This is a genomic window from Brevibacterium sp. (assembly GCF_031179145.1).
In the GTDB taxonomy this organism is placed as follows: Bacteria; Actinomycetota; Actinomycetes; order Actinomycetales; family Brevibacteriaceae; genus Brevibacterium.
Map to the genome: position 1 here is coordinate 57,444 of NZ_JAPSIB010000015.1, position 56,431 is coordinate 113,874.

Here is a 56,431-nt window from a genome sequence, read left to right on the forward strand (position 1 = left end):
TTCGGGGTCGGCTTGCTGTGGATGATCGTCTCCAAGAATCTGCGCCTGAGCTATGACCCCCGTTCCCGCATCCGCCTGCACATCAGCTACGAGGGCCGCCCCTGAGGGGAGGCGGATTCGCCTACAGTGGACCTTGCCCTCCACCCGGACCTGGGACGGACCGGAGCCGGGACCTTGAACTCACGAACAGATCGGACGCACATTGAGCACGGACATCCTCACCACCTCACTGGCAGGACTGGCGGTTCTCGTCGGCTGCCTGGGCATCGTCGTGCCCGTGCTGCCCGGCTCCATCCTCATCGGGCTGGCGGTCCTCGTCTGGGCGTTCGTCATCGGCACCCCGAGCGCGTGGATCGTCTTCGCGATCGTCGCCGTCTTCATCGCCGTCGGCATGAGCGCCTCCCTGGTGCTCACCGGCAGGAAGCTCAAGCAGCTGTCGGTCCCCAACTCCTCGGTGGTCGTCGCCGGTCTGCTCGGAGTCGTCGGGTTCTTCGTCATCCCCGTGGTCGGGCTGCCGATCGGATTCGTCGGCGGACTCTACCTGGCCGAGCAGATCCGGCTGCGTGATCCGAAGGACGCCTGGGATTCGAGCTGGGAGTCGATCAAAGCGATCGGGATCGGCACCGTGATCGAGTTCGGCCTCGCCCTGCTGGCGACGATCACGTTCGGCGTCGGAATCCTCATCCACTTCCTCTGAGCATGCCGCTTCCGGGAGCGGCACTTCGCCCTTGCGGCGGCAGTACCTCCCGTTCGCTTCGCACCCAATACCGCTAGCGCCATGGACAACCCTTGCGCAGGTTGTTCATGGCGCTAGCGGTAGGGTTTGCGAGAAGTCCTTCAGCTCGGGGTGCGAAGGACCCTCAGCTGAGAGCGTCGATGACGAAGTCGAGGCAGCTGAGCAGTGCCTTGACGTCCTCCGGGTTGACCGAGACGAAGGTGGCGATGCGGAGCTGATTGCGGCCGAGCTTGCGGTAAGGCTCCACGTCGACCACGCCGTTGGCCCGCAGCACCGAGGCCACGAGGGCGGCATCGACGGACTCATCGAAGTCGACGGTGACAACCACCGAGGAGCGATCCTCAGGATCGGCGACATAGGGGTGGGCGACCTCGCACTCGTCGGCCCAGGCGTAGACGCAGCCCGATGTCTCGCGGGTTCGCGCGGTGGCCCAGTCAAGGCCGCCGTTGCCGTTGATCCAGTCGATCTGTTCGGCCAGGAGCAGGAGAGTGGACACAGCGGGAGTGTTGTAAGTCTGGTTCTTGCGCGAGTTCTCGATCGCCGTCACCAGGTCGAGGGAGGCGGGGATCCACCGGCCGGAGTCCTTGATCTCCTGCGCCCGCGCGATCGCCTTGGGCGACATGATCGCCACCCACAGTCCACCGTCGGAGCCCATGTTCTTCTGCGGAGCGAAGTAGTAGACGTCGGTCTCCCGGATGTCGACGGGCAGACCGCCGGCACCGGAGGTCGCGTCGATGAGGACGAGCGCATCGTCGTCGATTCCCTCGGGGCGGGCGATCCGGGTGGCGACGCCGGTCGAGGTCTCGTTGTGCGGCCAGGCGTAGACGTCCGCGGAGGGCACCTCGGCACCGTCCGCTCCGGCCTCGGCGCTATCGGCACGAGCAGCCTCGGCGAAGGCGGCCGGAGTCGGCACGGCGGAAGTGCCGGGCTCGGCCGTGAGGATCAGGGACTTCTCGAGGTGGGGCGCGTCGTTCGTCGCCTTCGCGAACTTCTGCCCGAATTCGCCGAAGGTCGCATGCGCAGCGCGCTCACGCACGAGCCCGAAGGCTGCGACGTCCCAGAACACCGTGGAGCCGCCGTTGCCGAGCACCACTTCGTATCCGGCCGGAAGGCCGAACAGCTCGGCGAGCCCGGTGCGGATGCGGCCGACGAGGTCCTTGACCGGAGCTTGGCGGTGGCTGGTGCCGAGCACCGTGGAGGCCGAGGCGGTCAGCGCATCGATCTGGGCGTGGCGGATGCGAGCCGGACCGGATCCGAATCGACCGTCGGCGGGCAGGAGTTCGTGTGGGATCGTCATATTCGTCGCAGTCACGATCGACATTCTACGGTGCCCCCGCCGGCCACCCGCGTCACCAGTCGATGCGAACCCGCGACAGCGGAGAGGGGCGAGGGACGTGATCCGTCCTCTCGGCTGACATGCCCATGTCCGTCTGCGCCCGTAGAGTACAGGTATGAGTGAGCCAGTCGACCGCCTGCCCCAGACGCGCGTGTCCTATGAATCGCCCACCTTCGACGACCCCGGACCCGTCCCGCTGGACCTGTTCCGGAAATGGTACGACGAAGCTGCGGAGTACATCCGGGAACCCAATGCGATGACCGTCTCCACTCTCGACGAGTGGGGTCCCTCGTCGCGCATCGTCCTCCTCAAAGGCGTCGACGCCTCCGGTTTCGTGTTCTTCACGAACTTCGACTCGGCGAAGGGTCGGCAACTGCGCGCCGACCCACGTGTGGCCTTGAACTTTCCCTGGCACGACATGGAGCGCCAGGTCCGCATCCGCGGCCTCGCCGAGGTGACCGCTGCCGAGGAGTCCGACGCCTACTTCGCGCAGCGCCCCCGTGGCTCCCAGATCGCAGCCACCGTGTCGAATCAGTCCCAACCAGTCGGCGACCGGATGCAGATGCAGGCCGAATACGATGCCGCTGCGGCCCGCTTCGAAGGCCGGGAGGTGCCCCGCCCCGACAACTGGGGAGGATTCAGGGTTCGGGTCTTCGAGATCGAGTTCTGGCAGGGTCAGCGGAACCGATTCCATGACAGGTGGGTGTTTCGTCGCAGCGGTGGCAGTCAGGAGCCTGCACCGCTGTCTCACGCATCGGCCTGGACCCCGACGCGACTGTACCCCTGAGTAATCTTGACCCACCGGACAAAGGAGTGACCTTGACCCAGAACTCGCAGACCGCAGCAGACCCACAGACCGCAGCAGACCCGCAGTACGGACCCGATGCCGTATTCGACAACCTCATCGGGGGAGAACGCCGGGGCTCCGAGGACCGCAGCCTCAACCGCAATCCCTCCGACCCCTCGGACGTCCTCGGTCAGTATGCCCGCGCGGACGAAGCCACGGTCCGCGACGCGGTCTCAGCCGCCAGAGCGGCCGCAGCCGGCTGGGCCGAGTTCCCGGCGCAGCAGCGCTTCGCGATCCTCGACACCGCAGGCAGCCTCATCGCCGAGCGCGCCGACGAGCTCGCCGACCTCCTCGCCCGGGAAGAGGGCAAACAGCTGACCGAGGCCCGTGGCGAGGTTCTTCGCGCCTCCCAGATCTTCAAGTTCTTCGCGGGGGAGACCGTCCGCAACACCGGGGAGATCATTGACTCCGTGCGTCCCGGCCTCGTGGCGGAGATGACCCACGAGCCGATCGGCGTCATCGGCATCATCACCCCCTGGAACTTCCCCATCGCCATTCCTGCCTGGAAGATCGCGCCCGCCCTCGCCTACGGCAACACCGTCGTGTTCAAACCTGCCGAGCTGGTGCCCGGCAGTGCGTGCGCGCTCGTCGACATCCTCGTCGAGGCCGGTCTGCCCGGCGGAGTGCTCAACCTCGTGATGGGTCCCGGCCGCGTCGTCGGTGAAGTGCTCACCACCTCCGCCGAGGTGGACGCCGTGACATTCACCGGCTCCGTCTCCGTCGGCCAGGGCGTCATCGCTGCGGCCAGCGCCAACGGCATCCGGGTGCAGTGCGAGATGGGCGGGAAGAATCCGCTCGTCGTCCTCGGCGACGCGGACCTCGATGCGGCTGCCGAGGCCGCCGTCAACGGTGCCTTCTACTCGACGGGCCAGCGGTGCACCGCCTCGTCGCGGATCATCGTCACCTCCGACGTCCACGATGAGTTCGTCGCTCTGCTCAAGGACAAGATGGCCACACTCACGGTCGGCGACGCCCGCGCCGAGGGCACAGTGATCGGGCCCGTCGTCTCCGAATCACAGCTGGAGCAGGACCTCGAATACATCGACAGGGCCCGCTCAGAAGGTGGAGATGTCACCGGCGGCGAACGTGTCGACGGCGGCACCGACGGCTACTTCCTCAGTCCGGCGCTCGTCACCGGAACGAAGCGCGGCGACACGATCAACACGGATGAGGTCTTCGGTCCGGTCGCCTCGGTGATCGAGGTGGCCGACTACGACGAGGCTCTGGCCGTGGCCAACGATACGGAGTTCGGCCTCTCGGCCGGCATCTTCACCTCGTCGTTGAAATACTCGACTCATTTCAAGCGTTATGCCCAGGCCGGGATGGTCATGGTCAACGCCCCGACCGCGGGCGTGGACTACCACGTGTCCTTCGGCGGCCGGAAGGGGTCGAGCTATGGTCCGCGCGAGCAGGCTCGAGCGGCACGTGAGTTCTACACCGTGCACAAGACCGCCTACATCAACGCGGGTTGAGCCCCGGTGAGCGCTGTCATCACCGCCTCTGCCTGAGCTCGAGACAGAAGACGGCCGAGGTCGGGCCGAGATAGGATTGATTGCGAATCGCAATGGCCGCGAGACCTCGCGCGGCCCGAAGTGGGGTCGCGCGACTGCCTGGCGGAATGCCTGGTCCGGGCGACTGGAAGACGAAGAGTGGAGAAGCTGGTCCTAAGTGAACGACCTCATTGATACAACCGAGATGTACCTCAAGTCGATCATCGAACTCGAGGAACAGTCGATCGTGCCTCTGCGGGCTCGGATCGCCGAACGATTGGACCACTCGGGTCCCACCGTGTCACAGACCGTGGCGCGGATGGAACGCGACGGCCTTCTGCACGTGAGCAATGACCGCCATCTCGAACTCACCGCCGAGGGGCGCCGCATCGCCACCGAGGTGATGCGCAAACACCGACTGGCTGAGCGTCTCCTCGCCGATGTCGTGGGACTCGAATGGGAACTCGTCCATGACGAGGCCTGCCGGTGGGAGCACGTGATGAGCGAGCAGGTGGAGCGCAAGCTGATCAGGCTGCTGCCCGAGACCTCCTCGGGTCCGTACGGCAATCCGATCCCCGGGCTCGATGTCATCGGCGGAGAGGCGAACTCCATTTCCGAGGTCATCGACCTGGCGACTGCGGTTGCCCGTGACGGTGCCAAGCAGCTGCGCATCGCCTGGCTGGCCGAGCCGCTGCAGGTTGACATCCACCTGCTCCAGCAGTTCCAGGTCGCCGGTGTCCTGCCGGAGACCGATGTGGAGATCTCACGCAGCGGTGAGTACATCACCGTGCAGGTGCCCGGTGCACAGGACGTGCTGGATCTGCCGCTCGAAACCGCAGCGCACGTCTTCGCCTACAAGAACAGGTGACGCTTGATGGCTTCGCTGTGACACGCGTTACATTCTTGACCGGTCCGTGACAAAGCGACGGTACCAGGGGTCCGGGGAGTGGGTGACCACCCCCGGACTTCGTCGTGTAACGCGCCGATTGTTACAGAGATATGAATCTCATTTACCCTGTTTTACGCCTCTGACCAGGCCCTTTATGGAAAACCTCCGGGTTGTCCCTATGCCGTCGTGATGAAAATGTGACAATCGATCACTGATTGGTTACAGTTGTGGAGGTCGCCGCGAAAGTGCCGACTTCACACCGAGAACCGCGCGCCGCGCTCGCTGTGAACCTGAGGACCGGAAGCGGCGGTTGGACATCATCCAATAGGTGACGAGAGGGAAACGTGGCAACTAAGCAGCATGGCCGCCGCGCCGCAGAGGCCAAAGTCAAGACGCCTCTGACCGAACTGACCGAAATTCTCAATGCCAACTCCGCCGTCTTCGGACGTCGCGCAGCCGTCGTGGCTGCCAGTGGTGGACTGCTCACCGCGGCCGTTCTTCCGGCTGCAGGCCAGGGCGCCGACGACAGTGTCGCCGCCTCCCAGCAGGCTCAGACCCAGGTGGAGTACCAGAACCAGTCGGCGACCGTCGTTGCAGACGCCAAGGCCGAGAAGAAGGACGAGAAGGCATCCGCCTCCTTCAACGCCGACATCCAGACCGTCACCGCGAAGCCCGCTCCTGAGCCCGAGCCGGAGCCGGCTCCAGTCACCGACAACGGATCGTCGGATGACTCCTCGAATGCAGACAAGGGCAACGACAAGCCCAAGGCGAAGAGCGACGACAAGGGCGGCGATTCCGGTTCTGACGCCGGCTCGATCGACGGTTCCAAGGCCGAGCAGGTCATGGGTTGGGCAGAGCGCGGAGTCGGTGTGCCCTACGTCTACGGCGGCACCAGCCAGAGCGGCTGGGACTGCTCCGGATACACTTCCTGGGTGTACGGCAAGGTCGGCGTCGACCTGCCTCGCACCTCGAGCGCACAGAAGGCCGCGGGCAAGGTCGTCTCCAAGTCGGAGGCGAAGCCCGGAGACCTGGTCTGGCACCCCGGACACATCGGCATCTACGCCGGCAACGGTCAGATGTACGACGCAGGTTCGCCGGGATCCGGCACCTCGAAGCGCAGCTACAGCTGGATGGGCGACGTCACCTTCATCCGCGTTCTCTGATCTTCGCACTGCGAAACTCCCCGCCACTCTCGACGGTCCTCGAGTATGGCGGGGAGTTTCTGCGTTCCCTGAAGCTTTCGGCGAGCGACAGGTTCGCCCGAGGCGAACTCGGATTGCCGCGCTCCGGCAGACGCCCCTCCGGGCATCGCCGCGCTCCGGGCAACGCCCCTCCGGGCATCGCCGCTCGGGGAGGATGAATGAAAACCGAAATCTCGCTGAAACCCGTTGCGTGAATTCGATCACAGAGGCACTGCGGCGGTACCCTTGAAAAGGTTGAGTTCCTTGAGTGAGGGGAAGACCCGATGGGACATGCGCGAATATTCCGGATAACCGTTCCAGGTTCTGGTGCGGAGCACATATCTGTGTCCAGTTCCATGTCCAAGGCGTTGTGTTGCGGCACGGCGCCTTTTGCGTTCCCTGGAGCCTGTGCGGCCGGAGCGTTCGCAGCCACCCCGTCAAGGTTGTTGGATCGTTTCGCCGTTGATACGTCCGTGAGGTGCGCGTGATGAAGACTCTCGTGCTGAATGCCGGTTATGAGCCACTGTCGGTTGTTCCGTTCACCAGGGCAGTGGTGCTGGTGCTGACCGGAAAGGCCACAGTTCTGGCCGCTGAGGACTCTCCCGTCAGATCCCAGCATGTCAGCCTCGAGCAGCCGTCCGTCATCCTCCTCACCCGCTACGTCAAACCGCCGAGGGACCGGCGAGTGTCGCTGTCACGACGCGGAGTGCTGCGCCGGGACGGCTACCGCTGTGCCTACTGCTCGAAGCCCGCGAGCACTGTCGACCATGTGCTGCCGCGGTCGCGCGGGGGAGTCAACAGCTGGGAGAACCTCGTCGCCTGCTGCCGGGAGTGCAACAACCGGAAGGGCAACCGCACCCTGGCCGAGCTCGGATGGAAGCTGAACGTCCGACCGCAGGAGCCGCGCCTCGGCCAGTTCTGGATGCGCGGCATCGACAAACCCGTCGAGCGGTGGCGTCCGTTCCTCGCTCTCAGCGACGCGGCCTGACAGCGGTCTGCTGAAGACATGGACTCCGCTTGTCGGCTGGTGTGGAGCCGCCTACCGGCTCCGCCCCGCCGCGACCCGGACCCGGCCCGTCTTTCGTTGGCGAAGAGCGGCGTTTAGTTGTCCGTACTGTGACCCATTTCGAAAATCGATGTGACATGCTGGACACACCGTCTTCCGATCTGTTCTAGGGTGGAAGCCGGAAAGTTGCTTCAACACAAGGAGCTTGCGATGAATGAGCAAGACCGCATGCACGATGCCGATCCCGGCCCCGCTGGTGACACCGAGGCCGTCATCGTCGGCATCGACGGTTCCCCTCCCAGCCGCAGCGCATTGGCCTGGGCGATCAATGAAGCGAAATCCTTGGGCAAACCCATCCGACTTGTCGGGGCGTATACGATTCCTAGCGTGGCGGCGGCCGCGATCGACGTCTCCTATGTCCCCATCGACGACACCTCCATCCGCGCATCGGTGACGAACACCCTGAAGGAGGCCGCCGCCGAGGTGAAGGCGGCCGGGGTCCCCGTCGAAGCCGTGATCGAGATCGGCGATGCCGCCGGTGTGCTCATCGATGAATCGAAGACCGGATGCCTCGCCGTCGTCGGCTCCCGCGGCCGCGGTGGATTCGCCGGCCGCCTGCTCGGCACCGTCTCCAGCGCGCTTCCGGCTCACTCCAAGTGCCCCACGGTCGTGGTGCCGACCACCTGGCAGCCGGACGCTCACAGGACCGCGCATCCCACCTCGTCGCGCCCGATCCGTCATGACGGCGCCGAAGTCCCGGAGCACGACCCCGACGCCGAGGCGATCGAGGGCCTGCGTTTCGACGGCAAAGTCGTCGTCGGCGTCGATTCTCTCGGCGTCGACTCGCCGGCGCTCTGGAAGGCCGCTCGCCTGGCGGTCCGCCGCGGTTCTCCGCTGCACATCGTCGCCGTCGTCACGACCACCGTGATCGGGCCCGAGTGGCTGCCGAGCACGGCTGATCTCGAGCGTCTGGTCAACGAGGCCGCTGACAAACTCGTGGTCGCCAAGCAACGGCTGAAGGACGAGTTCCCGGACCTCGACGTGACGTGGACTCTGTTCGACGGCCAGCCCGCCGAGGTGCTGGTCCGAGCATCGGACACCGCCGAGGTGCTGGTCATCGGGTCTCGTGGCCGAGGCGGTTTCGCCGGTCTCCTGCTGGGTTCCACATCCCAGTCGGTGCTGCCCTACTCACAGTGCCCGACGATGGTCGTCCGGGTCTCTCGCGACCATCACAAACGCCGGCACGGACAGACGGACGCCGAGCCCGGTCTCTGAGCTGAAGGACGCCCTGGCCGCGGCGGTGTGCGCTGCGGCCGGCCCACCTCGGTAGGTGTGCATTCAGGCGAGCCGCGGTGCTCCGAGGCGGGCATGGACGCCGGGACTGAAGTGGACCAGGGGTGGCTCGTCGAGGAGGGGAAGACGGGATTCCAGCGGAACGGACAGCAGGCTGCCGTCGACGTCCGCCTGGTGCAGCCTCCATGGCTCATGCGCGGCAGGCACCCGACACAGCCGGCCGAAGCGAGTCGTGTACGCATTCCAGCGTCCGGTGAGGAAGACGTCGAGCCGTGATTGATCCTCGATGGCAGCCCCGACCTGGACGTCGAGGTCTCGCCGTGCGACCCCGCGTCCGAGCGAGTAGTGGACCGATTCCGAGTCAGGGCGCGTTTCCTCGACTCTGAAACTCCCCGGGCGATGTCGGTATGGCAGTCCCAGCGGTCTCAGTCCCCACACCATGACGTGGCGAGGACAGTCGAGGGCGAAGAACCACAGACCATCGCGGCCGGCGTGGTCCCGCACGTAGGTGCGGATGTTGAGTTCGACGAACGTCGACCATCCGGGCACCGGCGGCAGAACGGTCGGGCGGACCTCGCGCATGATCAGCGGGGTGAAGCTCACCCAAGCGCTGCCGTCACAGGTGTCGGGTTCCAGGCCGTCGGGCAGGAGCCGATCGAGATCATCGGCTCCTGCCCGATAGTGGAGGAAGGTGACCCGGTCCCACACCTGTGCGGAAAGGGGAACCCGCACCCGATGGTCAGGAGTGAGACCGCTCATGTCGCCTGTCCTCTGCGCTCATTGACGTCTCATTCCCTCTTGAGCTTGTCCTGGACCGTGCTCGCGGTCTTCTCGACGAAGTTCGGCGTTTCGGTGGTGCCGAACAGTCGCGAATCCGGATGCGTCGGAGCAGGCATCGGCGCCGAGGTGGTCGGACCGTCGTGATAGGTGAACGTGCCGTTCCCGTCAGGGCTGGTCCCCGCCGCCCACCGTCCCTTGGCGGCGTCTTCTCCATCGGAGAAGTTCTGGTACTGGTATGAGACGTCCGTGTGCTCCTTGGACTGGGGGAAATTGCTGGGGACGGGAAGCATTTCGGTTCCGTCCTCCTTGAGCTCCTCGATCGCGACTGGTTCTGGTGCATGGTGTCGCGGGCGATGAGGAAGGACAGGAGATCACGCACTCCCGGGTCGTCGCTCATATGGTAGAGGCGAGCGACCTGCAGGCGCCCCTGCATCTCGGCGTTCGCATTCGAGGTGAAGTCGGCGAGCAGGTTGCCGCTGGCCGTCACGTACGCGCCGGTCCAGGGATTGCCGTTGGAGTCGACCGGGCGGGCGCCTGCTCCGGACACGATCGCGTGCTGCACGTCCGTCCCGCCGACGACGGCGGCAATCGTGGGATCGGACTGGACGGCGTCATCGGTGATGCCCAGGGGAGACTTCTCGAGCAGCTGGGCGATCATCTTCGCGAGCATCTCGACGTGGCCGAATTCCTCGGCTGCGATGCCGTAGAGCAGATCCTTGTACTTTCCGGGGATATGGATGTTCCAGGCCTGGAAGCTGTACTGCATGGCCACGGTGATCTCACCGTATTGGCCTCCCAGAACTTCCTGGAGCTTCCGCGCATAGATTGCGTCGGGGGATTCGGGGGTGGCATCGTACTGGAGTTCTTGCTTGTGGAAAAACACTGCTTCTCCTTTGCCGATCGAGGGTTGACACGGCCCTCCTGGCGGCTGCCGGAAGCGATCATTTGATCGATGGCCGCGCACATCGCAAACGGTAGTGACAAGGAAGCTGGCCGACAAGACTTTCCAGGGACTCAAATGCACAACCGTATCCGGTGCAGGGCCGGCCGGGGATCGGCGGAGTCCAGCGGGGGAGTGCCGGCGGAGCTCGCCAGTGACCGAACACAGTGCTGCGGCCGGAATAGGTCTGGCACAGGTCTGGTACAGGTCTGGCGCACGCCCGGGTGCGAGATCTATCGTGGATCCATGGCTCGAAGCACCGCGTGCATCGCCTCCGCACTCGTGGCGTGCCTGTTCCTCCTCGGATGCGACGCGTCCCCAACGCGCGAGCCCCCGTCCCCGTTTCCGGAGCCGACAGCGGGCGCAGTCCGCATGGCCGCTGTCGGGGATTCGATCACTGACGGCGATAGCATCGATCTCGCCAGTGGCCGGCCCGGACCGCAGTCGTGGGTGAGCTACGCGGTCGGCTCCGACGTCGAGTTCGTCGGTGGCTGGGCGGAATGGGGCGCGACGACGGAGCGCATGGCCGAATCCGTTCGCGGGCCACTCGATGCCGATGTGCTCGTCATCCTGGCCGGGACGAACGATGCGGGATGGATCGAGCACGAGCAGATCGGCGCGAACCTGGAGCGAATCGCCGAGAAGGCCGACGTCGACACGGTGCTGTTGTCGTCAGTGCCCCCGATCGATTCCGCGTCCAGCAGCACAACCGAGCTGAACGCCTACCTCGAGCACCTCGCCGCCGAGCAGGGGTGGGCATGGGTGGACGCTGCCGCCGGGTTGCGCAACAGTGAGGGTGAGCGCTTCGCGGAGGGGATGAGCTATGACGGCGTGCACCCGACGGAGCAGGGCGCGCGCGTGCTCGGGGAGGCGATCGGAGAGGCAGTCGTCGAGGCCGCAGATCAGAGCGTCTGATCCGGGCTCGCGATTGAAATAAGGTGCGGCGCCTGTTGTGACGAGCCATCTTCATCTTGGTTATCTTGAATCCAAGTGCAACTGCGCCCCCGGCGCGATTCGAACGCGCGACACCCGCTTTAGGAGAGCGAACAGAATGACGTTGGGATCATTCGGGAGATGTTGAGTGCAGCCTCTGAACTGGGGTAATGTGTGGTTCTTCCGTTGGTGAGGCCGAGTGTAAAACCGTGATCTCGGAGAACGTTTTACGCGATTTTTACGTGATCCCGCTGTCACTGAGGGAGTCCGCGCCCCGTTCCCACGGTAACGATTTACCCCCTTTCGGGTGGAAAGTTCCGGTGGCCGCTGCCCCCGCCTCGACGAGCAGATGCGTCAAGGTGACTCATCTGATCCTCCGGGGAAGGGTAGGTGCGGACGCGGGCGTCCGAGGACTCGACGCGGCGAGGCTTGTCTATCCCATTTGGGCGGTTGCCATGAGCGGTAGCCGCCGAAATCGAGACATATTCAATTCGATCCCTTTTCGTTGTCATTACTCCTCCAGCGGGCGCGTGTAGCTGATAGTTTTCGGAGCGAGCGGCAACCGCTGTGATTGGAACCAAAAGCCCTGTTAAGCTCGCAATGGCGTACCCAGCGCCAAGTTGAAATTTAACGAAAAGGAATCCCCTCATGAAGAACAAAGCACTCTCGACATTCGCTGTGACGCTCTCAGCCGTTGTGCTCGTCATGTCCCCTGGTATCGCTCAGGCCGATGAACTTGTGAACGAGTATTCAGTGTCAAATGGCGCAGATGGCTACAACTCTACGCTGACACTCGAATACGACGCTCCCATATCGAAAACCGAAGCCGCGAAAGAAGTCAAGGAGATTGTCGGAGAAGCCGGCCCCGCCACAATCAGTCCCCAGGCAGGGAAAGTCGCCGTACGTAAATGCAACGTAATGTTCTCCCAGAAGGACTCAAAGGGAAACATGTCGATTCAGCATAAATGCAAAAGCAGCAAGAGCCCATGGGGATTCACCTTGAACAAGAACCTTCAAAAGGTAATCACTTCCAAGGTCGACGAAAATGGTATGAGTGCCAAAGTCAACGGGAAGGACCTCGGGAAACAGGCGGACCACAACGTGGCGAAGAACTACTTCTTTCACGGCACCTTCACTTCCAAAGACAACCAGACTATTGATTGGCGTGACACGTTCAAGTTCAAAGTCAAAGGCAAGTCCAAAATTACGACCCTGACAATCGGTGGCCGAGTGAAGTTCACGGCATGACCATGGACATACCAGAGCGCGCCAACATCGACTACGACCGCATAGACGAGATCGCCCTTCCAGCCCTGCAGCGGCTCCTCAAACCCGGCGAACTCCAAAGCCTCAGCTTCGAGTACTCGCATAAAGGCGAACTTCGGGCACAGATGAAAATCGGGGAAGACAGACTCTCGATCCGACTGTCGGACCCTGAAGTAGAAGAAACGCGAGAGGAAGCAGCTCAACGCTTCTACGAAGACCTGCAAGACTTCCTGGCCACGTCCGAATTGGCGTGGGGAGAGTTGCGCGAATAGCTCACGCGCTCTTCCGGTGTGACCCACGTCAGCCGTGGCCGCGCTCAGGGTCCGTCCAGATACAACAAAAGAGCCCCCGGCACGAATGCCGGGGGCCGTATTGGGAAGGAAGGTCGGCTGCGACCTCTCACAGTAACCGCTACCAAACTCGCAACCCGATGGTAATAGACCATTCCAGCCCCTAGAATCCAAAGGCCAGTGTGGAAAAACAGCTCACGGGGATATCCGCCCTATGCCGAGGGGCGGGTTCGTGAGAGGGGGAGAGAGTATACAGCCCAATGCGGATTCTGCTGTTGCTACCCTGCTTTGGACTACCCGTCTGGCTAACCTGACTTCCTGCATCTGGAACCACTGGTAGCTGCGGGACACCGGGAGTTTCTGGTGTCCCGCAGTATGGTTTCAGAGTGCGCCGAAGTGCCCGGTTGTGCCGGTGAACTGTGAGCGTTGCTCGATTGCGTCGATGACGGTCTCCGTGAGGTCGTCGTTCGGTTTGATGAGGTCGGCGAGGTCTGGCATTTCTGGAAGGGTTACCTGTCCTCGTTCTCCGAGCGACTCGAGATGTGCGATGGCCGCCTGCTGTTCTACCGTGAGGGCGGGTGCTGGTGGCGTGAACGACTCGGAGTCCTTCTGCCGTGCGTCTCGCCGAACCTCGCGGCCTGCAAGTAAGAGTTCGTGACTGTGATCTGCTGGCACTACTACCCGACGCGCCTGGTCCAGGTCAGCCGGTGAGATGCCGTCGGGAACTCCCGGCTCTCCAGCTATAGTCGACATGAGTGCTTCCTCGATTATTGATTCGCGCTCTGGCTTGGTCTGGCCCTCCTGGACCGTCTCCTCATTTGTCTGATGGTTGGCAGCGTCCACCGCCTGCCCTCCGAATGAGGGGCGACCGTCTTCGGGGGTGTCTACCGGCTGTGCGGTCGGAGTGGACAGCACCTTGTTGACGAGGCCTTCGTCGTCGTTGAGGGCCAGTGATCCCGTGGCTGCGAGTCATCCTGTCGCAGGTCGGGAAGGCACGTAATCGGTGGGAAGAGAACTTCCGGCGCACGATGACTGCCAAGCGAGAGCGGATGGGAGTGTCCCAGACCGCAATGGCCAAGGAGCTTCAGCGTCGCGGCCTCCAATTTCGGCAGCAGATGGTCCAACGCGTTGAGTCGGGGGAGCGGCCCCTGAGGCTGAACGAAGCCGTAGCCGTGGCGGACATTCTTGCGCTTGATTTCGATGCGGCAATCCGAGGCCCAGAGGCTGACGAGGATGCTCTTCGCCGCCAATACGAATCAAAGCTGCGCGAGGCAGTGAGTGCGGTCGTCAAGTTTGAAGAGGCCCGAGACTCTTTAGGTTCAACATTGGCGGAGGTGAAGCAATTGATCGAGGATCATGTGAACTTGGCTGACACAGGCCCGTTGTATGAAACTCATCATTCGATATCGGCGCTCATGGCGGTATTGACAGGCTTGGCCGATGACGTGGATAAGGCGATGGAGATTCCGGCGAGAGAGCTTAAGGCGATGTACGAGGGGCGAAATGGCGAGCATCCAGAAGACTCCGAGTAGCCGCTGGCAGGTCCGCTACAAAGACCCCGACCGTAAGCACCGAGCGAAGACATTCCGCCGCAAAGTCGACGCTCAGAAGTTCCTCCACGAGGTTCAAACCACCATTGCCGAAGACTCCTACATTGCCGCCGAACGCGGAGCCGTCGACGTGCCCACACGGGTGCAGCAGAACCTCGACGCCCGATCGGATATCGGCATCACCACGAGGAACCGAACCCAGGGGATCATCAACACCCACATCTCCCCGAAATGGTCGTCAGTGGCCTTGTCGGAGGTCGAGCACGCCGATGTTGCGCGGGGGGCGAAGGAACTGATCGAATCCGGACAGTCAGTGCGCTCCGCGAAGAAGATCATCAACATCATCTCTGCCAGCTTCGACGCCGCCGTCCGTGACCGGCGCGTCTACAGCAACCCTTGCCAGGGTGTGAAGTTCCCGAGGCCGACACCGAAAGCGAAGATCTTCCTCACCGCCGAACAAGTCGAAGAACTAGCCGCTGCAACGGTCGATGACCGGCAAGCTCTCAGCGTCTACACGCTCGCCTACTGCGGTCTCCGATGGGGTGAGCTGGCAGGGCTGAGGGTGCAAGACTTCGACCCGCTGCGCCGACGCTTCAACGTCGAGCAGACCATCGTAGACGACAACGGGAAGACGATCGTCAAGCCGCCGAAGGACCACGAAATTCGTTCCGTGCCCATCCCGAAGTTCCTTGTAGAGAAAATCGCCGCGCATGTCAGGGTGCAGGCAGCGCGGACCTGATCTTCACCTCGGCGCGAGGTGGGCCGCTGCGAAACCGGAACGAACGTGGCCGGTGGTTCGATGCCGCCGCCGAGAACATCGGCCTCCCCAACCTCGCGCCGCACGGTCTGCGGCACACGGCAGCGAGCATGGCAATCAGTGCCGGAGCGTCTGTGCTCTCGGTGCAGAGGATGCTCGGACACTCGTCGGCCACGGTCACCCTCGACGTGTACAGCGCACTGTTCGAAGACGACCTTGACGAGGTGGCCGAGAGGCTGGATTCGATGAGGACTGAAACTGGTTTACGCGATTTTTACGCGAACCGGAAGATCGAGACTCTGGGTTGAAGCGTTTTCCCTGGTGAGAACTGCGCCCCCGGCGCGATTCGAACGCGCGACACCCGCTTTAGGAGAGCGGTGCTCTATCCCCTGAGCTACGGGGGCAGTCCGGTCGTTCATCGACCTGATGTGGTTCCGATGCCCGGCACCGGGTTCGCTCGACAGCTGCGCCGCGCGGATTTAGAACCACGACCACCCAGTGTAGCGTAGAAGAAACCACGATGTTCCACGGTGCGCCAGCACCCATTCGGAGACGATTCTCGTTAGGGTCGAACTGTGCCAGATTCCGTTGTAGACGATCAGTACCCAGAGCTCAGCGAAGTCTTCGCTGAGTGGAAAGAGCAGGCCGCCCACCTCGGCGGTCGCGACACCATGCTCCATTTCCGGGACTCTCGCGACGGCAGCATCGATCTCTCCGGAGCACACCCCTCCGGCCTGGCGCAGCTGCTCGCCGGTCGGGCGACTCGCCTGTCCAGCCTGGTCCGCGACCACGAGATCCTCGCCGACGCGCGGCGTCGTGCACGGTCGATCCGGTCGAAGGCCGAGCAGCTCGACAACGAGCGCGGAATCCGCACGGCCCATCTGGCGATCGGCTTCGCCTCTTGGACAGAGAAAGACTCCAAGTACAAATTCAATGCTCCTGTGGTCATGCGCCACATCACGCTGGTGCCCCGCGGATCTCGGGTCGAGGATTTCGAGATCGTCCTCGGCAACGAGATCACGATCAACCCGGCGCTGGTGCACCACCTCGCCGAGGTGTACGACCTCGAGGTCCCGGTAGCTGAATGGGTCGACGCCACCGGCGGTCCGCACGGTTTCGATCCCGGACCGGCTCTCGACCGACTGCGCGACCTCGCCCAACCCGTCCCCGGACTGCGGATCAACCACCGCTTCGTCGTGTCGACATTCGCGAACATCGCAACCCCGTTCACCTCGGACTATCTGCCCACCCAGCATCCGGTGCTGCGGGCCCTGGCCGGCGACGAGGAGGTCCGCAGATCCCTGGGCGGGTCGTCGTATACGCGGACAGCCGCGGTCGGGAAGAAGTCGACCGCTGAGGCTCAGCCGAGCACCGAGTCGAAGTCCGCTGAGTCGAAGTCGGACATTGTGGCGAAGTCCGCTGAGTCGAATTCGGGCATTGTGGCGAAGTCTGCTGCGCCGAAGTCGGATGCTGAGTCGAAGTCGGATTCAGCACAGGGCAAGGCCGTATCGATGACCACGACGCGAGCTGAGGGCACCGACGAGGCACCGGTCGAGAACACCTCGGTCGAGGACGCGCCGACCGACAAGGCTTCGACCACCGCATCAGCCGGCGAAAGTTCGTCTTCTGAGAACGCCTCTCCGTCCCGTCAGGGCCTGTCAACCGAGCAGGGCCTGTCAACCGAGCAGGGTCCTTCAACCGAGCAGGGCCGGGGCGCCTCGAGGACGGATGAGGACGAGTACGCAGAACCGACCGTTCGCATCGACACTCTGCACGAGATCGACCGTCAGCAGGACGGGAAGAAGACCAGCGATTCGATGGGCGTCGACGAGACGTCCGACGATTCGAAGTCGACAGCCTCGCAGTCCGCGGCATCGTCAGGAACCGAGCCCGACGGCGGGTCGGCTGGCCTCACGACCGCAGGCGACCCCGCGACCGCAGATGATTCCACGACCACCGGAGCATCCTCAGAACCGGCCGCCGCAGACGACTCCGCTACCACCGCGGCGTCCGCAGACCGGGCCGCCACAGCTGACTCCGAGACCACGGCCCCCGTCGGATCCGACGACGCAAGCACCGCTGACGCCCCCTCTCCAGCCGGAGCACCCGAAGCCGACGACGAGGTAGTGCCGGCCGCTCTCCAGGAACCCGTCACCCCCCTGCCGGATCGCAAGCCACAGGAGGAGTTCCTCGTCATCGACGTCGACGGTGATCAGCAGGCCGTCGTCGACGCCGCCGTCTCCGGGCGCTCCGTCGTCGTCGACACACCTCCTGGCACTGGTGCCACCCAGGTCGCCGTCGCCGTCGCCACGACCCTCGCCCACACGGGCAAGAGTGTCCTGTTCCTCGCGCAGAACTCCGATGCACTCGATGACTTCTCGAGCCGCCTCGGCGAGGTCGGGCTCAGTGATTTCGCGGTCGACACCCGCGAAGGTGTGGACCACATCAAGAAGCAGCTCATCGGACTCATCGCCTCGGCCGAGAAGGCCGAGCGGCCCAACCTCTCCCAACTGCTGACCGAGCTCAACGAACAGCGGGAGACGCTGGCCGAGCACGTGACCTCCCTGCACCGTAGGCGCAAGCCCTGGGACGTGTCCGTCTACGAGACGATGCAGCACCTGGCGGAGCTGACCTCGGGAGACCTTGCTCCGCAGACCTCGGTGCGCTTCGGCGAGGACATCCTCTGCGCCAGTGAGGACCGGCGCAATGCGCTGCGGGACAAACTCGGGGAGCTGTCCGCTCTCGGCGCCTTCACCCTCGACGTGGAGGACACGGTGTGGTTCGGCGCCGATCTCAAATCCGTCGAAGAGGCCGAGGCCGCCCGCACCATTGCCGAGCGTCTCGGGCGCACGATCCCCGACCTCGTGGAGGCGGTGGAACCGGTCCTCGCGAAGGCGAAGCTCAACCCCCGCCGCAACCTCGACGACTGGTCGCGAGCGATCAAGGTGATGCTGCGCGTGCGCACGACACTCGACAACTTCGCCCCCGACGTCTACGACCACCGCCTCGACGATCTCATCGCCGCGACGGGCTCAGCCGAATACCGCGCCGAGGTGGGCGTGGAGATGGGCATGCTCCAACGCAAGCGTCTGAAGAAGTCGGCGAAGGAGTTCCTCCGCCCCGGCGCCGACGTCCCGGACCTCCACACCGCTCTCATCGATGTGCGCGAGCAGCGGAAGATCCTCGCCGACCTCGCCGGACACGACGGCCGTCCGCAGGTGCCCCGCGGTGTTCTCGAAGCCGATGAGATCCTGCAGGGGATCGAAGCCGACATCGTGAAGATCTCGCCCGTCTTGGAGACCACTCCGGACGGGGGCGACCTCGGTTCGATGCTCATCGAGGAGCTGCAGGCCAGGTGCGAGGCGATGGGTGCCGACACGGACAACCTCGCCGAACTGCCCGAACGCTCTCGTCTCCAGCGTGAGCTCGCGGCCGAAGGCCTCTCCGAGCTGATGACCGACCTGCGCAAGCGGAAGGTCGACCCGGCACTGGTCGGTCCGGAGTTCGACCTCGCCTACTGGGCGTCGGTGCTGCAGACCATGGCGACCGAGGATCCCCAAGTCGGTCGCCACGACGGCGCCGCACTGCACCAGGTGGCCGAGGGCTTCCGCGAGAACGACCGCGCCTTCGTCGCCGCCGGTGCCCAGCGTCTGCGCTACAACCACTCACAGGCATGGAAGCACGGGATCGAGACAGACCCGATCGCCGCCGGCGTCATCAAGCAGGAGCTGCTCTCGCCGCACACCTCCGTGCAGACGATGTCGACGAAGGGTCCCGACCTGCTGACCACGCTGGCCCCGGTGTGGATGGCCAGTCCCTTCACGGTTCCCCAGCTGTTCTCCGCACTGCCGCTCTTCGACGCGGTCATCATCGCCGACGCCGGCCGACTGTCGATCCCCGACGTCGTTCCCGCGCTCACCCGGGCCCGCCAGGTCATCGCCCTGGGGGACTCCCGCCTGCTCGGACCGCGCCCCTTCACCGTCGCCGTCGACCGCTGGGGACCGGACGAGGGCGAGCACCCGAACTCTGTGCAGGACCGCCTCGGCGAGTTCCTGCCGCGCATGCGGCTGTCGAACTCCTACCGGCTGTCCCCGGTGGGCCTCATCGATCTCGCCAACCGGCACTTCTACGGTTCGACGATCACGACGCTGCCCACGGCTCACACGGGTGAGGGGTCGGGTCTCGAGTTCTCCTATGTCGCCGACGGCAGAGGACCGACCGACATCGGCACCAACCGGGTCGAAAGCCCCGATGCGGAGGTCAAGCGGGTCGTCGAACTCGTCCTCCGGCACGCCAGGACCCGTTCCCGGGAGTCACTGGCCGTCGTCGCGCTGACCCAGCATCACGCCCAGCGCGTGGCAACCGCGATCTCCCGGGCGATGAAGGACCTCCCGTACGTCGCCGCATTCTTCAGCGACTCGAGCAAAGAGCCGTTCATCGTCACCGACTGCGAACGCGTGCAGGGAATGTCACGAGACGCGGTGATCTTCACCCTCGGCTACGGTCGGACCGTCCATGGTCGCGTCATCCACGACCTCGGCCCTCTGTCGGGACCCGACGGAGAGCGGATCCTCGCGGCCACGATGACCCGGGCGCGGAAGCGTCTGACCGTCGTCTCGAGCATCGAGGCCGAGGACTTCGATCCGACCAAGCTCACCGGTGGGGCGAAGCTGCTGCCGCGTCTGCTCGAGGAGATCGCGGCCGGTGGTGTGAGCCAGCCGGGGCCGCATGGGGAGATCTACGACCCGCTGTTCAACGACATCGCCTCCCGGCTGCTGCAGTTGGGCGTGGTCGCCCACGAGCATTACAACGGGATCGATCTCGCTGTCGCGAACTCGGCCGAGGACGAGCACGGCATGATCATCGCCGTCTCCGGCGACGGCCCCCAGTATGCGTCGGTGCGCAGCATTCGCCAACGCGACCGGGTGCTGCCCGAGCAGCTCGAGCGCCGCGGGTGGCGGTTCATGCGCGTGTGGTCGACCGATGCGTTCGTCGATCCGCAGACCGAGACGGAGAAGATCTACGAGGTCTGGCGCAGCGCCGTGGAGAAGATGAGTCCGCAGGCGATCCTCAACGCCGCTCGCGCGGCATCCGTGGTCGTCGGACGCACCGGCAGCCGGCCGAAGCTGGTGCCAGGTCTGCCCATGCACAAGTACTCCGAATCGGGCCTCGACGCGATGATCGACTGGATCCAGTCAGACTCCGTCGTGCGCAACGACGCCGAGATCAAAGAGCTGCTGCGCACCGCGCTCGCACAGAAGGGCAACTCGCAGCGTGGGGATTCCCGACTGCAGGCAGCCGTGGATCGGTACCGGAAGCGGCATGCCCAAGCCAAGAGAGTCACCGGCGCCGAGGTGCTGATCCCGGAATCGTCGCACCACAGTCCCGTGGAGGGGGAGATCATCCCGACCTTCGACACGGGAAAGATCCGGGCCGAGGAGCTCGAGGACGCCGGACTGATCGAGAAGTCCGCAGCCGTCGAGACCCGAGAGACCGAGACCGTTGAAGAGTACGCGGAAGCGGAGTCAGAGGGTGCGGCCCAGCGGAGCTCAGGCAGCAGTGCCTGACGAGGATGTCGACCCCACGGGACCTGCGGAGGCGGAAGAGCCCGAGAAGCGCGAATCGTCGTCGGTCTCAGGGGACGCCGGGGCAGAGCCCGAGAAGGCGCGGATCGACGACGAGGCCGACGACGAGTCCGGGCAGAAGAAGGTGCGGATCGACGACGAGGCCGCGCAGAAGAAGGCGCATCTGGAGAAGATCCTGCGCGACTATCGAGCGACGCTGCGCAATGAGTCCTACTCCGGTCACAGCGGTTTCAGCGCCGATGACTATCGGTCGCAGAAACCGCCGCACTGGTAGTCCAGTGCGGCGGCTTCGATCGAGCTGCTGAGCAGGTGCGTCTGCCGTGCGGCGACGGTGTCAGTGGCGGGGGTTGTTCGAGTCGCCGTAGTCGTTCGAACTGGTGCTGCCGGCCGTCTGGGTCCGCAGGATCTCACGGATGTCGGTGAGGAGATCCTCGGCGGTCGGGGGAACGACCTCTTCCGGGGCACCGCGCTTGCGCAGATCGTTGAGCTTGTTCATCGGCACGATGATGATGAAGTAGACGATGGCCGCGACGATGAGGAAGTTGATGACGGCGGTGATAACGGCGCCGAGATCGATCGTGGACTCCGGGACGTTCGGGTTGATCTGGAAGGACAGGGCTGGTCCTTCGGTGCTGCCGAATGCGGCGATCAGCGGATTGATGACCTTGTCGGAGAAGGCGGAGACGATCGCGGTGAACGCTCCACCGATGATCACAGCAGTGGCGAGCTCGACGACGTTTCCTTGCAGAATGAAGTCCCTGAAGCCCTTGAACATGTGAAGTACCCTTTCGGCAGTGTGGATCACCCATGACAGTGCGGGAGACGACGTTGCTCATGGGTCTGTGGGAATACCTTCATATGGTACACAGCGGGCAGTCCGCGACACGGGTGGTCGGCGAAAGGCGGGCAGCGCAGCACGGGAGGGCGGCGAAGGGCCGGCAGCGCAACACGGGAGGTCGGCGAAGGTCCTCAGCGCGGGAGGGCAGTGCAGGCTCTCAGCGCGGGAGGGCAGTGCAGGCTCTCAGCGCGGGAGGATGGCAAAGCTGATGGGCAGACCAGTGAATTCCGCGATCCGTCCGGCATCCTCCGACGACAGGATCACCGACACGATCTGTCCTGAATCGACGGCGATGCCATCCTGCTTCACGATGACCCGTGCGATCGTCACCTCGTCGGCGACGACCTCTGAACCGCCTTCGGGCAAGGAGCTGAAGAGGCGGATCCGCTGTCCAGGTTGGAGCAGACTGGCCGCCGCATCGTCGACGAGGCGCACCGGCATGATAAGGTCACTGCTCCCAGCCGGCAGTGCCTGCTCATCGAGGAGGGTCGACCGGGTCACCGGAGAACCCTTCGACAGTCCCGCAGAAGTGCGCTTGTCTGCGGCGTCGTCAACCGACGTGAAGGTCTGGTCCGGGACGAGTGCAGTCGGGAAGTCGACGACCACCAGGTCCTGTTCGCGCAGCTGGGCACCGGGAGGCAGGTTCCTGTTCGCCACGACCACTGGAGTTCCGCCCTGAGACGGAGTCAGCGCCCAGACCACAAGCGCGCAGGCGAAGGCGAAGCACAGGGCCGCGATGATCCGCTGGGGTCGGATTCGCGTTGTTCTCAGCATCGAGAGTTCTCGGACTCGCTGCACGATTCGCATCTCCCGAGACTGCCCGAGACCGAGCCGCCCGAGCAAGAGTCGACAAACCGCCTGTGGATGAACCGTTTTCATCCACAGGCGGTTGAAGCATGAGTCGAGGGCTGTCCACACGCGGTTCGCGCACGAGTGAACGCCGAGGGATGTCTCTCAGCTGGCGGCGGGAGCGGCGGCCGCCGGTGCCGACGGGGCCGCGGAGGATTCCTTTGCGCTGCTCTTCGATGCTGCAGTCGAGGTGCTCGTCGAGCCCGAACGGGAATCAGTGGCGTAGAAGCCGGAACCCTTGAAGCTGACTCCCACAGTGCCGAAGACCTTCTTCAGGCGGCCCTGGCATTCCGGGCAGATCGTCAGAGAATCATCGCTGAAGTCTTGGTGAATATCAAAAGCGTGACCACAGCTCTTGCAGGCATAGGAGTAGACGGGCATTTGAAACCTTTCTTCGACGAAAAGATTATAGTGCACCGCGGCTGGCGACAGCGAGTGCCCGGGTCAGGGGCCTGGCAATCGAAGCTCTGTGGGCGGGCAGCGCTGTGCGTCGGTCACCGCTGTACGCCGTGCGGCACTTCCTTCCACAGGTTAACGCGGACGAGTGCGTCCTTATTTCGGGTGCGGAATGCTTTGAGCCGCTACTGGAAAGAGTGAAGCCCTGCCTCCGTCACCGCCCTAGTGATCCGCAGGTCCCACGGTTCGACGTGCAGACCATCGAGACCGATCTCCTCGTCGAAGCAGACCCCGAAGATCGCGGTCTGGTGGGCCGAATCGGCAAGCGGAACTTCTCCCATGGGGCCGAACGTGCGGTCATAGAAACCACCGCCGTTGCCGAGGCGGGCTCCGCCCTCACCGAACCCGAGGGCAGGGACGAACACGAGGCCAAGGCCCACCTCGGCAGACATCAGTTCCGCCGCACTCAACTGAGGCTCCGGCTCTCGGATGCCCCACCGGCCCTTCGGCTGCAGGGTCCGGATCGACTCCCGCACCTCACCGAACACCAGCGGTCGGCCGACCTCGGTGACAACGGGCAGGTACACCCGGCCTCCTGCCGCGAGGAACCGGTCGATGCAGGAGTCGAGGTTCGGCTCGCCGCGCAGGGCGGCGTAGGCGAGCATCGAGGAGCCGGACAGATCCGGCGCGGGCATCGCTTCTGCCCGGGGCGCCGATCGGGACGGGCTCGGCCGGGACTGGATGGTGGAAGCGGCCGTCCAGGCCGCCTCGGCGACGTCGGGCATCGATTCCGCACGGGCGGCTCGTCGGCTGCGAATCCGGGACCGCAGCTCTTCTTTGGAATTGTTTCTCTGCACGTCCTCAAGCTTAGTTGTCGCACCTCGTGTGGTTAAGATGAACTGCATGAGTGATGGAACGACGCGCCGTGTGCGCAAAGCTGTGATCCCGGTGGCCGGTCTCGGGACCCGCTTCCTCCCCGCGACGAAGGCGACGCCGAAGGAAATGCTTCCTGTAGTCGACAAACCAGCCATCCAGTACGTGGTTGAGGAAGTCGTCAGCGCGGGCCTGCAGGACGTCCTGATGATCACCGGCCGCAACAAGCGGCCGCTGGAGGACCATTTCGACAAGGTCGATGGCCTCGAAACAGCTCTGGCGAAGAAGGGCGACGACAAGAAGCTCGCCGCTGTCAGGCACGCATCCGAACTCGCCGACATCCATTACGTGCGCCAGGGCGACCCCAAAGGTCTGGGCCATGCGGTGCTCAAGGGGCGCCAGCATGTGGGGAACGAACCGTTCGCGGTTCTGCTCGGCGACGACCTCATCGACGAGCGCAGCCCGATCCTGCCGAAGATGATCGAAGTGGCCGAAGAGACCGGCGGCAGCGTCGTCGCACTGATGGAAGTGCCCTCGGAGTCGATCCATCTCTACGGCTGCGCAGCGGTGGAAGCGACCGACGACGACGAGGTCGTCAAGATCACCGGCCTGGTGGAGAAGCCCTCCGCGGACGAAGCTCCGTCGAACCTGGCGATCATCGGGCGCTACGTCCTCGCTCCGGAGATCTTCGACGTCCTCGAGACCACGGGACCGGGTCGCGGCAACGAGATCCAGCTCACCGACGCGCTGCAGACCCTGACGGGCAGGGACGGCAGCAACGGAGTCTACGGCGTCATCTTCAAGGGTGCTCGGTACGACACCGGCGACAAGCTCGACTACCTCAAGGCCGTCGTCCAGATCGCCTGCGACCGGGATGATCTCGGCAGCGATCTCAAGGCCTGGCTCAAGGACTACGTGGCGAGGATCGACTGACCGCCCAGAGCCGAGGCTGAGGCAGATCATGTGGCCGGTCATCCTGACTGATCAGCGCTCCGACATCGCGCTGCGCCCCCTGCACAAGCGTGACGAGGACGCCTGGCATGAGGTGCGACGTTTCAACCGGGACTGGCTCAGGCCCTGGGACGCGACGCTGCCGACCCCGGGGCATGAGCTGCCGGGGTTCCGGGCGATGGTTCGCATGCACGAGAAGCAGGCCAAGCGGGGGCAGTCCCTGCCGTTCGCGATCGAGGTCGGCGGGGTCTTCCGCGGCCAGCTGACCGTGTCGGGCATCCAGTGGGGATCGATCCTCAGCGGGCAGATCGGCTACTGGATCGATTCGCGCGTGGCAGGTCGATCGATTGTGCCCACCGCGGTCGCCATGGCCAGCGACCACTGCTTCTTCGCCGTCGGCCTCCACCGGATCGAGATCAACATTCGACCGGAGAACGCCGCCAGTCTGCGGGTCGTCGACAAACTCGGATTTCGCGACGAGGGACTGCGTGAGAAGTACATGCACATCGACGGTCAGTGGTGCGATCACCGCACGTTCGCCCTCGTCGCCGAGGACGTCCCGCATGGGGTCCTCTCCGCTTACCGCCACGGTCAGGACATGTGAGCAAAACTCGTCGGCAGTTTGACCGACACACCTCACTCCTTCACGACCTTGTCCCGGACTCCGCTCTAGGGTTGCAGTGTGGACACCAGCATCATCGTCGTCATCGCCATAGTCGTGGTCTTCGTCGTTGCTGTGCCCACAATGATCCGCCGCTCCGCGACCGAGCTTTCCCGTGTCGACATCGACAGGGTCCCGGATGAGGCACGAGTCATCGACGCCGATCTGCAGAATCCGTGCAGAGATCACACCGCGCGCGCTCGAGTCTTCCACGCCGACACGACCGTTGAACCGGCCGTGCCGCGTGCCGTTGTCGAACCACTGGCCGATCGTCCGCAGCTGCGGCTCTCGGCCCCGGCCCCGGAGCTGTCCGTCATCGACGGTCACGCCGGGCAGACCCTCGCCGAGGTGACCCCGCAGCCGCGCCACGAACCCGAATCCCAGCGGCAGTCGCTGCCGCTGGCAGTCGGGCAGGCGCGACCGGCCTACCTCGTCGACGTCGGTCACGGCACGGACAGTGCCCAGCAGGCGACCGCGAGCCGGCCGAGCAATGTGCACCGGCTCCACCCTGCGGTCCACGCCGTGTTCACCCAGTCGGGTCCAGGGCAGTCAAGCCCCGACCGGCCGGGACCCGCGGCACATCTCGCTGGGCCGGGGGAGAGGACGACCGGTGCAGGGCCGGCCAGCGCAGGCGCTGACCGAGCAGGGCTGAGTGGCAGCGACCGCCTCGGTGGGGGAGCGATCCCACTGCACCGGGGCAGCCGCGGCAGTGGCAATCCGGGAGAGATCTCCAGCGCGGGGGCGCCGTCCCACACGGGGCGGGACCTGCAGACTTCCAAGCGAAACTTCGGCGCCGATGAGGACCTTTCGATGACTGAGAACAAAACGACCCTGCAGGAGTCGATGAGCGCGCTCGGGACGATGATCCGGGGATTCGCTCTGGTGCTCCTCGTCTCCCTGCTCGGCATTCTGGTGACCGGCGTGCTGACGATCTTCGCGGTCGTCCATCCCGCGCTCATCGGGGTGTTCGCCGGGCTGAGCGTCGTCTCGCTCGTCATCGTGCGCACCCTCAACCTGCGCAAGTGGGAGATCAAGAAGCAGCTGCGCGAACTCGACAGGATATCGGCAAGCAGCCCGGCAGCCACTGACAGGACGCCGCCGAGGCCGACGACGATCGGATCCCAGGCGACTGCAGTCAAGACCTCTGCACCGAAGACGACTGCGTCGACGGTGACTGCACCGAAGGCAGCCAGGGGCACCGGCGCGGCACCTCGGGCAACGGCGGCGACCAGCACGGGTGCGTCGCAGGCAACAGCGGCGAAGCCGGCACAGCCCAGCGGTTCGACGAAGGCGGCGGCAACCGGCGCCTCGACCAAGGCGACGCAGGCGCGCGCGGTCATCGAGCGCAACGCCTCGGCGAAGCGTGCTCGCGAAGAAGCCACCACCGGCGAGATCCCGATCGTGCACATCCGCAGCGAAGCGGCTGCCGGTCACTCCACTCGACAGGTGCTGCTGACCGGTCCGATCCCTGCTGTCGAAGACAAGCCTGAGAAGACCGAAGACAAGCCTGAGAAGACCGAAGACAAGCCTGAGAAGACCGAAGACAAGCCCGAGAAGACCGAAGACAAGCCCGAGAAGACCGAGGACAAGCCCGAGAAGCCCGTCGCAACCTCGACCCCGACACCTGCGAAGGCGGCAGACGCTGCCCGCGCGGACTCCGGAACCGGGAGCCGAACCCCGAGTGACGCTTCCGCAGATACGAACGCCGCTCCGACTGCTGGTGCCACGGCGATGTCCGTGATCACGACCGGCTCGGAATCACCCGTGTTCACGACTGACTCGGAGGCACCCGTGTTCACGACAGACTCGGAAGCGGACGCAACCGCTGGCGACGCGAGGAGCAGGACTGCGACCGATGCCACCGTCGCAGCCAAGTCGGCTGCAGGAACAGAGAAGCGCGACGCCGACCAGAAGCTCGCTGTCGAGCAGACTGCAGACGACGCAGGCAAGACCGCTGCCGATGCCTCGACCGGGAAAGCCCGGACGGTCAGCGACCCGTTCACGCAACGGCTCAAGGCTCGCGATGCCTGGTCACCGACCCCACTGCCCGTCCCGGGCTACGTCACTGCTCCCGAGGTCGAACACCCGATTCCGGCAGCGACCAGAGCCGACGTCGCCTCCTATGAGATCGAGTCCCGCAGCCGCGAGGACATTGCGGCGCAGTTCGCCGCAGAGTTGGGCTACCGGCCCGAGCTCAGCGACTCGGCTCGGGAAGAGGGACCGCTGGGCCACGGTCGCACCGCGATCCGCACCTCGAAGGCCGCCGACCTCGGCGCCGTCAACGACGTCCTCGCTCGTCGCCGCGCCTGAGGCACTCTGCCGGCCGGTCCATTGCCGGCGCTCGTGCGGCAGCCGAGCTCGTGCGGTTTCCACCTCGTGAATGAAGAACCGCCCCGGTGACTGTTTCCAGTCGCCGGGGCGGTTCTCCTCTCCCGTGATCATGCGTCACATGATCATGAGTCCCGTGATCATGAGTCACATGATCAGGAGCGCGGGGTCGCCACGTACTTGATCTCGAGGAACTCGTCGATGCCCACACGACCGCCTTCACGGCCGAGGCCTGACATCTTCACGCCGCCGAATGGTGCGGCAGGATTCGAGACGAGACCGGTGTTGAGACCGATCATGCCGACTTCGAGCTTCTCGGCCAGCGAGAGCGCACGCTCGATGTTCTCGCTGAACAGGTAACCGGCCAGACCGTATTCGGTCTCGTTGGCCAGCGCGAGGGCCTCTTCATCGGTGTCGAAGGTGACGATCGGAGCCACGGGGCCGAAGATCTCAGTGGTGCGGATCTCGGAGTCCTGCGGGACGTCGGTGATGACGGTCGGGTCGAAGAAGAACCCTGCTCCGTCGATCTTCTTGCCACCGGTGAGCACCGTGGCGCCCTTGGTCACGGCATCATTGACGAGTGCTTCCACCTTGTCGAGCGAGTCCTGATCGACCAGCGGGCCGACTTCGGTGCCCTCGTCGAGGCCGTTGCCGACCTTCATCGAACCGATCTTCTCAGCGAGTTTCTGCGAGAACTCCTCGGCGACCGAGGAGTGCACGAACAGTCGGTTGGCCGCGGTGCAAGCCTCCCCGCCGTTGCGCATCTTCGCCAGCACCGCGCCGGTGACGGCCTTGTCGATGTCGGCGTCCTCACAGACGACGAACGGGGCGTTGCCGCCGAGCTCCATCGAGGTCTTCATGACGTTGTCGGCCGCCTGCTTGAGCAGTCCGATGCCCACCTCGGTGGAGCCGGTGAACGTGATCTTGCGGGCGATGCCCGACTCCATCCACGGGGTGACCACGCGGCGGGCGGAATCGGAGGTGACGACGTTGAGCACTCCGGCCGGCAGACCGGCTTCCTTGAGCACGTCGACGAGCATGAGCGAGGTCAGCGGGGTGAGCTTGGCGGGCTTGAACACCATGGTGCAGCCGGCGGCGATCGCGGGACCGATCTTGCGGGTGCCCATCGCCAAGGGGAAGTTCCACGGGGTGATGAGGATGCAGGGTCCGACCGGTTCGCGGGAGACCATGATGCGGGTCTTGCCATCGGTCGACTGAGTGTAGTCGCCGCCCACGCGAACGGCTTCCTCGGAGAACCAGCGGAAGAACTCGGCGCCGTAGACAACCTCGCCCTTGGACTCGGCGAAGGGCTTGCCCATCTCGGCGGTCATCACGGCGGCGATGTCGTCAGCGCGTTCGATGAGGAGATCGAAGGCGCGGCGCAGGATCTCGGCGCGTTCGCGGGGAGCGGTGGCCGCCCAGTCTGCCTGTGCGTCGCCGGCGGCCTTGATGGCCTCTTCGGCGTCGGCTGCGGATCCATCGGCAACGGTGGTGATGAGGTCACCGGTGGCCGGATTCACGACCTCGATGGTCTTTCCGCCCTCGGCGTCACGCCACTGGCCATTGATGAAGAGGCCCGTGTTGAGTTTGTCGATGATCGGCGTGATGTCCACGTCTGATCCTCCCTTGGTTGTAGAAAAGAGCATGGTTGAGCGCAACCTTGTTCAGTGTAGTCGCCAGACTCGCGCGATGATATACGGATTTCGTCGCCTGAGACCGTCAGTTCGGCGGATTGCGTGCAGACGCCGACAGTGACGCGTGGACGAGTGCGCTGGTGGCGACCAGCAGACGGTTGTGCAGGGTGACCCCGCGAATCACCTGGAGGCAGATCTGATCCCGGCTCAGCCCAGTGCTCAGTGGTCTGGTGTTGCGGCGGGCGATCTCCGTGAGCGCCTGGGCGTGCCGGACCACCGTGTCCACCCCGACGGGGTAGCCTGCCGCGGTCAGCCCGTCCAGGGCCGCGGCCACGGCGTGGCGGGCGGTGGCCGAAGCATCGGGGAGATCCAGCTTGGTCAGGGCGGTGAGCACATCGTCGTTGAAATCTCGCCGAGGTGGTGCCGCCGAGCCCGCGTCCGCGTCGGAGTCCGTGGCTGAGGCGGTGTCTGGATGGGTGGCGGGGGTGTCGGTGTGCGTGGGGCAACCGCTCCCGGTGAGAAGACCGGGCAGCGAAGTGGTCGCGCGCAGGGCCAGGTTCTGGCACCTGCCCATGAGCTCGATGTCCTCGACATCCTCACCGTCGATCGCCTGAGTCAGTGCTCTGATCTCGTCGATGGAGATGCCCAATTCCCGGCGGAGCCAGGAGATGAGGGCGAGGCGATCGAGATGGGACTCTCCGTAGACGGCGGTGGTCGCGTTCTTCTTCCGCCCCGGTGGCAGGATCCCCGCGTGGATGTAGTACTTGATGCTTGCGGTCGAGACTCCAGACCTCTGCGCCAGAACACTGAGCTTCACGTTCCCCACCTCGCTGGCGCTCGACCGCGCACGTCTCGTGCGAGGCTCGGCGCCTCGGATAGCAGCAGCGGTTGCCCCTATCTACGTTGTGACACTTGGTTAGTGAGACTATCTTAAAGGCATGTCAGCGCTCATCGTCGCCATCCACGCAATCGCCGCCTCGGGGGTGGTGCTCCTCGCCCCGATTCAGATCGCCCGCCGCCGCAAGGACCGCAGGCACAGGATCATCGGGCGCTCCTGGGTCGTGCTCATGTACCTCGTCTGCGTCAGCGGAATGTTCATCTACTCCCTCACCGGGGGTTTCACGATCTTCCACGCCTTGGCGATCTTCACTTTCGGTACCACCACCATCGGTGTCATGGCGATTCGGCGCGGAGACGTCCGCAGGCACATCGGAATGATGGTCGGCTCGTGGGTGGGCGCAGTCTTCGCGGGAGCATTCGCCGCTCTCGTTCCCGGCCGTGACATTCCGATGCTCGCGGTCAACGATCCTGCCACCTTGTGGACCATCGTCGGCGGCACGATCATCGCGATCTCGGGCTGGGTGGTCTGGGTGCTCAGATTCCTGCCGGCAGAGGGGGAGCCTTCGCCCGCGAGACAGCAGGGGGAGCCTACGCCCGTGAACCCTCGAACTCGGGATGCTTCTCGAGGAAACTCATGACGTAGGAGCAGGTGGTGCGGAACTTCATGCCCTCCTCGGCGGTGGTCTCCAAGGCGTATCGGACGAGGTGAGCGGCGAGGCCGCGGCCGCCGAACTCGGGGGAGACCTCGGTGTGGGTGAAGACGCGCACCGAGCCGGCGGCGGCGGAGGAATCGGAGTCGTCGACGCCGGTTGACTGGTCGATGTAGTCGGCGACGCCGATGACAGTGCCGTCGTGGCTCAGGGTGAAGCGTGAGCCGGAGGCATCCTCGGCGATGGTGTAGGTCTCGTCAGAGATCTCGAGGTCCATGGTGCTCCCATCCGGCAAGCGCGCTTGCCGTGCTTTGCGACTGGAACGCTGACCGTTCGTCCTGGTACGTGACACTATAGTTCCGTTCGCCGAGGTGGCACTAGCCTTGGTGCACACGCACATTCAGCCGTTCGTGCACATGTTCATTCAGCCGTCGCCTCGGCGGCTGCAGGAAGGAGTTCTCGTCTCATGACCACCCAGCGCCAGCCCACCCTCGTTGATGCTCATGTGCTGAACCTGCAGGAAGCGGGATTCGCGGTCGCCGAGCTCACCGATGCCGACATCGACGACTACGTCGTGCTCGTGGGGTCGGCCTATCGGGGAGAGGCGTCGAAGCAGGGGTGGACGACGGAGGCCGACCTCCTCGACGGGCAGCGACTCGACGCCGGGATGGCGCGCGAGATGCTGGCCGAGACCGGATCCTCGATCATCCTCGTCCGCTCCCGCGATGGGGAAGCGATGGGCAGCGTCTACGTGCGCCGACCTGTCGACGGGGTCGCATACCTCGGTGTGCTCGCGGTCTCCCCGCACGGGCAGGGACAAGGGGTGGGTTCGGCTCTGCTCAGCATCGCCGAGGCGTGGGTGTCCGAGCGCTGGGGCGCGCATTCCCTGAAGATGACCGTGATCAGCAAGCGCGAGGACCTCATCGCCTACTACGTCCGCCGCGGCTACGAGCTGACCGGAGCGGTGGAGCCGTTTCCGTACGGTGACGACCGTTTCGGGGTGCCGAAGGTCGACGACCTCGAATTCGTCGAGTTGGTCAAGGCGCTGCGATAGGCGGCTCAGGTGCTCAGGAGCTCAGGTTCGCGGCTCAGAACATCATGGCGGGCAGGACGAGGCCGCCGACGAGGACCACGGGCCCGATGACGATCATCGACATGCCGAACTTGACGAGGATGGTGGTCAGGCGCGACTTCGCCTCGGCGGGCGCGGTGGCCACGACAGTGGCGCCGAGCGTCGAGAACGGGGAGACGTCCACGACGGCCGAACACACACCGAGTGCCGCGATGAGGGCCCAGCCCGGCACTCCGCCGGCCGCGATGAGCGGCAGCGCCAGCGGGACGAGGGCGGCGAGGATGCCGGTCGTCGAGGCGAAGGCCGAGACCAGGCCTCCCACGATGCACAGGACGAAGGCGGCGATGAGCGGCGAGCCGATCGCCTTCGCGCCCTCGCCGAGCAGGTCGACGGCTCCCATGGACTGGAGCACGCCGACGAAGGTGATGATGCCGCCCACGAGCAGCACGGTCGACCAGTCGATCTTGGGCAGCGCCGCCTTGCCGGTCTTCGGGTCGACCAGCGCGAGGATCGCGCCGAAGAGGAAGCACAGCAGGCCGATGTCCGGCTCCTGCCCGAGTGCCGCCAACACGACGACCGTGCCGATGAGCGCGCCCATGAGCGCCACGGTGAGGATCTGGACGAACGAGAACGGCGCCGAGGCGGTCGAAGCACCCGAGTTCGAGGAGTCGAAGAGCGCTTCGTCCTCCTCGTCCTCGCCGAAGGCCACCTTCGTCGCCGAGGCGGAGCCCCGCGAGATCCCGGCACTCCGCAGGCCGGCGCCCGAGCCGCCGACGGCACCTGCCGCCGTTTCCCCAGCGCCTGCCTCGGCGCCCACCTCGGCGGAGGTTCTGGCGTTCGCCGCTGACTTCTTCGTGAAGAGGCTGCGGCCGAACATGAAATAGGCGACGACGAGCATGACGAGGTAGACGCCGACGGCGATGCCGAAGAGCAGGAACGGCGACAGATCGATGCCCGCGTCGTGGGCCGTGCTGTAGGTGACGATGCCGTAGAGGCTGGTGGGGGCGAAGCCTCCGGCGCCGATGGCGAAGCAGATGGCGAGCCCCATCAGGGCGTAGTCGACTCCGTACTTGCGGGCGACCTGCATGCCCACGGGCATCATGACCAGGCCCGCGAGGGGAGCGCCCATCGACGCGATGCCGGCGGTGATGAGGAAGAAGACGGCGGGCAGCAGGACCGCCGAGGATCCGACCTTCTCCAGCGCCCAGTCGATGATCCTGTCGACGGTGCCGTTCTCCTGCGCGATGGCGAAGAAGTAGGTGACGCCGGCGAGCAGCACCATGATGGACAGGGGGAACTCGGCGATGATGTCGTCGACGGCCATATCGGTCAGGAGCAGCCCGGTGCCGGCGGCGCCGACGAGCATGAGCACGCCGATGTGCACTCCGCGGATCGCGCCGATGGCGAAGAGGGCGATGAAGATCCCCAAAGCAAGAATCTGTTCGAACATGACTTCCTCGGGTTGTCTGGTTGATCGCTGTGACAGCGCTGAGGTACCGCTGAGGAACATTACCAGCTGAGCGGATTCCCCAGACCCGAACGGGCGGAGCTCAGGTCAGAAGCAGGGCACCACCCAGGCCGACGAGTGCGATGACGAGCGTCGTGAAGCCGGCGAGCCCCGCCGGGCCCGCCCCCATGCTGCGCAGGGAGCGCCACTGGACTCCGCGGCCGAGAGCGAACATCGCCATCGCCAGGCACACAGTCTGCACCCAGCCGAGGCCGGTGACGGCGATGTCGGGCAGCAGCCCGAACGTGCGCAGTCCGGCGAGGAGCAGGAATCCGAGGACGAACACCGGCACGATCGGCGGACGTGTGCCTTCCGTCGCCGAGGTGGTGGATTCGCTTGTGGGGACCTCCCTCGCCGAGGTGGTGGCCGCTGTCTGCGAGACCTCACCGGCCGGCGGCACAGCTGCCCGGGCGCGCACCTCGGCGCGGCGCATCGCGAGGCCGAGGACCGTCACGGTCGGGGCGAGCATGATGACCCGGGAGAGCTTGACGAGGACGGCGACTTCGAGGGCGGTGGGACCGAGGATCCCGCCGATCGCCACGACCTGCGCCACTTCGTGAGTCGCGGCGCCGCCCCACATCCCGGCCGTGGCCTCCGGCAGGCCGAAGGCTGAACTCAGACCCGGGACCAGGGCGATCATCAGGGTGCCGAAGAGCACGACGAGACCGACCGCCGCGGCCACGTCCTCCTTCTTCGACCTCAGCGTCGACTCCACCCCGGCCACCGCGGCGGCGCCGCAGATGCCGAACCCGCAGCCGATGAGCAGCGCCAGACCCGACTCGACCCGGAACAGGCGCGCGCTGGCAAGGCTGACGAGGATTCCGGTCGCCACGACCACAGCGGCGAGCACGAGGACCTGCCAGCCGAGGTCGAGGATGTCACCCAGCAGCACCTGCGCCCCGAGAGCCGCGATGCCCACCCGCAGCAGCGGTTTGGCCGCGAAGTCGAGGCCGGGAAGGAAGCATTCGGGCAGGTGGGGCACGACGTTTCCGACGACGACGCCGAGGACGATCGCGACCAGGAGAGGGGAGAGGACGGGCACGAAGCCCGAGGCCGCCGCGGCGACGACGGTGGCCGCCGCCGCGAGGCCAAGGCCCGGCAGGAGCCGGAGGGGATGCGCTCGGAGTGCATGGACTCCGCGGGGATGCTGCATGCCTTCAGTCTGGACCGTGACGCGATTCGCCGGTAGACGTCAGTTCCGCAGCAACCCATATGAGCCTGATATGACAGGATAGGGGTGTGCATGACATGCGGAGAATGCAGGAATGGCCCGAACTGCAGGCCCTCGGACTGCTCGTGGCGTTGAACTCGAACGCGCAGTCGATCGGCCAGGCGGCAGCCGAGGTCGGCCTGGCGCAGCCCAATGCCTCCCGCAGTCTGCGCAATCTCGAACGCGACCTCAAGGTCCCCCTGCTCAAGCGCTCCCCCCGTGGTTCCGAGCTCACCTTCGAAGGCAGGGCCGTCGCCGGCTGGGCCGCCGAGGTGATCGAGGCCTACTCCAATCTCAACGCCGGCGCCCGTGCCATCCAGGACGCCCGAGCCGGAACGGTCCGCATCCGCGCCTCATTGACGGTGGCCGAATACCTGCTGCCCGCGCACCTCGTGACACTGCACGCCCAGCGCCCGGACATCGAGGTCGGACTCACCGTGGAGAATTCGGCCGCTGTCATCGCCGCAGTCCTTGAGCGCCGGTGCGACTTCGGGCTGGTCGAATCGCTGACCCTGCCCGAAGGGCTCCGCGCCGAGGTGATCGGCCGCGACAGACTGCTCATCGCCGCAGCCCCGCACTTCGCCGGAGCATGGACCGAGCCGATCGCTGCGGCCGAACTCGCGGAAGTTCCCCTGCTCGTCCGCGAGCTCGGATCGGGGACGAGAGAAGTCATCGACGCCGCGCTCGTCGAGGTCGGCGGTCCCCGGATCGCAGGGGAGTATGGATCGAACTCGGCACTGAAGATCGCTGCGTCCACCGCGGTGGCTCCGATCGTGCTCTCCGAGCTGGCGCTGCGCGATGAGATCCGGGCAGGGCGGCTGGTGGCCCTGCCGGTCGGTCCCGAAGTCCGACTCGGCCGGGTGCTGCATGCCCTGTGGTCACCGGAGCGGCGGCTGACGCCGGGAGCGCGGACGCTGCTCGAACACATCGTCAGCGCCGGAAGCTGAGATCGCATCGCGAAGCGCAGAACCGGGGTCTATATTGTCCCCATGACTTCGCGTGAACCCTCCTACGCTCCCGAAACCGTGCTCGTCGACGCCGCTCGCCCCGACCGCAGTCAGGGTGCGGCGGTGAATCCGCCCATCGTGCTGTCCTCGACATTCATCGGCAGCGGCGACATCGGCGACGCGAAGTACGCCTACGGACGGTTCGGGACCCCGTCCTGGGAACCGTTCGAAGAGGCGCTGGCCGAACTCGAGCACGCGAAGCTGCCCGGCCTCGTCTACGGCTCCGGGCTGGCTGCGATCGCCTCGGTGCTCAGCCTCATCCCGCGCGGAGGAACCCTGCTGATGCCGCGCCACAGCTATCAGGGTTCCCTCCAGGCCGCCGAGGAGCTTGCCGAGCGCTGCGAATTCGCTCTCGTCACCGTCGACATCGACGACACCGACTCGGTCATCGCCGCCCTCGATGAGGTGCGCAGCACTCCGGCCGCCGCGCGCTCGAAAGCCGCGGATGCCCCGGACCTGGCGGCCGCCTCGGCGGGCAGTGCAGATGACTCCACCACCGCCTCGGCGATGCTGTGGATCGAATCCCCGACCAACCCGATGCTCGAGGTCGCCGACGTGCCCGGCCTCCTGTCTGCCGCGCGGGAGCGGGGGATCCTCGGCGTCGTCGACAACACCTTCGCCACTCCGCTGCTGCAGACCCCGCTCGACCACGGGGCCGACATCGTCGTCCACTCGGTGACGAAGTACCTGGCCGGGCACTCCGACGTCGTCCTCGGCGCCGCAGTGACCAGCGATGAGAACCTCCATGCGCGGCTGCTTGCCGATCGCGCGATCCGCGGCGCGATCGCCGGCCCCTTCGAGGTGTGGCTGGCTCTGCGCGGCCTGCGCACCCTGTCGGTGCGGATGGACCGCGCGCAGTCCAACGCCGCGGAGATCGCGGCGCGTCTGAACGCGCACCCCGACGTGGCCGAGGTCCGCTACCCGGGACTGGCCGACGACCCCGGCCATGCGCGCGCCGCCGAGCAGATGAACGGCTTCGGGGCGATCGTCGCCTTCTGCGTCGACGATGCGCAGAAGGCGACCGCCATCGCCGAGGCGGTGGACCTGTGGACGCCCGCGACCTCCCTGGGCGGGGTGGAGTCCCTCATCGAGCGCAGACGTCGGCACGCCTCGGAGCCGGAATCGGTCCCCGAGGGGCTGCTGCGGTTGAGCGTGGGCATCGAGCATGTCGACGACCTGTGGAATGACCTCAAGGCCGCCATCGAGGGTTGAAATCGGGACCGAGCGCGGCTGGGGCCGCAGGGAGCGGCAGGAGCGGCTGAGATCATCGGGCTGAGATCGGCGGGCTGAGGCCGGCGGGCTGAGATCGGCGGGCTGAGATCGGCGGGCTGAGGCCACGGGAGAAGTCGTCGAAACGATGTGACCCAGATCAACTTATCGTGCGTTAAGGTGGAAATCGTCCCGCCTGAGCGTTCACGAAGGAGTCGCATTGACGTCCAGCATTCTCACCGACCTGCGCGATGGGATCCTCACCGTCACCATCAACCGGCCCGAGACCCTCAACTCCCTGACGGCCGAAGCCTTTCGCGCCATCGGAGAGGCTGTCGCCGAGGCGGCAGCATCGGCCCGCGCCGTGATCCTCACCGGCAACGACCGCGCGTTCAGCTCGGGCGCTGACCTGCTCGAATCCACGAAGGGCCTGGACCTCTCCGAGGCCAATGGGATCATCCGCTCCCTCATCGACCTGCCGGTCCCGACCGTCGCCGCTGTCTCCGGACCGGCCGCGGGCATCGGGTGTTCGCTGGCGCTCGCGTGTGACTGCGTCGTGATGAGCGAGCAGTCGTATCTCATGCTCGCCTTCGCGAAGATCGGCCTCATGCCCGACGGCGGGGCCACAGCCCTGGTGGCCGCCTCGGCGGGTCGGCATCGGGCGATGCAGATGGCGCTGACCGCACAGAAGGTATGGGCCGCGCAGGCGCTCGAGTGGGGACTGGCCAGCGAAGTCGTCGCCCCCGGCGAGCAGCTGAACCGAGCCCGCGAGGTCGCCGAAGCCTTCGTCCAGGGTGCGCCCTTGGGCCTGGCCCGAACCAAGCACGCGATCAACGAGGCGACCCTGACGTGCCTGGGCGAGGCCTTCTCCCGTGAGGTCGAGGGCCAGAACGCGCTGCGCAGCACCAAGGACTTCGACGAGGGCGTCGCCGCCTTCACCGAGAAGCGCACGCCGAGCTTCACCGGCGAATAGCCCTGGCCAGGCCGTGCGCGTCGCCGACCCCGGCAGCGTGCGCTGCAATCCGATCGCTCCCGAAACCTCCACCTGAAACCGCGAGTCACGTCAGCAGAACGCCACCTGAACCTACCACCCGAAACTGCGAGTCACTAGGAGTTCCCATGCTCACCGGAATCCCCTCCACCCTCGGAGACAGCTACCAGCTCAACACCACCTCGTTGATCCGACATGCGGCCACGGTCTTCGGCGAATCCGAAGTCGTCTATCGCCGCTCCGACGGCTCCTGGGGCCGATCGAATTACGCTGACGAATTCCGGCGCATGGCTCAGCTCGCGCACGGGCTGACCGAACTCGGCATCGGGGCCGGCTCGATGGTCGGCGTCCTCGACTGGAATTCGCGCCGCCATTTCGAGCTCTACTTCGCCGTGCCCGGCCTGGCCGCGACGATGCTCCAGCTCAACCTGCGCCTGGCACCCGAGGACCTCGCCTACGTCGTCAGCCACTCGAAGTCCGACTGGATCGCCGTCGACGAGACCCTGCTGCCCGTCGCCGAGGCGCTCGCCCCGAAGCTCGACGTCAAGGGCTGGATCGTCATGACCGACAAACCGACCGGTGAGATCGAGACGAGCCTGGACAACGTCGTCTTCTACGAGGACCTCATCGCCGACAAGCCCGAGACCTACGACTGGCCCGTCGTCGATGAGAAGACCGCCGCCTACGCGGGCTACACGACAGGCACGACTGGCCGGCCGAAAGGCGTCTACTACTCGCACCGGTCGATCTACCTCCACACGATGGGCGGACTGGCGGCGCTGAACGCGACCTTCGAAGACTGCGTCATGCCCATCACCCCGATGTTCCACGTCCTGTCCTGGGGCTTCCCGCAGAACGCGGTCGCCGCGGGCGCCAGGCTCGTCTTGCCCGGCAAATTCGCAGCCGAGGAGTTCGCTGCCATCGGCCAGGCCTTCATCACGGAGAAGGTCACCCTGGCCAATGGTGCGCCGGCGATCTTCGCCCCGATGCTCGAGATGATGAAGAAGATGCCGCAGCCGCCGGACCTGCGCGGCGTCCGTCTGGTCTCCGGTTCCTCGGAGCCGCCGCTGTCGATGATGCGCGGCTTCAAGGAGATCACCGGCGCCGAGGTGATCCACGGCTACGGGGCCACGGAAACGACCCCGCTGGCGACGACGAACTGGCGGATCAAGCCCGATCTGGACCTCAGCGAGGAGGAGCGCTGGGACTTCAAACGGTTCCAGGGTCTGCCGATCATCGGCGTCGAGATCAAGGTCGTCGACCCCACCGGGGCGGAGCTGCCCCGCGACGGCAGGTCGATGGGCGAGGTCGTCATGCGCGGGCCCTGGATCACCGAGTCCTACTTCCAGCAGCCGGACAACGCCGACCGGTTCCTCGACGGCTGGTGGCGCTCGGGCGACGTCGGCGTCATCTACCCCAACGGCTACCTCAAGCTCACCGACCGGCTCAAGGACGTCATCAAGTCCGGCGGCGAGTGGATCTCCTCGATCGACATGGAGAACGCGATCCTCGACAGCCCGAAGGTCAGGGAGGCCGCCGTCATCGGCGTTCCCGACGAGAAGTGGCAGGAACGCCCCGTCGCCTACGTCGTGCCCGATGACGGCGCCAAGGTGACCCGTGAGGACATCATCGAGGTGCTCGGTGAGCGCTTCGCCAAGTGGCAGCTGCCCGACGAGGTTATCGTCACCGACGAACTGCCGCGCACCTCGGTGGGCAAGCTCGACAAGAAGCTGCTGCGCCAGAACTGGGAGTCCGAGGCCTGACCCGGCAGGGCATGAAGAGTTGTGTGATGTTCGTCCCGATTCGGGCGACTGAAACCGAACGAACGTCACGCAGGTTGCGGTGGAGCCGAACCACCGTCACCCATGATGGCTGCCTGTGGGGAGGATTCGCGGCTGCAGGCCGAGGTGCGCGCGGATCGACTGTTCGATGAGGACCAGATCAGATCGTCGGGTCACCTCGATCACTGTCCATCCTTCAGCCTGCAGCGCATTTCGTCTGTTGAGGTCCTCATCCCATTGATCTGGAGACACCCGGTGGTGATCTCCGTGATACTCGATGGCAAGCCTGTGCTCGGGATAGCCGAGGTCCGGGTGGTAGATGCGGTTGGTGAGCGAACAGTGCACTCCCGGATGGATGACTGGTTCGGGAAGGCCGACCCTTCTCAGCCACAGACGCAGGAAGGTTTCCATCGGGGAATCGACGTTCTCGCGTACGAGGTCGAGCGCCTCGGCGATGCTCCTTCGGTGGCGCAGGTATGGGCGATCGATGCGAGTTCGAAGGTCGCCGAGGCTGCACAACGGCCCGCTTCTCCAGCGCCCGACGATGGCATCGCCGAGTTTGACGAGATCGTCCGGCTTCAGAACCGGAGCCAGGTGGACGAACACATCGGCAGCGGAGACCACGTTCAATCCGTACCACTCGACGGGAGTGATCGCATTCAATCGCGAGAGCTTGATCGTCGGCTGTCGAGTCTGCCTGGATCTCACCGTTATGGCGAGCTCGACGACGATCCTGCCATTGAATATCTGAGCCTGCTGCAGATTGCGAGGAAGCGGCAGCCCGAAGATCCGCGCGGCAGTCAACCCGCTGCCTGACGAATCGGCCAAGAGCGCTATCGCCGCTGAGAGGCTGATTGCTTCGTCCACCCAGCGGTCGTTCGCCCAGCCGGGAATCACTCGTCTTCGAAGCGTCTGGTGATCGAGCCACACTCCATGGTGAAGCTTCGAGTACCTGGCATTGTGCATCAGCGCATGGTTGGAAATTCCGGCGAGGGCTCGGTTTCGGCGTCGAAACCAGACGGGGATGTCTCGCTCGGCATCCGGTTCTCTGTAGGTCATGGTCACACTGTTCACAACCACCGCGTATCTGTGAAGACCTGACCTGTCCCTGTGGAAACTTCTCTCGGATCCACAGCCTGGAGCACATCAGTGCCGCGCAGCCCGAAGGCGTGCAACCCAGGTTGGCTCCGGTACGAGAATTCTGCCCAGATTGCCTGATCACCCCGGGGTGACTGTTGGCAACGGAGCGCTGATTGGCGGTGGTGTCGTTTCAGGCGCCGTGCCGGGACTGTCGGGCGGACGCGTTTCGCCGGTGTTCGTCCACAGCTCGGAACGCATCAGTGAGTATTCAGCAACGGTGACGCGTCTGTTTTTGATCAATGACGCGGAATCGTGTGGAGAAAGTGCCGTTTCTGACGTGCGAAACGGTGTGATCGTCACACAAGTTGCCAGGATGGATCCCTCGCCGGAGGTGGGACCCGTCGGCGCCGGTGGTGGGACAGCGCCCCAGCGACTCTACGAACCTCAGGGGTGGTGGAGCACGTACGTGCCGCCCTTGAGGCAGGTGTCGAGGACCCAGCCGTCGGCGATCAGCGCGGTCAGCGAGTCGCGCAGGGCGAGTCGCCATCGCCCGGCGAGTGCCGCATCCTGTCCGCGCAGGGTTTCGATGTCCGAGGGGATGTCGAGGGAGACTGCGGTGGCCTCCTTCGGCACTTCGCAGACCAGGGGTTCACCATGAGTGTCGGCGCGCAGGCATTCGAAGGCGCCGTCGGCGGTGGCAGGTGAGATCCCGCCGGGCTGGTCGAGCCGCCAGGACACGAGCATCCGGTCGCTGGCCTGACCGGAGTTCACCCCGTCGCGCATCTGACCGTAGAAGTCCTCGAGGTAGTCGATCATCCGCACGCCCAGCCGTTGGAAGTTGAAGTAGGCGTTGCGGGCGACGAGAGGGTCGAAAGTCCAGGTCATCTCGGTCAGGCCGAGGTTGAGGCACCACAGGCGCTGGTGGAGCTTCATCGCCGATCCCGCGCCCCGGCCGATGTTCTGGTGACGGACCCCGGCGATGTGCGAATGCATGACGGTGCCCAGCGGTTGACCGAAGAACCCGATCGTGACTCCGATCATGACATCCGGTTCGTCGAGGCTGTAGGCGGCGGAGACGTAGTTGCCCGCATGGGCGAAGGCGATGATGAGGCTCGGCTCGAACACGTTCGTGCCGGTGGCGTCGACGTTCCAGACTTCGTCGAGGAGCAGCGAGGCCTCCGCCGCCTCGGCAGCCGTATGGATCTCGCGCACTTCGATCCCGGCGGTCTCGGCCGCGGCCGCGTACTCGTCCTCGGCGAGGGCGATGATCTCCGAGTCGACTGTCCTCAGTCCTTCGAGCGGGTTCATGTACGACATTGTGCCACTTAAATCCCCGGTCACACCCCTGCCGAGGCCAAATCTTCACCCCTGCCGCAGGCGGGCCTGCCGGTATAGCCTGAAGCCATGAGCCTCACTGTCGCTGTCATCGGAGCCGGAACCATCGGACGGTCGTTCGCGTGGCTGTTCGCCCGCTCCGGTCATTCCGTGCGGGTCCACGATCCCCGCAGTGACCTCGCCGAGGTGGTCGCCGCGCTCCAGGCCGACGTCAGCGCCGATGCCGCCGCCGAGGAGCTGTCCGCCGACCGGATCGGAGCCGTCGAACTCGCCGAGACTCTCGAGGACGCAGTCGCCGGGGCCCGCTTCATCCAGGAATCGGGGCCCGAGGACCCGGAGGCGAAGATCGAGCTCTTCTCCCGCCTCGCGGAGTGCGCCCCGGACGATGCCATCCTCGCGACCTCCTCGTCGACGATCCCCGCTTCGACGATCGCGGCCGAACTGCCGCCCGCCGCGGCGCGGCGGGTCATCGTGGGTCACCCTTTCAATCCACCGCACCTGATGCCCCTCGTCGAGGTCGTGCCCTCCCCGCAAACCGACCCCGCAGTCACCTCGGCGACGGTCGAGTTCTACCGCAGCTGCGGCCGGAGCCCGGTGGTCCTCGGCAAGGAGGTGCGCGGCTTCGTCGGGAACCGTCTCCAGAACGCGCTGATGAAGGAGGCGATCTCCCTCGTCGAGAACAAAGTGGTCACCGCGAGTGAGCTCGACGAGGTGCTGAAGAACTCCCTCGGCCTGCGGTGGTCCGCGGTCGGGCTGTTCGAGGGAATGCACCTCGGCGGGGGAGAGGCAGGCATCCGCGGGTTCATGGATCACATCGGCCGGGCATTCGCCGCCATCGAGCCCCTTCCCAGCGCCACCGGGCAGTGTGCCAAGGGGCAGAGTGCCCCTGGGCAGAGCGCCACCGGGCAGAGTGCCACCGAGCATGGCCGCCCGGGACGGCGCGAGGCCGAGCGGATGGAGGAGGTCTTCGCTCAGGTCGAACAGGCCTATGGGCGACGTCCGAGCTCGGGTGCCGCCGAGGCGCGGGATCGGATCCAGCGCGCCGTGCTGCAGGCCCGCAGCCAGGCCGACTGAGGCTGTGACCCCGAGCGCTGTCCGAGGTCGAGCGATCGCCTGACCTTTCGAGTGGCATCGTCCCCGGCTGAGGCAACGGAAACCCTGGTGACCCGGGGTCCACGCCCCTAGGGTGATGGGTCCAGCAACCGTGCGAGAAGGAGGTCGGCATGACTCGAACAGCAGTGGTCACCGGGGGCGGCGCGAGGAATCGGGAGGGCCACCGCGGTGGCATTTGCGAAGGCGGGGTATCAGGTCGCGGGGGTCGACATCGCCGGCCGCGCCAGCTCCGCTCTCGACTATGAGCCCGCCACCCGAGAGGATCTGGAGCGGACGGGGACTCTGGTGGAGAACGCGGGCGCCAACTGGCTGCCGATCGTCGCCGACCAGCGGGACAAACCGGCGCTCGAGGACGGATTCCACACGATCGTCGAGGAATTCGGCGGCACCGATGTGGTCTTCGCCAACGCCGGCATCCAGGGATTCGCCTCGCTGCTGGAGATGAGCGACGATCTCTGGCAGGACCAGATCGACATCAACCTCACCGGCACCGCGAACGTGCTCAGGGTCGCGGCCGGGCACCTCGTCGACCGCGGGGGAGGGAGGATCATCATCACCTCCTCGACGCAGGGCCAGCACGGCACGCTCCATGGCAGCGCCTACTCCGCCTCGAAATGGGGTCTGATCGGGTTGATGAAGTCGGCAGCGCTCGACCTCGGGCAGCACGAGATCACGGTCAACGCCCTGATCCCCGGTCTCATCGACACTGCCCTGACCCGGCATGAGAGCCGCTATGCGCAGCTGATCCGCAACAGCGGCGGCGAACCCACCGGCGATCCCGACCAGGACGAGAAGACGGCGGCCGAGGGCAAGAGCACGACGGTGCCGCTGGGAGTTCCGTGGATCGACCCGGAGGATGTGGCACCGCTGGCGGTGTTCCTCGCCTCGGAGGAGGCGCGCATGGTCACCGGGACCAGCTTCGCCGTCACCGGAGGCGACAGCGCGAACGTCACCGCCTGACAGCCCCGCAGACGAAGCCGCAGACGAAGAACCGGCCGGGAGTGCAAGAGCACTTCCGGCCGGTTCTCGGTGTCCGTGAGTCAGCGGGCGTACACCCGCGAGCTCATGAACTGATCAGCAGATCAGGCGCGAGTCCGGTTCTTCGTGATGAGTCCCCAGATGAACGCGAAGACGATCGCTCCGATGACTGCGACGAAGAACGAACCCCAATCCCATGGGTCACTGAACGTTGCCCCGATTCCCTTGCCTCCGAAGAGACCGAAGAGCAGACCACCCACGAATGCGCCGATGACGCCGAGGATGATCGTGGCGATCCAGCCACCTCCCTGTTCTCCAGGAAGGATGAGCTTGGCCAATGCTCCAGCGAGGAGTCCTACAACGATCCAACCAATGATGACCATGATGTTGCTCCTTTCTCTGTTCTCCGGCAGCGACCGGGGCTGATGAGAAGGACCAATCCTCGGGCGAGGATGATCTGTTCCCAGAATAAACCCCTTCGTGGGCCAGTGAGCAAGCAATTTCGCTTGCTCTTGCCCGTCGCCGCCTCGCTGACCGACCAAACGCTACCATTTGGCCAGGGGACTTGCCTTTTGGGGCAGCTTGGCCCCGGTGCCTCACTCCGGTCCGCGGAGAACAGTCAGACGGCTCCGCGGTAGAAGTAGGTGGTCCTCTCGGCGATCAGGCCATCGACGTCGAAGAGGAAGAAGTCGGCGAATCCGACGGTCACCTCGGCGCCGCTCTTCAGCCGGCCCTTGAACACTCCGCGGGCGGCGGCACGGTCGCCTTCGATGAGGATCTCGTTGAGAGTATGGGCGCCGGATTCGATGACGCGCTCACCGTGGTAGAACTCGGTGATCTGCTCGCCGACCATCGGCGGATATCCCGGGCGGTCGTAGCGCGAGCCAGGGGCGAACAGCGCCGAGGTGGCGCCCGGGTCCCCGGCGTCGACGGTCGAGTAATAACGCTGGACAAGCTCTGTCACGCTGGGCATGCCACTACCGTAACAGCGATGGCTGCTCCCGGATCAGATCGTCGCAGGTCAGAGAAGGGGGAATTGCCGCCGAGGTGGAAGGGCCATAGCGTGGACCGTGAGCAGTGCCGCGCCGGTGAGCGTGGGACGCGACCGACCGGAGCGGTGCTCGACGAATCGGATGAGCAGACACTCGTCCACCCCGACCAGGAGAAGAGGCCAGAGATGACAACGCTCTACCGTGTGACCGACCCGGCGACCGGCGAGGTCAAAGAGGAATTCCCGACCGCCACTGATGCCGACATTCTCACCGCCCTCGACCGCTCGGCAGCGACCTTCACCGACTGGAGCCGGACACCGGTGGCCGAGCGCACCGCCGTGCTCACCCGCGTCGCCCAGATCTACTCCGAGCGCGCCGAGGAGCTGGCCGCGGTGATCCGCACCGAGATGGGCAAGGCGGCCCCCGAGGGCAAGGGCGAGGTGGCGCTGTGCTCGCGGATCTATCAGTACTTCGCCGACAACGCCGAGGCGTTCCTCGCCGATGAGCCTCTGCGCGGACCCAAGGACGGCACCGCCTGGATCCGGCGCAAGCCCGTCGGCTCGATCCTCGGGATCATGCCGTGGAACTTCCCGTACTACCAGGTCGCCCGGTTCGCCGCCCCCAACCTCGCGCTCGGCAACACGATCCTGCTCAAGCATGCTCCGCAGTGCCCGCGCTCGGCACAGATCATGGAGGACATCTTCCTCGAGGCAGGGCTTCCCGAAGGCGCTTACATCAACATCTACGCCAGCAACGAGCAGGTCGCCGACATCATCCTGCCCGACCCCCGCAACCACGGGGTGTCGCTGACGGGCTCGGAGCGGGCAGGTGCGGCGGTCGCCGCGGAGGCGGGGAAGAACCTCAAGAAGGTGGTCCTCGAACTCGGAGGGTCGGATCCCTACATTCTCCTCGACACGGAGGACGTGGCTAAGAGTGCGAAGACGTTCTTCGCCACGCGCATGGGCAACACGGGTCAGGCCTGCAACTCGCCCAAGCGGATGATCGTCATGGACGACGTCTACGACGACTTCCTGTCCTCCATCACCGAGGCGGCCAAGTCGCTGACCCCGGCAGACCCCCGTGCCGAGGACTCCAAGCTCAGCCCCCTGTCCTCGACGGCGGCCGCCGAGCGTTTCATCGAGCAGGTCAATGACACGGTCAGCGAGGGTGCGACCCTCCTTGCCGGCGGGAAGAGGTATGACGGGGACGGTGCCTTCGTCGAACCCGTCGTCCTCGCCGACGTGGAGAAGGGGATGCGCGGCTACTACGAGGAGCTGTTCGGTCCCGCCGTCATCGTCTACCGGGCGAGCAGCGAGGAGGAGGCCATCGAGCTGGCCAATGACACCCCGTTCGGACTCGGCGCCGCCGTGTTCTCCACCGACTCCGAACGGGCCGAACGCGTCGCCGATCAGATCGAGGCCGGCATGGTCTTCATCAACACTCCGGAAGGCTCCCGGGAGTACCTGCCCTTCGGCGGAGTCAAGCGCTCCGGCGTCGGCCGGGAGCTCGGACCGCTGGCGATGGACGAATTCGTCAACAAGCAGATGGTGTTCAAGAAGAACGCCTGACCCGGCGAAGTGACTCTGGTTAGACTGAACGAACACTCAGAAAACTCTCAGTCGGAGGTTCGTCATGTCGTCAGAGAAGTCGACCGCAACCGAGATCAACGCCGCCGCCTCACAAGGCTTCATGCGGCCATTCAACCGAGTCCTCGAGCGTTGGATCCCCTCAGCGCTCACCTTCGCCATCGTCCTCACCCTCATCGTGGCGATCCTCGCGTTCATCCTCACCGGCTCCACCCCGGTCGAGGTCGTCACCGGCTGGGGCGAGGGCCTGGCCGGGCTGCTCGAATTCATGACGCAGATGGCACTGATCCTGCTGTTCGGGCACATGCTCGCCAACACAGGTCCGGTCCGCATGCTGCTGACCGCGCTGGCCAGGGTTCCCGGCAGCGCCACGTTCGCCTACGTGTTCGTCTTCGTCGTCGCGGCCCTCGCCAGTCTCATCACCTGGGGACTCGGCCTCGTCGTCGGCGCCCTCCTGGCCAGGGAGATCGCCGTGCAGGCACGGGAGCGGGGCATCAAGGTCCACTTCCCCCTGCTCGTCGCCGCCGGCTACTCCGGTTTCGTCGTCTGGCACATGGGCTATTCGGGGTCCGGCCCGCTGACCGCGGCCACACCCGACTCCTTCCTCTCCGAATCCCTCGGTGGGCAGACGATCCCCGTCAGCGAGACGATCTTCTCCGCCTGGAACCTGCTCGGCATCCTCGGCGTCATCGTCGTCTGCGCCGTTCTGTTCTTCCTCGTCGCACCGAAGAAGGACGCCCCGGTCTATGAGCTGCCGCAGCAGGTGGGATCGGAATCGTTCGGCGAAACCACCGACGAGGTGGTCACTCCCGCCGATCGGATCGATGCCTCCCGGATCCTCACCCTGATCATCGGTCTGGCGCTCGCCGTCTACCTCATCATCCACTTCGCTCAGGGTGGGGGATTGACCCTCGACATCGTCAACTGGTCATTCCTGGCGCTGATCTTCCTGCTGGTCAAGAACCCCTTCGAGCTCATCCGCCTGACGAAGTCAGCCGCCTCGAACGTCGGCGAGATCCTCCTCCAGTTCCCTCTCTACGCCGGCATCCTCGGAATGATGAGCGGCACCGGCCTCATCGTCGTGTTCTCCGACGCGATCGTCTCGATCGCGAATCCGACGACCTTCGGGGTGCTCGCTCTGCTGTCGGCCGGTCTCGTCAACTTCTTCGTGCCCTCCGGCGGCGGTCAGTTCGCCGTCCAGGGGCCGATCATGCTGGATGCGGCCAACCAGCTCGGCGTCGACCCCTCGATCGCGATCATGGCCGTGGCCTACGGCGACCAGTGGACGAACATGCTCCAGCCCTTCTGGGCGCTGCCGGTCCTCGCCATCGCAGGGCTGAAGATGCGCGACATCCTCGGCTACACCTCGGTGACGTTCTTCGGCTCGGGCGTGGTCATGGCCGCCGTCCTGCTCATCGTCTCCCTCTGAGCCTCATCCTCGCCGAGGTGGGCGTGGGGGTCTTCGTCCCGCGGAGGCGACTGCGCGATTCCCTGGGAGCGGATCAGTTCGACGATCTCGTCCTCGGACACCGGCCTTCCCCACGCATCCCAGCCCACGTGGATCTGGCGGTTCCCGGCGTCGGTGAGGACCTGGTCGGAGTGGGTGTGACCGTGGAGCAGGATCTCGCCGACGTCCCGGAGCCTCCACTGCTCGAACCGATCCTCGAAGGTGTGATCGCCTGCGTAGGGGAAGTGGGAGAGGACCACCGGGATCCGGTTGTGATCCGATTCGCGCAGCGTCACGCGCGCGGCCATCGTGGCATAGGAGATACCTGCCTCGAGGAGTTCGGTGTGGGCGGGCACGGACTTGCTTCCGAACAGAGGGTGCGCTCGGTCGTGGTTGCCGAGGACGAGCCGGATGTCGCCGTTGAGCCGCGCGATGAGGTGGGCGATCGCCGAGGGGCGCTGGAGGGTGAGGTCGCCGAGGTGCCAGACCGTGTCCTCGGGCCTCACGGAGGCGTTCCACGCCTCGATGATCGACTCGTCGTGCCGGGCGAGGTCGTCCTCGGTGACTTGGTCCTTGGTCGTGTCCTCAGGCACGAAGCCGCGCAGGATGACCATGAGTCGGTGGTGGAGGTGGGTGTCCGAGGTGAAGTATGTCGTCGGCATGGGGCCAGGGTACCCCTGCCGACATTGTCCATCGGGAGGTGCCCCTGCTGACGCTGTCCGCCAGGGGTGCCCCTGCTGACGCTGTCCGCCAGGGGCGCTGCGTGCGACGCCAGGGGCGCTTCGTTCGACGGCGGTCCTCCGCGTCCGCACCTCGCGCTACCGTTGCAGGGTGGAGAAGATTCAGAGGGACCGGAAACCCGACGACCATGAACTCGCGTCGACGGAGCAACTCGACCCGGCGGAGCAGCTCGACCCGGCGGAGCAGCTCGAGTCTGCGGAAAGCGCGCCGACGCACGGTGGAGTGGTCATCGGTGCGGACGGCCTTGCCCGCTCACCGTGGGCGTACGGTGACCCGCTGCTGCTGCAGTACTACGACACCGAGTGGGGTCTGCCCGTCACCGACGAGGCCGGGGTGTTCGAGCGGTTGAGTCTCGAAGGGTTCCAAGCCGGCTTGTCGTGGGTGACGATCCTGCGCAAACGCGAGCGATTCCGCGAAGTGTTCAAGGGCTTCGACCCCGAGGCGGTCGCCGGCTTCGACGACGCCGACGTCGACCGGCTGCTCCTGGACGCGGGGATCATCCGCCACCGGGGCAAGATCGAAGCCTGCGTCGGCAACGCGAGGGCGACGATCGCCATGCGGGCAGAGGGCGGTCTCTCCGATTTCATCTGGAGCTTTCAGCCCGAGTCGACGCCGCGTCCGCTGTCGGTCGACGAGGTGCCGACGACTGCGCCGGAATCCGTGGCGCTGTCGAAGGCCCTGAAGAAGCGCGGCTTCCGCTTCGTCGGACCGACCACCATGTATGCCCTGATGGAGGCGATCGGTATGGTGGATACGCACCTCGTCGGTTCGCATCGCCGCGGTGCCTCGGGCATCTGGCCGGACTGAAAGGACCTCATGAACGACATCCATGTGAGCGCGCTCGTGCTTCTCCACCCTCAGCGTCCGGAACTGCTCATGGTCCGCAAGGCGAACACGACGTCGTTCATGCTCCCGGGCGGGAAGCCCGAGCCGGGAGAGGACGCGGCGGCGACGATTGCCCGAGAGGTCGATGAAGAGCTCGGCCTCGTGCTCGACCCGGCGAGCCTCAAGCTGCTCGGCACCTTCACGGCCGACGCCGCGAACGAAGTCGACCACCGTGTCGTCGGCACTGTGTTCCACTACGAGGGGCTGCCCGAGGGCCTCGATGTGGACCGCATCAGCCATCGCGCGGAGATCGACGAAGCCGCATGGTTCCCCTATGACCCGATGCCCGAGGACTCCGTCGAACGGCAGTTCGCACCGCTGACCCGTGACGAAGTCGTGCCCTCGATGCTCGCCGCGGGCCTTCTGGCCCGAGTCTGACCCGCGCGTGGGTCTTCTGACCCACGTCTGACTCGCGCGCGACGAGAGCTGTTGGCTCTGCGCCTGAGGGTTTCGACGCTGCGGGCACTCGATGCGGTCAGCTATTCTGCTGCCTCGAGTAGGCGATGACGGCGCGGTAAAGATCGAGTGTGCCGCAATGGGCGCCCTTGGCCAGAGACCGCATCAGCCGCCGGTAGGTGGAGTATTCGAGGTGGGCAAGGTTCGAGGTGTCGACGAGGGCGAATTCGTGGAGGACTCCGACAGCTCGGGCATCCATGATCGCGAACTTCTTGGGGTTGAACACGGCGAGCAGAGTGCTGCCCAGAGGCATGCCGACCCCGGGCAGCACCCGGAGGAAGGGCACCCGCAGGTGATTCGGAGTGTCCTCATCGAGGGCTACCGCGGTGACGTATTCGATGTCGTCGGAATCGAGTGACTCGAGCGTGGGAAGAACGGCAACGGCTTTCCACTCGGCGACTCTGAGGAAAGCTCCGCGCTTGTAGTATTCGCGCCTGACGACCTTGGGTCCGATCGTTTCGAACAGGTGCGATTCGAGATCCGTGACGGCATAGAGAGGCTCGAACCGACGCACGAACTCTGCGTCGATGACACCACTCGCCGTCAGGTCGGGAGTCTGGGTCGACGTCATTGTTCAGCCACCGAACCGGGGTTCGGGGATCCCGGTGACACCCAGCCCGGAGACAGCGAAGACGGATCCCCGCAGCTGCCCGTCCTCCGGCTTGCCCGGCTGCGGCGGCCGGCCCATCGAGGTGACGAAGAGCGTGTCGAGGTTCGGCCCGCCGAAGGACAGGCTCGTCACTTTGCGCACCGGCATCTCGACAATCCGGTCGAGCTCACCTTCGGGGGTGAACCGGGCGACCTTGCCGCCGAAGACGATCGACTTCCAGATGCAGCCCTCCGAGTCGACGGTCGCTCCGTCAGGTGCGCCGCCCAGGCTCTCATCGATGCTCACGAGGGTTCTCCGCGAGGAGATCTCGCCGGTCGTGGTGTCGTAGTCATAGGCCCAGATCTCACCAGTGGGAGAGTCGGACAGGTAGAAGGTCGCCCCGTCGGGACTGAAACAGGGGCCGTTCGGGGTGGTCAATCCCCGCTCGAGCTGATTCAGCCGGCCCTGCGGATCGTAGGAGTAGAGGTTTCCTGTCGTCTCCTTCTCCGCATCGTCCATCGTCCCGAAGACGAATCGTCCCTGCCGGTCGACCTTGCCGTCGTTGAGGCGATTGCCGGGGGATTCGGGCTCAGGATCGACGAGGAGCTCCTTCTCACCGCTCTCCCTGTCGATGCGGTGAAGTCCGGTCTTCAGCGAGGCGATGAACGCGGAGCCGTCGGCGCTCAGCGCAATGGAACCCACCTTCTCGCCGACCTCCCAGGTCCGCAGGTCGGAACCCGCCGCGGTGGAGCTGAAGATTCGCCCCTGGGCGATGTCGAGCCAATGGAGTCGCTCGGACTCCGCGTCCCAGAGTGGGCCCTCGCCCAACACGGGCTTCACATCGGCCACTACGTCAATTCGTGGTGTCATTCGCGCTCGCTCCTTCATTCCGACCGGCAGTGCCACACAGCGCCGACCCCTGATCAGCATCGGCTCCGCTGAGTACCGACGATACTAGTCACGCCGTGTGGGGGACAGGCGCATGCTCCGGTAGGGTCCAATCATGAGCATCTCGCAGATCGCCACCAAGGGTGTCACCCCGGCACTGCTCGGCCTGGTCTGGTCGGGCATGTTCGGCTTCTCCGCGTTCTTCTTCAGCTATTCGACCATGGTCACCATCGGCGGGCTCCAGGGCCTGTCGTCCGTCACCGCCGGAACCGTGCTGACGGCGATGATGATCGGTGTCATCGCGGCTCAGCCCTTCGCGCCCTGGGCGGGCAGAGTGTTGGGCCTGCGAGGAGCGCTGCTGCTCGCCTTGGGTCTGCAGCTGCTCGGTCAGATCGTCGGTCTGCTCGCCCTCGCCCCACTTGTCACCCTGGTCGTCGGCGGGCTGTGCGGGGGAGTGGGCTTCGGGCTGTTCGTCGTCCTGGCCAATGCCGCTGTGCCCGAGACCGTTGCCCCGACCCGGATCGGCCGAGCGCTGGGGCTGTTCGGCGGAATCACCTCGTTGGCGGCGGCCATCGCTGCTCCCCTCGGCCTGTGGCTGGTGGAGTCGGTCCCGGTCTGGGTGTTCCGGACGGTGGTGTGCGTGACGCTCCTCCTCGCCGTGCCGACCGTGCTCAAGTTCCTGCCGGGTCGGGCGGCCATGCAACAGGGCGAGGTCGATCCCGCTGCGGGAGTGCGGGCCGCGGCCGGGCGCCCCACAGGCCGACCGCGGAGGTCCATCGCCGAGACCCTGAGCCTGATCGTCATGTTCCTGCCGTTCCTCATCGGCATGATGACGTTCGGTCTCATCGTCGGCTTCGGTCCCGGTGAGAACGTCGCAGGAGCGGCAATCTTCATCGCGTCCATGCAGCTGTCCGCAGTGGTCGGCCGTCTGGTCGCGGGGAACATCGCCGACCGGGTCCCTCCGTTCGCCCTCAACCTCGCCGGAATCGGAATCGTCGTCGTGGGCCTCGTGCTCACGTCCATCGCGGGCGGAACATTCCTCTTCATCGTCATGGCGATCGTCGGTCTGGGGCTGGGGACGATGCAGTCGGCCAGTCTGGTCGCTGCCTTCACCGTAGTCAGCACTCCGGCTCGGGCCAGCGTCGCCTGGAACATGAACTTCGACATCGGCCTGGCCATCGCCGGTGTGCTCGGCGGGGTCGGATTCACCTACCTCGGCGATACCGGCACGTTCGTGCTCTGCGCCGCGCTCCTCCTCGTCGCCGGGATGCTCAGCTGCATTGTCAGGCTGCTCCGCCCTCAGGACTGAGCCGGCGACGAAGGCGGCCTCGCCCTGAGACGCGAGCCCGCACCGGTCTCAGTGGGTCCCGTCGTCGAGTTCGGCCAGCAGATTCACCGCCGCCCGGGTGTACTCTCCGATCCACCGGTCGTGGATTCGCTTGATCGGCAGCGGGGCGAGCGCCAATCGTCGCGTCTTCCCGATCCGCGCCCCTGTCACCAGCTCGGCCCTCTCGAGCACGCGGATGTGCTGGAGCACGGTCGTGCGGTCGAGGTCGGGAAAGGCATCGCAGACCTCTCCCGTCGTGCGCGGCTGGGTCCGCAGGAGGTCGAGGATGCGCCGACGCGTGGAGTTCGCCAGCGCTTTGAACACCGCATCGTCACGTGAATCGTCGGCAGCTGTTCCCTTCTCCCCATTCATGTGATAAAAATATCACATGAATACTCAGGGCCGCGCACCCGATGCGCCACTGGAAGAACTGTCCTTCACCGTCACCGGCCACATCTCGAAGTCTCCGCACGAGACCTTCGAGGCCGTCGCCGATCCCGAGCAGCTCTCGCGCTACTTCACCACAGGCGGAGCCCGCGGTCGGCTCGAAGCCGGAACGGAGGTCTCATGGGACTTCGCCGACTTCCCGGGTCGGTTCCCGGTCGAGGTCGCCGAGGTGGTCCCCGATGAGAAGATCGTCATCCGGTGGGAGGGCGATGAGTCCGCGACCGCACCGAAGACCGAGACGACGTTCACGTTCGAACCAGTCGACGGCGGCTCGCGGACTCTGGTGACCATCACCGAGAAGTCGTGGAAGCTCACACAGAAGGGTGCCGACGGGGCGTTCGGCAACTGCATGGGCTGGACGGGGATGCTCGCCGCCATGAAAGCGTGGCTCGAGCACGGGATCAACCTGCGCGAGGGCTTCTACAAGTAGGGGAGCTGCCTCACACGATGCGCGTCTCCGGCGACTTGGTCTCGGCCGGGTCCTTGACTGGGAGGTCACCGAGCGCCTCGTCGATCCGGGCGAGCACCTCGGCGTCGAGCTTCACGCCGGAGGCGGCGACATTCGACTCCACCTGCTCGGGGCGGGAGGCGCCCACCAGGGCGGCGGCGACATTGCCATTGGCGAGCACCCAGGCGATCGCGAGCTGAGCCATCGTCAGTCCGAGATCGGAGGCGATCGGCTCGAGTTCGGCCACGGCCGTGAGCGTCTCATCGTCCAGGTAGTGGGCGATCATGTCCGCCCCGCCCTTGTCATCCGTGGCGCGGCTGCCCTCGGGCAGCGGGTGGCCCGGCTTGTACTTGCCGGTGAGCACGCCTTGGGCGAGCGGCGACCACACGATCTGGGACAGGCCCAGCTCCTCGCAGGTGGGAATCACCTCGGCGTCGATGACGCGCCAGAGCAAGTTGTACTGCGGCTGATTCGAGATCAGCTGGATGCCCAGCTCCTGCGCCAGACCGTGTGCGGCGCGGATCTCCTCGGCGCGCCACTCACTGACGCCGATGTAGAGCGCCTTGCCGGCGCGGACCACATCGGCGAAGGCCTGCATCGTCTCTTCCAGCGGGGTCTCGTAGTCATAGCGGTGGGCCTGGTAGAGGTCGACGTAGTCGGTGCCGAGCCGGCGCAGCGAGCCGTTGATCGACTCCATGATGTGCTTGCGCGACAGCCCGGTGTCGTTGTGCCCCTTGGGGCCCGTGGGGAAGTAGACCTTCGTGAAGATCTCCAGGGACTCCCGGCGCCGCCCCTTGAGGGCGTCGCCGAGCACCTGTTCGGCCACCGTGTTCGCATAGACGTCGGCAGTGTCGAAGGTCGAGATGCCGGCGTCGAGGGCCGCATGCACGCACTTCGTGGCGATGTCGTTCTCCACCTGGGACCCGTGCGTGAGCCAGTTTCCGTAGGTGATCTCCGAGATCTTCAGGCCGCTGTTTCCAAGATATCTGTGTTCCATGCCGCCAGCCTACTCAATGACGCCGAGGTGGTGGAGGGGACGGCGCGGAAGCCGATGACTCAGACGCCGGGACACGTACGCGAGGTCGCGGACTCAGCTGCCCGCAGGCGAGGGCGGCCAGGGCGAGGGTGAAACCGAGCAGTTGGATGAGGTTGAGGGTCTCTCCGGCGAAGGCGACACCGAGTCCGGCGGCAACCAGCGGTGAGAGCAGACCGAGCAGCGCAGTGGCGGTGACGGGCAGTCGGCCGAGGCCGCGGAACCACAGCGTGTAGGCCAACAGCCCGCCGACGATCCCCAGCCACAGATATCCGGCAAGGCCGAGCCCATCGATGTGCACGGGAACGCCCTCGAGGAGCAGCGTCGGAATCAGGAGAACCAAGCCTCCTGCGCCCAGTTGCCACCCCGCGAAACCGATGGCGCTGAGACCGGGAGGCCGGCCCCAGCGTTTGGTGAGGATGACGCCGGTGCCCATGGACGCGGCTCCGGCGACTCCGGCGATGAGCCCGACCGGATCGAATCCGGCACCGGGCCCCAGAACCACCATTCCGACTCCGATCACGCCGACCACGCCCCAGGCCAGTCGCCACCGCGACAGTCTTTCCCCGAGCACCAGCACCGCGAGGAACGCGACGAGGATGGGTTGAGTCGCTCCCAGTGTTGCGGCGACCCCGCCGGGCAGGCGCTCAGCGGTGATGAAGAGCAGCGGGAAGAACACCCCGATGTTCAGAGTGCCGAGGATGAATGCCTTCCACCACCAACTGCCGTGGGGCAGCCGGCGCGAGATCAGCAGGGCGAGGAGGCCTGCCGGAAGAGCCCGCATGAGTGCGGCGAACATCGGGTGGTCGGCGGGGAGCATCGCCGTCGTCACAAGGTAGGTCGTTCCCCAGACCGCCGGTGCGAACGCCGTCGCCGCGGTCACCCCGAACTGGGAGCCGGCAGCAGTCGGTGGAGAGGCTGGAATGGCAGTTGTGGTCATGGCTCCAGCATCGTGGCCGATGAGTAATGAGTCCAACACATGTTCCTCATCGAACCGATCGTGATGCACGATAGATGAATGGAACTGCAGCAGTTGCGATACGTCCTCGCCGTCGCCGAGGAGCGCAACTTCACTCGTGCGGCCGCGCGCTGCCATGTCGTCCAATCCGCCCTGAGCCATCAGATCAAATCCCTCGAGCGCGAACTCGGGGTGCAGCTGTTCGCGCGGACCAGCCGCAGGGTCGAGCTCACCGACGCCGGAGCCGCCTTCGTCCCGGCCGCCCGCGCCACCCTCGACGCAGCTGAACGTGCCATCGCCGAGGCGGCCGTCGCTTCAGGTGAGATCCGCGGAAGCCTGACGATCGGAACCATCCCGACTGTCACTGCCATCGAGCTGGCAGCGATCCTCGCCGACTTCCACGAAGCGCATCCGGCCGTGAGGATCCAGCTGCGTGGGGGCAGCAGCGATGC

At 65.6% G+C, this 56,431-nt stretch carries 55 protein-coding genes, 1 tRNA gene and 2 pseudogenes (2 of these 58 only partly in view); 35 read left to right on the top strand and 23 right to left on the bottom strand.

Translation table 11 applies throughout. The annotated features are described in order from the left end of the window. On the top strand, positions 1-105 hold the end of the coding sequence (locus tag RIT73_RS11835) for an MFS transporter (protein WP_309132282.1). Its footprint begins 1,155 nt before the window's first position; the window shows 105 of its 1,260 coding nt (coding positions 1,156-1,260); its start codon lies off the left edge, out of view; the stop codon is at positions 103-105. A 97-nt stretch (positions 106-202) separates the two neighbouring features. After that, the gene (locus RIT73_RS11840; protein WP_309132283.1) at positions 203-697 is read left to right on the top strand and encodes a DUF456 domain-containing protein; all 495 of its coding nucleotides are present in this window, start codon (positions 203-205) and stop codon (positions 695-697) included. Positions 698-860: 163 nt separating this feature from the next. Here the strand turns inward: RIT73_RS11840 and serC are convergent, their stop codons facing one another. Beyond that, a complete protein-coding gene (serC, locus tag RIT73_RS11845) occupies positions 861-2,048 on the bottom strand; it encodes a phosphoserine transaminase (protein WP_309132284.1) in 1,188 nt (395 codons plus the stop codon). Between the two features lie 139 nt (positions 2,049-2,187). Between serC and pdxH the strand changes: the two genes are divergently transcribed. The 6 genes from pdxH to RIT73_RS11875 all read left to right on the top strand — a co-directional run bounded on the left by pdxH (position 2,188) and on the right by RIT73_RS11875 (position 8,760). Next, positions 2,188-2,859, top strand: a complete 672-nt coding sequence (gene pdxH / locus RIT73_RS11850) for a pyridoxamine 5'-phosphate oxidase (RefSeq protein ID WP_309132285.1) — start codon at positions 2,188-2,190, stop codon at positions 2,857-2,859. Positions 2,860-2,891: 32 nt separating this feature from the next. After that, positions 2,892-4,391: an aldehyde dehydrogenase family protein gene (locus tag RIT73_RS11855; protein WP_309132286.1), complete on the top strand. Its 1,500-nt coding sequence runs from the start codon at positions 2,892-2,894 to the stop codon at positions 4,389-4,391. 196 nt (positions 4,392-4,587) lie between these two features. Next, positions 4,588-5,277: a metal-dependent transcriptional regulator gene (locus RIT73_RS11860; protein ID WP_309132287.1), complete on the top strand. Its 690-nt coding sequence runs from the start codon at positions 4,588-4,590 to the stop codon at positions 5,275-5,277. 365 nt (positions 5,278-5,642) lie between these two features. After that, entirely contained in the window at positions 5,643-6,461 is an 819-nt protein-coding gene (locus RIT73_RS11865) for an NlpC/P60 family protein (RefSeq protein ID WP_309132288.1), read from the top strand. A gap of 505 nt (positions 6,462-6,966) precedes the next feature. Next, positions 6,967-7,467: an HNH endonuclease gene (locus tag RIT73_RS11870; RefSeq protein ID WP_309132289.1), complete on the top strand. Its 501-nt coding sequence runs from the start codon at positions 6,967-6,969 to the stop codon at positions 7,465-7,467. A 228-nt stretch (positions 7,468-7,695) separates the two neighbouring features. Continuing rightward, positions 7,696-8,760 carry a universal stress protein gene (locus RIT73_RS11875; RefSeq protein ID WP_309132290.1) on the top strand — a complete coding sequence of 355 codons (1,065 nt, stop codon included), beginning with the start codon at positions 7,696-7,698 and terminating at the stop codon, positions 8,758-8,760. A 63-nt stretch (positions 8,761-8,823) separates the two neighbouring features. Here RIT73_RS11875 and RIT73_RS11880 read toward each other — a convergent pair whose 3' ends face one another. Both RIT73_RS11880 and RIT73_RS11885 read right to left on the bottom strand, forming a co-directional pair. Then, positions 8,824-9,537, bottom strand: coding sequence for a DUF2071 domain-containing protein (locus tag RIT73_RS11880; protein WP_309132291.1), 714 nt, complete (start codon positions 9,535-9,537; stop codon positions 8,824-8,826). A 29-nt stretch (positions 9,538-9,566) separates the two neighbouring features. Next, positions 9,567-10,441: pseudogene (locus tag RIT73_RS11885) on the bottom strand (manganese catalase family protein). Positions 10,442-10,744: 303 nt separating this feature from the next. Here RIT73_RS11885 and RIT73_RS11890 point away from each other — a divergent pair. From RIT73_RS11890 to RIT73_RS11900, 3 genes are all read left to right on the top strand, one after another. Next, positions 10,745-11,413, top strand: a complete 669-nt coding sequence (locus RIT73_RS11890; protein WP_309132292.1) for an SGNH/GDSL hydrolase family protein — start codon at positions 10,745-10,747, stop codon at positions 11,411-11,413. A gap of 666 nt (positions 11,414-12,079) precedes the next feature. Then, the gene (locus RIT73_RS11895) at positions 12,080-12,679 is read left to right on the top strand and encodes a hypothetical protein (RefSeq protein WP_309132293.1); all 600 of its coding nucleotides are present in this window, start codon (positions 12,080-12,082) and stop codon (positions 12,677-12,679) included. Beyond that, entirely contained in the window at positions 12,676-12,969 is a 294-nt protein-coding gene (locus RIT73_RS11900) for a hypothetical protein (RefSeq protein ID WP_309132294.1), read from the top strand. Before RIT73_RS11895 ends, RIT73_RS11900 begins: the two co-directional genes overlap by 4 nt. A 399-nt stretch (positions 12,970-13,368) precedes the next feature. Here RIT73_RS11900 and RIT73_RS11905 read toward each other — a convergent pair whose 3' ends face one another. Continuing rightward, a complete protein-coding gene (locus tag RIT73_RS11905) occupies positions 13,369-13,830 on the bottom strand; it encodes a hypothetical protein (RefSeq protein ID WP_309132295.1) in 462 nt (153 codons plus the stop codon). Between the two features lie 212 nt (positions 13,831-14,042). On the opposite strand from RIT73_RS11905, the gene RIT73_RS11910 reads away from it, so the two are divergent. From RIT73_RS11910 to RIT73_RS11920, 3 genes are read left to right on the top strand one after another with little or no spacing between them, the layout of a single operon-like run. Continuing rightward, positions 14,043-14,519, top strand: a complete 477-nt coding sequence (locus RIT73_RS11910; protein ID WP_309132296.1) for a hypothetical protein — start codon at positions 14,043-14,045, stop codon at positions 14,517-14,519. Next, complete coding sequence (locus RIT73_RS11915; protein ID WP_309132297.1) at positions 14,491-15,276, top strand: tyrosine-type recombinase/integrase; 786 nt, start codon at positions 14,491-14,493, stop codon at positions 15,274-15,276. Before RIT73_RS11910 ends, RIT73_RS11915 begins: the two co-directional genes overlap by 29 nt. Positions 15,277-15,302: 26 nt before the next feature. Further along, complete coding sequence (locus tag RIT73_RS11920) at positions 15,303-15,602, top strand: tyrosine-type recombinase/integrase (protein WP_309132335.1); 300 nt, start codon at positions 15,303-15,305, stop codon at positions 15,600-15,602. Positions 15,603-15,625: 23 nt separating this feature from the next. Here the strand turns inward: RIT73_RS11920 and RIT73_RS11925 are convergent. Continuing rightward, positions 15,626-15,698: transfer RNA gene (locus RIT73_RS11925), tRNA-Arg, on the bottom strand. A 171-nt stretch (positions 15,699-15,869) separates the two neighbouring features. Between RIT73_RS11925 and RIT73_RS11930 the strand changes: the two genes are divergently transcribed. Continuing rightward, positions 15,870-20,861, top strand: a complete 4,992-nt coding sequence (locus RIT73_RS11930; RefSeq protein ID WP_309132298.1) for a DUF4011 domain-containing protein — start codon at positions 15,870-15,872, stop codon at positions 20,859-20,861. Next, positions 20,854-21,153: a hypothetical protein gene (locus RIT73_RS11935; protein WP_309132299.1), complete on the top strand. Its 300-nt coding sequence runs from the start codon at positions 20,854-20,856 to the stop codon at positions 21,151-21,153. Before RIT73_RS11930 ends, RIT73_RS11935 begins: the two co-directional genes overlap by 8 nt. A gap of 60 nt (positions 21,154-21,213) precedes the next feature. Here RIT73_RS11935 and mscL read toward each other — a convergent pair whose 3' ends face one another. The 4 genes from mscL to RIT73_RS11955 form a co-directional block, all read right to left on the bottom strand. Further along, positions 21,214-21,654, bottom strand: a complete 441-nt coding sequence (gene mscL, locus RIT73_RS11940) for a large conductance mechanosensitive channel protein MscL (RefSeq protein WP_309132300.1) — start codon at positions 21,652-21,654, stop codon at positions 21,214-21,216. Positions 21,655-21,900: 246 nt separating this feature from the next. After that, complete coding sequence (locus RIT73_RS11945; protein WP_309132301.1) at positions 21,901-22,524, bottom strand: SAF domain-containing protein; 624 nt, start codon at positions 22,522-22,524, stop codon at positions 21,901-21,903. A 147-nt stretch (positions 22,525-22,671) separates the two neighbouring features. Continuing rightward, positions 22,672-22,947 carry an FmdB family zinc ribbon protein gene (locus RIT73_RS11950; RefSeq protein WP_309132302.1) on the bottom strand — a complete coding sequence of 92 codons (276 nt, stop codon included), beginning with the start codon at positions 22,945-22,947 and terminating at the stop codon, positions 22,672-22,674. Between the two features lie 200 nt (positions 22,948-23,147). After that, positions 23,148-23,819 (bottom strand): 5-formyltetrahydrofolate cyclo-ligase, encoded by a 672-nt coding sequence (locus RIT73_RS11955; protein ID WP_309132303.1) that lies wholly within the window; start codon positions 23,817-23,819, stop codon positions 23,148-23,150. A gap of 46 nt (positions 23,820-23,865) precedes the next feature. Between RIT73_RS11955 and galU the strand changes: the two genes are divergently transcribed. From galU to RIT73_RS11970, 3 genes are all read left to right on the top strand, one after another. Next, positions 23,866-24,768 carry a UTP--glucose-1-phosphate uridylyltransferase GalU gene (gene galU / locus RIT73_RS11960; protein WP_309132304.1) on the top strand — a complete coding sequence of 301 codons (903 nt, stop codon included), beginning with the start codon at positions 23,866-23,868 and terminating at the stop codon, positions 24,766-24,768. A 28-nt stretch (positions 24,769-24,796) separates the two neighbouring features. After that, complete coding sequence (locus RIT73_RS11965) at positions 24,797-25,390, top strand: GNAT family protein (protein WP_309132305.1); 594 nt, start codon at positions 24,797-24,799, stop codon at positions 25,388-25,390. Between the two features lie 78 nt (positions 25,391-25,468). Continuing rightward, a complete protein-coding gene (locus tag RIT73_RS11970; protein ID WP_309132306.1) occupies positions 25,469-27,757 on the top strand; it encodes a hypothetical protein in 2,289 nt (762 codons plus the stop codon). Between the two features lie 173 nt (positions 27,758-27,930). Here RIT73_RS11970 and RIT73_RS11975 read toward each other — a convergent pair whose 3' ends face one another. Further along, positions 27,931-29,388: an NAD-dependent succinate-semialdehyde dehydrogenase gene (locus tag RIT73_RS11975; protein ID WP_309132307.1), complete on the bottom strand. Its 1,458-nt coding sequence runs from the start codon at positions 29,386-29,388 to the stop codon at positions 27,931-27,933. A gap of 106 nt (positions 29,389-29,494) precedes the next feature. After that, positions 29,495-30,226 (bottom strand): MerR family transcriptional regulator, encoded by a 732-nt coding sequence (locus RIT73_RS11980; protein ID WP_309132308.1) that lies wholly within the window; start codon positions 30,224-30,226, stop codon positions 29,495-29,497. A gap of 121 nt (positions 30,227-30,347) precedes the next feature. Here RIT73_RS11980 and RIT73_RS11985 point away from each other — a divergent pair, with 121 nt between their 5' ends. Continuing rightward, positions 30,348-30,887: a DUF2306 domain-containing protein gene (locus RIT73_RS11985; protein WP_309132309.1), complete on the top strand. Its 540-nt coding sequence runs from the start codon at positions 30,348-30,350 to the stop codon at positions 30,885-30,887. Here RIT73_RS11985 and RIT73_RS11990 read toward each other — a convergent pair. Continuing rightward, positions 30,838-31,176 carry a GNAT family N-acetyltransferase gene (locus tag RIT73_RS11990; protein ID WP_309132310.1) on the bottom strand — a complete coding sequence of 113 codons (339 nt, stop codon included), beginning with the start codon at positions 31,174-31,176 and terminating at the stop codon, positions 30,838-30,840. The genes RIT73_RS11985 and RIT73_RS11990 overlap by 50 nt on opposite strands. A 189-nt stretch (positions 31,177-31,365) precedes the next feature. On the opposite strand from RIT73_RS11990, the gene RIT73_RS11995 reads away from it, so the two are divergent. Further along, a complete protein-coding gene (locus RIT73_RS11995) occupies positions 31,366-31,953 on the top strand; it encodes a GNAT family N-acetyltransferase (RefSeq protein WP_309132311.1) in 588 nt (195 codons plus the stop codon). 34 nt (positions 31,954-31,987) lie between these two features. Here the strand turns inward: RIT73_RS11995 and RIT73_RS12000 are convergent, their stop codons facing one another. Both RIT73_RS12000 and RIT73_RS12005 read right to left on the bottom strand, forming a co-directional pair. Beyond that, positions 31,988-33,421, bottom strand: coding sequence for an SLC13 family permease (locus RIT73_RS12000; RefSeq protein ID WP_309132312.1), 1,434 nt, complete (start codon positions 33,419-33,421; stop codon positions 31,988-31,990). A 100-nt stretch (positions 33,422-33,521) separates the two neighbouring features. Beyond that, complete coding sequence (locus tag RIT73_RS12005; RefSeq protein WP_309132313.1) at positions 33,522-34,631, bottom strand: putative sulfate exporter family transporter; 1,110 nt, start codon at positions 34,629-34,631, stop codon at positions 33,522-33,524. A gap of 104 nt (positions 34,632-34,735) precedes the next feature. Between RIT73_RS12005 and RIT73_RS12010 the strand changes: the two genes are divergently transcribed. The 5 genes from RIT73_RS12010 (at position 34,736) to RIT73_RS12030 (ending at position 40,492) form a co-directional block, all read left to right on the top strand. Further along, complete coding sequence (locus RIT73_RS12010) at positions 34,736-35,635, top strand: LysR family transcriptional regulator (RefSeq protein ID WP_309132314.1); 900 nt, start codon at positions 34,736-34,738, stop codon at positions 35,633-35,635. Positions 35,636-35,677: 42 nt separating this feature from the next. Further along, the gene (locus tag RIT73_RS12015; RefSeq protein WP_309132315.1) at positions 35,678-36,907 is read left to right on the top strand and encodes a PLP-dependent aspartate aminotransferase family protein; all 1,230 of its coding nucleotides are present in this window, start codon (positions 35,678-35,680) and stop codon (positions 36,905-36,907) included. A 217-nt stretch (positions 36,908-37,124) separates the two neighbouring features. Then, the gene (locus RIT73_RS12020) at positions 37,125-37,877 is read left to right on the top strand and encodes an enoyl-CoA hydratase-related protein (RefSeq protein WP_309132316.1); all 753 of its coding nucleotides are present in this window, start codon (positions 37,125-37,127) and stop codon (positions 37,875-37,877) included. Between the two features lie 146 nt (positions 37,878-38,023). Continuing rightward, positions 38,024-39,658 carry a long-chain-fatty-acid--CoA ligase gene (locus RIT73_RS12025; protein WP_309132317.1) on the top strand — a complete coding sequence of 545 codons (1,635 nt, stop codon included), beginning with the start codon at positions 38,024-38,026 and terminating at the stop codon, positions 39,656-39,658. Between the two features lie 102 nt (positions 39,659-39,760). Further along, the gene (locus RIT73_RS12030; RefSeq protein WP_309132318.1) at positions 39,761-40,492 is read left to right on the top strand and encodes a hypothetical protein; all 732 of its coding nucleotides are present in this window, start codon (positions 39,761-39,763) and stop codon (positions 40,490-40,492) included. A gap of 708 nt (positions 40,493-41,200) precedes the next feature. On the opposite strand, the gene RIT73_RS12035 is transcribed toward RIT73_RS12030, so the two are convergent. After that, the gene (locus RIT73_RS12035; RefSeq protein ID WP_309132319.1) at positions 41,201-42,064 is read right to left on the bottom strand and encodes a hypothetical protein; all 864 of its coding nucleotides are present in this window, start codon (positions 42,062-42,064) and stop codon (positions 41,201-41,203) included. Between the two features lie 96 nt (positions 42,065-42,160). Between RIT73_RS12035 and RIT73_RS12040 the strand changes: the two genes are divergently transcribed. Together RIT73_RS12040 and RIT73_RS12045 are read left to right on the top strand one after the other, a co-directional pair. Beyond that, entirely contained in the window at positions 42,161-43,165 is a 1,005-nt protein-coding gene (locus RIT73_RS12040; RefSeq protein ID WP_309132320.1) for a 3-hydroxyacyl-CoA dehydrogenase NAD-binding domain-containing protein, read from the top strand. 186 nt (positions 43,166-43,351) lie between these two features. After that, a pseudogene (locus RIT73_RS12045) lies at positions 43,352-44,164 on the top strand (SDR family NAD(P)-dependent oxidoreductase); the annotation flags it as partial. Between the two features lie 122 nt (positions 44,165-44,286). Here RIT73_RS12045 and RIT73_RS12050 read toward each other — a convergent pair. Next, positions 44,287-44,565, bottom strand: a complete 279-nt coding sequence (locus RIT73_RS12050) for a GlsB/YeaQ/YmgE family stress response membrane protein (protein ID WP_113903674.1) — start codon at positions 44,563-44,565, stop codon at positions 44,287-44,289. Positions 44,566-44,801: 236 nt separating this feature from the next. Further along, the gene (locus tag RIT73_RS12055) at positions 44,802-45,155 is read right to left on the bottom strand and encodes a nuclear transport factor 2 family protein (protein WP_309132321.1); all 354 of its coding nucleotides are present in this window, start codon (positions 45,153-45,155) and stop codon (positions 44,802-44,804) included. 204 nt (positions 45,156-45,359) lie between these two features. Between RIT73_RS12055 and RIT73_RS12060 the strand changes: the two genes are divergently transcribed. Both RIT73_RS12060 and RIT73_RS12065 read left to right on the top strand, forming a co-directional pair. Continuing rightward, positions 45,360-46,742: an NAD-dependent succinate-semialdehyde dehydrogenase gene (locus tag RIT73_RS12060; protein WP_309132336.1), complete on the top strand. Its 1,383-nt coding sequence runs from the start codon at positions 45,360-45,362 to the stop codon at positions 46,740-46,742. A 64-nt stretch (positions 46,743-46,806) separates the two neighbouring features. After that, on the top strand, positions 46,807-48,189 hold the full coding sequence (locus RIT73_RS12065; protein ID WP_309132322.1) for a TIGR00366 family protein: 1,383 nt from the start codon (positions 46,807-46,809) through the stop codon (positions 48,187-48,189). Here the strand turns inward: RIT73_RS12065 and RIT73_RS12070 are convergent. After that, the gene (locus RIT73_RS12070) at positions 48,120-48,869 is read right to left on the bottom strand and encodes a metallophosphoesterase (RefSeq protein WP_309132323.1); all 750 of its coding nucleotides are present in this window, start codon (positions 48,867-48,869) and stop codon (positions 48,120-48,122) included. The two genes, RIT73_RS12065 and RIT73_RS12070, sit on opposite strands and share 70 nt — an antisense overlap. A gap of 301 nt (positions 48,870-49,170) precedes the next feature. Between RIT73_RS12070 and RIT73_RS12075 the strand changes: the two genes are divergently transcribed. Beyond that, positions 49,171-49,755 (top strand): DNA-3-methyladenine glycosylase I, encoded by a 585-nt coding sequence (locus tag RIT73_RS12075; protein ID WP_309132337.1) that lies wholly within the window; start codon positions 49,171-49,173, stop codon positions 49,753-49,755. Positions 49,756-49,764: 9 nt separating this feature from the next. Then, on the top strand, positions 49,765-50,211 hold the full coding sequence (locus tag RIT73_RS12080) for an NUDIX domain-containing protein (protein WP_309132324.1): 447 nt from the start codon (positions 49,765-49,767) through the stop codon (positions 50,209-50,211). Between the two features lie 97 nt (positions 50,212-50,308). Here RIT73_RS12080 and RIT73_RS12085 read toward each other — a convergent pair whose 3' ends face one another. Continuing rightward, on the bottom strand, positions 50,309-50,860 hold the full coding sequence (locus RIT73_RS12085) for a hypothetical protein (protein ID WP_309132325.1): 552 nt from the start codon (positions 50,858-50,860) through the stop codon (positions 50,309-50,311). Positions 50,861-50,863: 3 nt separating this feature from the next. Next, a complete protein-coding gene (locus tag RIT73_RS12090; protein ID WP_309132326.1) occupies positions 50,864-51,748 on the bottom strand; it encodes an SMP-30/gluconolactonase/LRE family protein in 885 nt (294 codons plus the stop codon). 133 nt (positions 51,749-51,881) lie between these two features. Here RIT73_RS12090 and RIT73_RS12095 point away from each other — a divergent pair, with 133 nt between their 5' ends. After that, positions 51,882-53,075: an MFS transporter gene (locus tag RIT73_RS12095; RefSeq protein ID WP_309132327.1), complete on the top strand. Its 1,194-nt coding sequence runs from the start codon at positions 51,882-51,884 to the stop codon at positions 53,073-53,075. 48 nt (positions 53,076-53,123) lie between these two features. Here the strand turns inward: RIT73_RS12095 and RIT73_RS12100 are convergent, their stop codons facing one another. Beyond that, complete coding sequence (locus RIT73_RS12100) at positions 53,124-53,465, bottom strand: helix-turn-helix domain-containing protein (protein ID WP_309132328.1); 342 nt, start codon at positions 53,463-53,465, stop codon at positions 53,124-53,126. A 16-nt stretch (positions 53,466-53,481) separates the two neighbouring features. On the opposite strand from RIT73_RS12100, the gene RIT73_RS12105 reads away from it, so the two are divergent. Further along, positions 53,482-53,970 (top strand): SRPBCC domain-containing protein, encoded by a 489-nt coding sequence (locus tag RIT73_RS12105; RefSeq protein ID WP_309132329.1) that lies wholly within the window; start codon positions 53,482-53,484, stop codon positions 53,968-53,970. Positions 53,971-53,980: 10 nt separating this feature from the next. Here the strand turns inward: RIT73_RS12105 and RIT73_RS12110 are convergent, their stop codons facing one another. Beyond that, positions 53,981-54,985: an aldo/keto reductase family protein gene (locus tag RIT73_RS12110; protein ID WP_309132330.1), complete on the bottom strand. Its 1,005-nt coding sequence runs from the start codon at positions 54,983-54,985 to the stop codon at positions 53,981-53,983. A 13-nt stretch (positions 54,986-54,998) separates the two neighbouring features. Then, positions 54,999-55,961, bottom strand: coding sequence for an EamA family transporter (locus RIT73_RS12115; RefSeq protein WP_309132331.1), 963 nt, complete (start codon positions 55,959-55,961; stop codon positions 54,999-55,001). A gap of 78 nt (positions 55,962-56,039) precedes the next feature. On the opposite strand from RIT73_RS12115, the gene RIT73_RS12120 reads away from it, so the two are divergent. Beyond that, positions 56,040-56,431, top strand: partial view of a LysR substrate-binding domain-containing protein gene (locus tag RIT73_RS12120; RefSeq protein WP_309132332.1) — the start only. It continues 487 nt past the right edge of the window; 392 of the gene's 879 nt are visible here — the first part of the coding sequence; it begins with the start codon at positions 56,040-56,042; its stop codon lies beyond the right edge, outside the window.

Coding starts and splice junctions, on each gene's coding strand:
- pdxH (WP_309132285.1), top strand. CDS start 2,188: ATGAGTGAGCCAGTCGACCGCCTGCCCCAGACGCGCGTGTCCTATGAA.
- RIT73_RS11870 (WP_309132289.1), top strand. CDS start 6,967: ATGAAGACTCTCGTGCTGAATGCCGGTTATGAGCCACTGTCGGTTGTT.
- RIT73_RS11875 (WP_309132290.1), top strand. CDS start 7,696: ATGAATGAGCAAGACCGCATGCACGATGCCGATCCCGGCCCCGCTGGT.
- RIT73_RS11880 (WP_309132291.1), bottom strand. CDS start 9,537: ATGAGCGGTCTCACTCCTGACCATCGGGTGCGGGTTCCCCTTTCCGCA.
- RIT73_RS11890 (WP_309132292.1), top strand. CDS start 10,745: ATGGCTCGAAGCACCGCGTGCATCGCCTCCGCACTCGTGGCGTGCCTG.
- RIT73_RS11895 (WP_309132293.1), top strand. CDS start 12,080: ATGAAGAACAAAGCACTCTCGACATTCGCTGTGACGCTCTCAGCCGTT.
- RIT73_RS11900 (WP_309132294.1), top strand. CDS start 12,676: ATGACCATGGACATACCAGAGCGCGCCAACATCGACTACGACCGCATA.
- RIT73_RS11915 (WP_309132297.1), top strand. CDS start 14,491: ATGGCGAGCATCCAGAAGACTCCGAGTAGCCGCTGGCAGGTCCGCTAC.
- mscL (WP_309132300.1), bottom strand. CDS start 21,654: ATGTTCAAGGGCTTCAGGGACTTCATTCTGCAAGGAAACGTCGTCGAG.
- RIT73_RS11945 (WP_309132301.1), bottom strand. CDS start 22,524: ATGCGAATCGTGCAGCGAGTCCGAGAACTCTCGATGCTGAGAACAACG.
- RIT73_RS11950 (WP_309132302.1), bottom strand. CDS start 22,947: ATGCCCGTCTACTCCTATGCCTGCAAGAGCTGTGGTCACGCTTTTGAT.
- galU (WP_309132304.1), top strand. CDS start 23,866: ATGAGTGATGGAACGACGCGCCGTGTGCGCAAAGCTGTGATCCCGGTG.
- RIT73_RS11965 (WP_309132305.1), top strand. CDS start 24,797: ATGTGGCCGGTCATCCTGACTGATCAGCGCTCCGACATCGCGCTGCGC.
- RIT73_RS11985 (WP_309132309.1), top strand. CDS start 30,348: ATGTCAGCGCTCATCGTCGCCATCCACGCAATCGCCGCCTCGGGGGTG.
- RIT73_RS11990 (WP_309132310.1), bottom strand. CDS start 31,176: ATGGACCTCGAGATCTCTGACGAGACCTACACCATCGCCGAGGATGCC.
- RIT73_RS11995 (WP_309132311.1), top strand. CDS start 31,366: ATGACCACCCAGCGCCAGCCCACCCTCGTTGATGCTCATGTGCTGAAC.
- RIT73_RS12000 (WP_309132312.1), bottom strand. CDS start 33,421: ATGTTCGAACAGATTCTTGCTTTGGGGATCTTCATCGCCCTCTTCGCC.
- RIT73_RS12005 (WP_309132313.1), bottom strand. CDS start 34,631: ATGCAGCATCCCCGCGGAGTCCATGCACTCCGAGCGCATCCCCTCCGG.
- RIT73_RS12010 (WP_309132314.1), top strand. CDS start 34,736: ATGCAGGAATGGCCCGAACTGCAGGCCCTCGGACTGCTCGTGGCGTTG.
- RIT73_RS12015 (WP_309132315.1), top strand. CDS start 35,678: ATGACTTCGCGTGAACCCTCCTACGCTCCCGAAACCGTGCTCGTCGAC.
- RIT73_RS12025 (WP_309132317.1), top strand. CDS start 38,024: ATGCTCACCGGAATCCCCTCCACCCTCGGAGACAGCTACCAGCTCAAC.
- RIT73_RS12030 (WP_309132318.1), top strand. CDS start 39,761: ATGATGGCTGCCTGTGGGGAGGATTCGCGGCTGCAGGCCGAGGTGCGC.
- RIT73_RS12035 (WP_309132319.1), bottom strand. CDS start 42,064: ATGAACCCGCTCGAAGGACTGAGGACAGTCGACTCGGAGATCATCGCC.
- RIT73_RS12040 (WP_309132320.1), top strand. CDS start 42,161: ATGAGCCTCACTGTCGCTGTCATCGGAGCCGGAACCATCGGACGGTCG.
- RIT73_RS12050 (WP_113903674.1), bottom strand. CDS start 44,565: ATGGTCATCATTGGTTGGATCGTTGTAGGACTCCTCGCTGGAGCATTG.
- RIT73_RS12055 (WP_309132321.1), bottom strand. CDS start 45,155: ATGCCCAGCGTGACAGAGCTTGTCCAGCGTTATTACTCGACCGTCGAC.
- RIT73_RS12060 (WP_309132336.1), top strand. CDS start 45,360: ATGACAACGCTCTACCGTGTGACCGACCCGGCGACCGGCGAGGTCAAA.
- RIT73_RS12065 (WP_309132322.1), top strand. CDS start 46,807: ATGTCGTCAGAGAAGTCGACCGCAACCGAGATCAACGCCGCCGCCTCA.
- RIT73_RS12070 (WP_309132323.1), bottom strand. CDS start 48,869: ATGCCGACGACATACTTCACCTCGGACACCCACCTCCACCACCGACTC.
- RIT73_RS12080 (WP_309132324.1), top strand. CDS start 49,765: ATGAACGACATCCATGTGAGCGCGCTCGTGCTTCTCCACCCTCAGCGT.
- RIT73_RS12085 (WP_309132325.1), bottom strand. CDS start 50,860: ATGACGTCGACCCAGACTCCCGACCTGACGGCGAGTGGTGTCATCGAC.
- RIT73_RS12090 (WP_309132326.1), bottom strand. CDS start 51,748: ATGACACCACGAATTGACGTAGTGGCCGATGTGAAGCCCGTGTTGGGC.
- RIT73_RS12095 (WP_309132327.1), top strand. CDS start 51,882: ATGAGCATCTCGCAGATCGCCACCAAGGGTGTCACCCCGGCACTGCTC.
- RIT73_RS12100 (WP_309132328.1), bottom strand. CDS start 53,465: ATGAATGGGGAGAAGGGAACAGCTGCCGACGATTCACGTGACGATGCG.
- RIT73_RS12105 (WP_309132329.1), top strand. CDS start 53,482: ATGAATACTCAGGGCCGCGCACCCGATGCGCCACTGGAAGAACTGTCC.
- RIT73_RS12110 (WP_309132330.1), bottom strand. CDS start 54,985: ATGGAACACAGATATCTTGGAAACAGCGGCCTGAAGATCTCGGAGATC.
- RIT73_RS12115 (WP_309132331.1), bottom strand. CDS start 55,961: ATGACCACAACTGCCATTCCAGCCTCTCCACCGACTGCTGCCGGCTCC.